Below are 57671 nucleotides of genomic sequence, written 5' to 3'. Positions count from 1 at the left end.
CCGGTGCCTACCGCCAGGCCATGGGAGGTTGAATGCGCGTTCTTCATTTTTTCAAGACGTACCTGCCTGACTCGGTCGGCGGCATCGAGCAAGTGATCTACCAGCTCTGCGAAAGTGGTGCGCAACATGGCATCGACGGGCAGGTGCTGACACTCAGTGCCGACCCGACACCGCCCGTGGTTCAACTCGGCCGGCACGAAGTGCACCGGGCCAGACTGGACATTCAGTTCGCCTCCACCGGTTTTTCCTGGAGCGTGTTCAAACAGTTTCGCGAACTGGCCGCCGAGGCAGACGTGGTCAATTACCACTTCCCGTGGCCGTTCATGGACCTGGTGCACTTCGCCAGCGCGCTGAACAAACCGAGCGTGGTCACCTACCACTCCGACATCATTCGCCAGAAGCACCTGCTCAAACTCTACCGGCCGCTGATGAACCGCTTCCTCGCCAGCGCCGACCGCATCGTCGCCGCTTCGCCCAACTACCTGCACACCAGCGATGTGCTGCAGCAATTTCAGGACAAGACCCGGGTCATCCCCTACGGCTTGAACAAGGCCGGTTATCCACAGGCCGACAGCGAGCGCATGAATCGCTGGCGCCAGCAGCTTGGGGATAAGTTTTTCCTGTTCGTCGGGGTGATGCGCTACTACAAGGGCCTGCATATTCTGCTCGATGCCCTCAAAGACGTGGACTATCCGGTGGTGATCGTCGGTGCCGGGCCACTGGAGCTGGAACTGCATGCACAGGCGCAGGCATTGGGCCTGCGCAACATTCATTTCCTCGGGCGCCTCAGCGATGAAGACAAAGTCGCCCTGCTGCAACTGAGCTACGCGATTGTCTTCCCCTCCCACCTGCGCTCCGAAGCCTTTGGCATTTCGCTGCTCGAGGGCGCGATGTACGGCAAACCGATGATTTCCAGCGAGATCGGCACCGGCACCAGTTACATCAATATCCACAACGAAACCGGGCTGGTGGTGCCACCGAGTCAGCCGCTGGCGTTTCGCGAGGCCATGCGCACGCTCTGGGACGATCCGCAACGTGCGGCGGCCATGGGCGTCAAGGCCGAAGCGCGCTATCGGCAGCTGTTCACCGCCGATGACATGGGTCGCAAGTGGACGAAGCTGTATCAGGAACTGCTGGAGGAAAAGGCCCTGTCCTACGCCTGATTCGGATTCACCCGAATCCGAATCAGGCGTGAGCCTGCTCGCGATAGCGTCAGAACAGCCTACCCTGTGCCAACTGAGAAATTGCCATCTCGAGCAGGCTCACTCCTGCAGGGTGCGTTTTAGAGATCCAGCACCAGCGGCTGCGCACTCTGCGCCGGCACCGCACAGCAAACCAGCACATGCCCTGCTTCGGGAATTTCCGCCGGCGCCTGTGGATAATTTACCGCGCCACTGACCAGGCGGGTCTTGCAGGTGCCACAGGAACCGCCGCGGCAGCTGAATTCCGGGCGCAATCCGCGGCTCTCCGCCAGTTCCAGCAGACTGCCGCCCTCTGGCTGCCAACGCGCCTCTTTGGCCGAGCGTTCGAACACCACCGCCACCGAACTGGTCGCCGCTGGCGGTTGTTCGATGACGATCGCATCCGCATCCGCTTGGCGTTTCAAGGTCGATGGGCCGAAGGTTTCCGCATGAATCTGTGCGTCCCGCACATCCAGTTCACGCAGGCTGTCGTACAGCCCCTGAGTGAAGCCGCCGGGGCCACAGAGCACGAAGTCGATCTGGTCGAAATCGTCGACGTCGAGCAGATTGCGCAACACGGCGCCATCGATGCGCCCGGTCAGATCGAAATCCTCGCCCGCGCGCGCATCGGCCTCCGGTTGGCTGAGCAAGCGCAGGACCCGCACGGCCTCACCGGAGCGCTTGAGCAAGCGGTCCAGCTCCTGACGAAACGGCTGGTCGGCGAGGCTACGCGAACTTTGCAGCAACAATGTCGGACGGATCCCGCGCGTGCGCAGCCCCTGATAAACCACCTCGCGCAACATCGACAGCAACGGCGTGATGCCAACACCCGCGGCCAACAACACCAATGGCCTGCGCGCCAGTGGCGCCACGGTGAAATGCCCTTGCGGCGCCCGCGCTTCCAGCACATCGCCGACCCGTATCTGCTGATGCAGGTGCGATGAAATCAGGCCTTCGCGCTTGACGCTGATGCGGTAGAAACCGTCCGACGGCGCACTGGACAAGCTATAGGTGCGGATATGCACCTCGCCATCGAGGGTAAAACGCAACGGCAAATGCTGGCCGGCAAGAAATACCGGCAGCCCGGCGCCATCGACCGGCTCCAGATAGATCGAACGAATGTGACGGCTCTCCGCTTCGATCTTCGCCACGCGCAACGGCCGCCACTGATTGCCCAGTGCCTGGGCCTGCAGACGCGCATCAGCCTCAGCCCAATTGCCGGTGAGCAGGCTGGTCGGCGACATGCCGTCGAAGCGCCAGCGCAACGCCAACGCCGCCGGACGTCGCACGACCTGTTCCACCTCGAATGTCCACAGCCGCTCCGCACCTTGAAACGCTTCGATCTGCGGGTCTTCGAGAAGGATCTCGGTTCGCCCGCTCAGGTGCAGCAGATCGCCTGTGGAAAAGTCGATGAACAGCAAGCCAGCCTTGGGGTTGAGCAGCAGATTGCCCAAGGTGTTGAAGTGCAGATTGCCGGCGAAGTCCGGGATGGTCAGCCGATTGCCTTCTAACCGCACGAAACCGGGCTGACCGCCGCGATGGGACACATCCACCGAACGCTGTCCGTCGACATCGACGTAACTGGCGACGAAAAACGTATCGGCACTCGTGATCAGTGCGCTGGCCGCCTCATCGAGACTGTTCAGGTGCTGAGCCGGGCGCGTTTGCGGATCGCTCAGCGGTACACGCTGAAACTGGCGCAACTGAATGTATTGCGGGCAGTTGCCGAACGCCTGGTCGACGCTCAGTTCGAAGCCGTCAGCCGTGAGGTTGGCGACATGCCCGTTGAGGCGATTGCGCCGCCGCGTGTGCAGTTCGATACCGAGCAGACCGACCGGCTCGCCGTCGCGCAGTTGCGCCGGGTCGTCGGGGGCCGGCCGGCTGGTGAAATGCAAATGCTCGGGGTCCAGCGAATCGGCGAAACCCGGCTCGCCCTCGAGCACACTGGCCCACGGCCGCCCCTGTGCATCGACCGCGCCGAGCAGCATGAATGGCAATTGCCGGTAGAACTCGCGGTGCTGATCCGGCATCCAGTTGCGAATGACCTTGCGCCCGAACGCCTCCATGCGTTCGGCCACCCCTACGTGGGCCTGCAACTGCTGCTCGCCGGCGTGCCAAGGTGAACGTTCCATCACGATTCTCCCCTGCGCCAGCGGCGCAGTCTGGTTGCGCCTGTCAGGCTGAGGTTTGCAGACCGGCAATCGTGCGCGGCATGCCGACGAAACCGGGCAAGGCTTCGACCCGGGCCAGCCAGGCGCGAACGTTGCCATAGTCGTCCAGCGAGACATTGCCCTCCGGCGCGTGAGCGATATAGCTGTAGGCGGACACGTCGGCAATGCTCGGTTCGGCGCCGGCCAGGAAAGCGCTTTGGCCCAACTCGACATCCATGACCTTGAGCAGGTTGTGCGCACGGGCGATCGCTTCTTCAGCGTTTAACTGGGCGCCAAACACTGTCACCAATCGCGCGGCTGCGGGGCCGAAGGCAATCGGGCCGGCGGCGGCGGACAACCAGCGCTGCACGCGCGCCGCGCCGACCGGGTCAGCCGGCAACCAACGCCCGTTGCCGTATTTTTGCGCCAGGTACACCAGAATCGCGTTGGAGTCGGCGAGCACCACGCCGCCGTCATCGATGGCCGGTACCTGGCCAAAACTGTTGATCGCCAGATACGCCGGCTGCTTGTGCTCACCTTTGGCCAGATCGACGAAAATCAGCTCGGTCGGCAGCTGCAACAGGGACAACATCAGCTCGACACGGTGGGCATGGCCGGAGCGTGGAAAGTTGTAGAGTTTGATCGCTTGCATGGTCGACTCCGCTGGTGAGGTGTCGTCCGAATTGACGTCACCGATGGCAGCGATCTTCCACGAATGTTCAAAACAACAGAATAACCAGCAGCCGCAATCAATTATTTCACTGGCTGCAATAACGCTGCGTTCTGCAGGGCCGGATGCTCGCGCAAGGCCTGCACGGTGAAGTCGACAAAACTGCGCACCCGCGCCGCTGCCTTGCGCCCGCCCTGATACACCACGTGAATGGGCAATGCCGGCAGTTCGAACTCGGCGAGGACGATCTCCAGTTCGCCGGCCGCGACCTTGCTCGCCACTTGATACGACAGCACCCGCGTCAATCCGAGGCCGAGACTGGCGGCCGTGATCGCCGCCTGATTGGCGGTCACCACCAGTCGCGGCTCGGGGCGCACGAACAACGGTTCGCCGTGTTCCTGAAACGGCCAGTTGCGTGGCTGCCAGGCAGCAGAAGTTGCCACCACCGGCATTGCGGACAGCGCCTGCGGATGTTGCGGCCGGCCATGTTGCGCCAGGTATTGCGGCGAACCACACACCACGCGCCGCACCTCGCCGACGCGGATCGCGTGCTGACTGCTGTCCGGCAGCTCACCGATACGCACCGCGACATCAATGCCCTCCTCGACCATGCTCACCACCCGATCAAGCAACAGCGCATTGATCATAACGTCCGGATACTGCGTCAGATACGCCGCCATCAGCGGCGTCACGAACAACTCGCCGAACAACACCGGCGCCGTGACCGTCAACTGCCCACGCGGCTGCGCATGACTGCCCGCCGCCGAATCCTCAGCCTCCTGCACCTCCAGCAGAATCCGCCGACAGTCGTCCAGATAACGCTGACCGGCTTCGGTCAGATGCACGCTGCGCGTGGTCCGCACCAGCAACTGCGTACCGATCCGCTGCTCCAGCGCCGCCACCGCCCGCGTCACACTCGCCGCCGACAACCCCAGCCGCCGCGCAGCGGCAGAGAAACCCTGCTCTTGGGCGATGGTGGTGAAGATGTGCATTTCCTGGAAGCGGTCCATGGGATTCCCCGGTTCGGATATCGGAAGGCAGATACCAAAATCGCAGCCGAAGCTGCGATTTCCTTGTGCTGGATTACACGATAAGAGCGTTCGCGGCAAACAGCCTGTTACTCAGGCTTTAGCCGATGCTGATACTACTGCCAGACTCAGCGATAGACCGGAAAACGACGGCACAGCGCGACAACCTGTTCGCGCACGTGGTGCCCGACCTTGTCGCTGCTTCCGTTTTCCAGGGCGTCCAGTATGTCGCATAACCAGCCGGCCACTTGCTCGCAGGCTTCCACGCCAAACCCGCGGGTGGTCACTGCCGGTGTACCAATACGAAGGCCGGATGTCACAAACGGTGAGCGCGGGTCATTCGGTACCGAGTTTTTGTTGGCGGTGATATAGGCATTGCTCAGGGCCGCGTCTGCCTCCTTGCCGGTGTAGGGCTTGTCGGACAGGTCGATCAGCATCATGTGGTTGTCGGTGCCGCCCGAGACGATTTTGTACCCGCGCTTTTGCAACACCCCGGCCATGGCCCGGGCGTTGATGACCACTTGGGTCTGATAGATGCTGAACTCAGGCGCAAGCGCTTCCTTGAACGCCACGGCCTTGGCTGCGATCTGGTGCATCAGCGGCCCGCCCTGCACGCCGGGAAACACAGCGGAATCGAGCTTTTTGTAGAAGGCTTCATCCTGCCCCTTGGACAAAATCAAACCGCCGCGTGGCCCGCGCAGGGTTTTGTGTGTGGTACTGGTGACCACATGCGCATGGGGCAGCGGGTCTGGGTATTCGCCCGCGGCGACCAGCCCGGCGACATGGGCCATATCGACCCAGAAAATAGCCCCGACCTTGTCGGCAATGCTGCGCATGCGTGCCCAATCCTTGTACCGCGAATACGCGGAGAAACCACCGATCAGCATTTTTGGGCGTGTCTGCAGTGCGATTCGCTCCATCTCGTCATAGTCGAGAAAGCCGGTTTTCGGGTCCAGTCCGTAAGGCACGATGGTGTAGTGACGCCCCGAAAAGTTGGCCGGGTTGCCGTGGGTCAAGTGACCGCCCTGGGCCAGGTTCATGCCCATCACCGTATCACCGGGATTGATCAGTGCGAGGAAGACCGCCGCGTTGGCCTGGGCACCCGCATGGGGTTGTACGTTGGCGTAGTCGCAGTCGAACAGGGCCTTGACCCGCTTGATGGCCAGCCGCTCGGCTACATCGACGTACTCGCAACCGCTGTAATAGCGCTTGCCGGGGTAGCCTTCGGCGTACTTGTTGGTGAGTACCGTGCTCTGGGTTTTCATGACCAGCGGGCTGGCATAGTTTTCCGAGGCGATCAGCTCGATATGGTCTTCCTGGCGATGCTCTTCGTTGTGAATCGATTCATACAGCTCAGGATCGAAAGCGTTGAGGGTCAGCGTCGAGTCGTACATGGGCAAAGTGTCCTTGGTCAAAGAATTCAAGCGGCGGGTGACAGCAGGCGGGTGATGCGCGCGGCGATGTCGTCGATCTGTGCGTCATCGCAGATCAGCGGCGGTAACAGGCGCACGGTGTTGCCCCGTGTGACGGTGATCAGCAGACGTTGTTCTTCACGGGCCCGGCCGACCAGTTCGGCGCATGGGCCATTGAGCTCAATGCCGATCATCAAGCCGATGCCGCGAACGGACACCACCTCGGGATGGTTGCCCAGCGCCAGCTTCAAGGCCGCCAACAAGCGGCGGCCCGAGGCAGCGGCGCGTTGCGGTATGTGATCGCGCTGCATGATGTCGAGCACTGTGCAGCCGACCCGGCAAGCCAGCGGGTTACCGCCGAACGTGGACGCATGGTGGCCGGGGGAAAACAGCTGGGCGGCCTTGCCCCGCGCCAGGCATGCGCCGATGGGGAAACCGTTGCCCAGCGCTTTGGCCAGGGTAATGACGTCCGGCTTGATGTCCGCATGCTCAAAGCCAAACCAGGTACCGGTGCGGCCCAGCCCGGTCTGCACTTCATCGATCATCATCAGCCAGTCGTGTTCGTCACACACTTGGCGCAGGGCCTGCAGGTAGCCGGCAGAGGCGGCGTGCACACCCCCCTCACCCTGCACCGGCTCGACGAGCACCGCGACGATATCGGGAGACTGCGCCGCGACCTGGCGAATCGCCTCGATGTTGTCGAAAGGCACCCGCACAAAGCCCGACATCAGCGGCTCGAAGCCGCGATGCACGGCGGGGTTGCCGGTGGCGGCGAGAGTGGCCAGGGTGCGCCCGTGAAAACTGTTTTCCATGACCAATACTTGCGGCTGGGCCACCTGCCGAGTGTTGGCATGCAGGCGGGCCAGTTTGAGCGCCGCCTCGTTGGCCTCCGCTCCGGAGTTGCAGAAAAACGCCCGCTGCATGCCCGATAACAGGCACAGTCGTTCGCCCAATTGCTCCTGCCATGGGATGCGAAACATGTTGGTCGTGTGCAGTAACACCGAGGCCTGTTCGGCGATGGCCGCGGCAATTTCGGGGTTGGCATGGCCCAGGCTCGTCACCGCCACACCGGCGATGGCATCCAGATATTCAACACCCTCGGTGTCCCACAACGAGGCGCCCTGGCCTCGGCTGAACGAAACCGGTTGGCGAGCTGAGGTGTGCATGAGGTAAGCGGGTGCAGCGGACATTGCGGGCCTCCTGTAGAGGGGGATCAACGGCTGGGTGTGATCGACAACAACGTGTCTTCAATGAAAGGGCGGGCATCAGCGGTCGGCCAGTAATACGCATCCGGCATGGCTCGGGCACCGAAGATCGCCTGCCCGACGCGCACCACGGTCGAGCCCTCTTCAATGGCGACTTCAAAGTCACCCGACATGCCCATCGACAGCTCTTGCAGCGACACCCCGTCAGGGGCGCAATGAAGCAATCGGTCGCGCAATTCACGCAGCCGGACGAAGCAAGGGCGTACCCGCAGCGCGTCGGCCGAGAACAGCGCCAGCGTCATCAACCCGCGGACCCGCAGCGTCGGGAATGCTGGCATTGCCTCGAGGAAAGCCGCCACGTCATCGGGCGCCAGCCCGTACTTGCTGGCTTCGCCGGAAGTATTGACCTGGACGAACACGTCCATCTGCCGATCCAGAATGCGCAGGCGACGGTCCAGCGCCTCGGCCACCCGCAGGCTGTCCAGGGCCTGGAACTCACTGGCGAAGCGTGCAACCTGCTTGGCCTTGTTGGTCTGCAAGTGGCCGATCACCGACCATTGCAGGTCTTGCAGGTCGGTCATGGCTTCCCACTTGCGCTGGGCTTCCTGCACCTTGTTCTCGCCCAACAGGCGGCAACCGGCGGCATAGGCCAGACGCAGATGAGCTTCATCAAAGGTTTTGCTGACCGGCAGCAAGCGCACACCGGCGGGGTCTCGCCCAACCCGATGGCACGCCTCGACAATGCGTTGCTGCACGGCGGCCAGGTTGCGGCGAAAGTCTTCGACACTGTCGGCCTGTGGGTAACGACCATGGCGCGCATGCAGGATGAGGTCTTCGGTTTGAGCAGGCATCAGTTGGCCGCTCCCTTGGTGGGCACTGCAACCGGTTCGGCCTGTGGGCCTGCAGACTTTTCACGACGCGGCAACTGCCCATTGAGTACGACATAGGCGGCCAGGCCGATGACCAGGCCCCAGAACGCGCCACCGATGCCCAGCAAGGTGATATTGGCTGCGCAGGCGAGGAATGTGATCAACGACGCTTCGCGCGATTTCACGTCCGCCATGGCATTGGCCAGGCTCGCGCCGAGTGTGCCCAACAGGGCCAGCCCCGCCAGGGTGGTGATGAAGGTCGCCGGGAAAGCCATGAACACCGCCGCCAGGGTCACGCCGAAGATCCCTACCAGGATGTAGAAGATGCCCGCAGCCACGCCCGCGATCCAGCGCTTGGACGGGTCTTCCGACGCTTCCTTGCCCGTGCAGATGGCGGCGGTGATGGCCGCGATGTTGAAGGCATGGGAACCGAACGGCGCCATCAGCAGAGAACCCAGCCCGGTCACGCTGAGGATCGGGTTGGCACTGGTGTTGAAGCCATCACTGCGCAGCACCAGCATGCCCGGCATGTACTGCCCGGTGAGGGTGATCAGAAACAGCGGCAACGCCACGCTCAACAACGCATTGACCGAGAACTCCGGGCGGGTGAACACCGGCGTCGCAAACTCCAGCGTCAGCCCCGTGAAATCCACGCGTCCCTGCATCAGCAGAAAGCCAAGCCCCAGCACCAGAATGCCGACCACCGCGTAGCGCGCACTCAAACGCTTGAACAGGATGTAGGCACCGATCAACACCCCGACCAAAAGCGGGTCGAGGCTCATGCTGGCAAACGCACCGATGCCGAACTGCAGCAAGATGCCGCCCAACAAGCCCGCTGCTACACCCGGCGGGATCAGGCGAACGGCTTTTTCAAAGTAACCGGATACGCCCAGCAGCACGAACGCTGCAGCCGAAATCATGTACGCCCCAATGGCCTCGGCGTAGGGTGTGGTCGCCAGGGCGACGATCAAAAATGCCGCCGCCGGGGTCGACCAGGCAGTGATGATCGGCTCGCGGCTCATCCAACTGAGGAACAGCCCGGTCACCCCTACGCCGATCGACACAGACCAGACCCACGAAGCCGTCAACTCGGGGCTGAGCCCTGCGACCTTGGCGGCCTGAAACACCAGGATGAAGGTGCCGCCGTAATTGACGATCACCGAAATCAAACCGGCAACCACCGGGTGCAGCAGGTCCCGCAGACGCAGGGACGAGAGGGATTGAGTAGATGACATAGGTCTTGGCTCCTTGCTGGACGATTGCATCCGGCCGCTGGTAAGCGGTCATTTATAGCGATTGAATGGCGGGTTTTACCCCTACGCTTTAACGCAGCAGACCAGACCACTTTTTGTGGTCGGCTCAGCCGTGCTGACGCGCAAAGGCGCTCATGAAATCGCACAGCGCCTCGACCGCCGGCACTGAAACGGCGTTGTAGAGGCTGGCGCGCAGGCCGCCGACGCTGGCGTGGCCCTTGAGGCCGTTAAGGCCGGCCTGCTCCGCTTGCCGCAAAAAAATCTTCTCCAGCGCCACTTCGGCCAAGCGCAAGGGCACGTTATTGATGGAGCGATACGGCGCCTGCACTGAGTTGCGATAAAACCCTTCACTTTCATCGATGGCGCGGTACAGCATTCGCGCCTTGGCCTGATTGCGCTGATGCAGGGCCTGCAGACCGCCACTGCGCTTGATCCACTTGAGCGTCAGGCCTGTGAGGTACCAGGGGAAGGTCGCAGGGGTATTGAGCATCGACTGCGCTTCGCTGATGCGCGCGTAGTTGAGAATGTCCGGGGTAAAGGCGTGGGAACGCTCCAGCAACGCCGGGTCCACGATGACCACCGTCAACCCGGCCATACCCATGTTTTTCTGCGCGGCGGCATACACCAGCCCGTGCCTGGCGATGTCGATCGGCTTGGACAGCAGGCTTGAACAGGCATCGCACACCAGCGGCGCGTCGCTCGCAGGCGTGTCGATGAATTGCACGCCGTGTACCGTCTCGTTCTCGGTGTAGTGCAGGTAGGCGGCGTCGGCGTTAAGGCGCCAGTCCGAGGCGGGGGGGACATGGTCGAAACCGGACGCATGGGCGCTGGCAACCACACGCACCTCGCAGTAGCGCCGCGCGGCCTCGATCGCCTTGCCTGACCAGAGGCCGGTGTGCAGGTAATCCGCCGTGCCTTTATCGCCCATCAGGTTCATCGGCACTTGAGCGAACTGCAACGAGGCGCCGCCTTGCAGGAACAGTACTTTGTAGGCGGGCGGCACCCCGAGAATATCGCGCAGGTCCTGTTCGGCATCACGGGCCACCGCCATGAACACCTGCGAACGATGGCTGATTTCCATCACGGACATGCCGGTGCCGGCAAAATCGAAAAACTCCTCGTGCGCCTGAGTGAGGACGTCCAACGGCACCGCGGTGGGGCCTGCACTGAAGTTGTATGACCTGGCCATGGTTGAGTAACTCCTGTTCGAGAACGCTCGCCTTCGCGTCATCAATCGAGGTAAAGGCGCAGTAGCGAGGGCCAGAGTCTACGGATAAACTGGCCTGCCTTTACCTGCCAGTTCATGGAAAGAGAGCAGACCACATGGCCAAGACCTTCGAGCTGGAAACGCTGAAGATGCGCCTCAACGACGCTGAGTTTCAGCTGCTGGATCTGCATCAGCGGATCCAGCGTGCATTGCGTGCGCTGATTCTCGACGGCGCCCTCGGCCCCGGCTTGAAACTGCCCGCCACGCGGGTGCTGTCCAAATCACTGGGCTGCGCCCGCGATACCGTTGAGAACGCCTATGTGCAGTTGCATCGGGACGGGTTTATCGTGCGCCGAGAAGGTGCCGGCAGTTACGTCTGCGACACGGTGGGTGTCGAATTGCGCGGTGCTGGCCGCCGACGCCTCAAGGCTCAGGAGATCAGGAGCAGCGTCGCCGCACCGGGCGCAGCACTCAGTCAACGCGGGCGGATGATCTTCGACACCGGCGGCGTGCGCGATCAGCAAGTCATCAAGGCATTCGCCACCGGCCTGCCGGAAACCCGCAGTTTCCCGACGGATGTCTGGGAGCGTTTGCAACGCCAGGTCATGAAGGACTATCGCGCAAGCGTGCTGCTGCATGGCGATCCACAAGGGGCTGAGCCCCTGCGCAAAGCGATCGCCACCTACTTGAACCTCGAACGCGGCGCCAAATGCTCCCCCGACCAGATACTGGTCTTGAGCAGTACGCGTCAGGCGTTGTATCTGTGCGCGCAATTGCTGGTGGACGCCGGCAAGCCGATCCTGATGGAAAACCCCGGCTACTATGGGGCGCGCAAGGCCTTCCAGATCGCTGAAACCAAGGTGATGCCCATTGACGTCGATGAACAGGGCATCCGTACCGACCTGTTGTACGCCGACCGCAGCGGCGCCAATTGCGTGTATGTCACGCCCTCTCACCAATACCCCACCGGCGCGACATTGCCGCTGGAGCGGCGTCTTGAGTTGATCAATTGGGCGGCGCAAAAAGGCAAGTGGATCATCGAGGACGACTACGACAGCGAGTTCCATTACGACGGGCAACCCACGGCGTGCGTGCAAGGCCTGGACAAGTACCAGCGCACGCTCTACATCGGCACGTTCAGCAAAACCCTCTATCCCGGACTGCGTATGGGGTACATGGTGCTGCCCTGCGAACTGGTGAAGCCCTTTGCCTATGCGCGCAGCATGATGGACGGCCATACTCCGCAAACGCTGCAACTGACGCTGGCGCGCTTTATGGAGGACGGCCATTACAACGCGCATGTCCGGGCCATGCGCAAGCTGTATGCCGGACGCCGCTCGATCATGCACGACGCCATCGGCAAGTACTTGAGCACCGTGGTTACCGCCGAACTGCCGCCGGGCGGGTTGCAAATTCCCTGCGTGCTGAAATCCGGATGGTCCGAGGAAAAAACCATCCGCCAGGCCGCCACTGCCGGCGTGCAACTGTCCGGCCTCAGCGGCTTGTACGCGGGCGAACCGAAGCAACAGGGCTGGCTGCTGGGTTACTCCTCCCTGACCGCGTATGAAATAGAAGCCGCCATGTTGCGTCTGGCCAATGCCCTGAAAATCTAATGGCCCAGCGCATAGTTCATCAGCAGCTGCTGGGCCTGGACGACCATCCGTGAGCGCCGGGGCAGCCTGGAATGTTCAACCGTGATGACGGGTTGCGGCTTGGCGGTGGTGAACAAGCTGCGGGCAGCCGCCAGGCGGCCGGTGGGGATGATGTCGGACATCGGAATTCCTTTGCAAAAAAGCGCAGACGGTTAATACGGCAGCCGGAAACGCTTGGTCAGGTCGCTGATACCTTCACGAATCGAGCGTTCAGTTCGGCCGTCGAGGGCACCGCTGCGTACGCCACCGAGCATGGCCAGAATCATGTCGCCGATCTCTCTGAATTCATCGACCCCCATGCCACGCGAAGTGCACGCCGCACTGCCGAGACGAATCCCGGACGTCACGGTAGGCTTGACCTCATCGCCGGGCACGACATTTTTGTTCACGGTAATACCGATCGCCTCCAGCGCACGCTCGGCGATATTGCCCACCAGGCCCCACGGCCGCAGGTCAATCACCCCCAGGTGACAGTCGGTCCCTCCCGACACCACCAACAACCCACCTTCAGCCAATCGGCCGCACAAGGCCTGGGCGTTGGCAACCACAGCGTGGGCATATGCGCCGAAGGCCGGCTGCAATGCCTCGCCCAGCGCCACGGCCTTGGCTGCAACGATATGCATCAGTGCTGCGCCCTGCAGGCCGGGGTACACCGCCGCATTGATCTTCTGCGCAATGGCCTGCTCATTGCTCAGGATCATCCCGCCACGCGGGCCACGCAACGTGGCATGGGTACTGAGGGTGGTGACATGAGCGAACGGCACAGGAGACGGATACGCACCACCCGCGACCAGCCCGGCAACGTGGGCAATGTCGGCCATCAGGTACGCACCCACCTCGTCGGCAATCGCGCGAAACCGGGCGAAATCCAGCGCCCGCGAGTACGCCGAGGCCCCTGCGATGATCAGGCGTGGACGTTCTTGTCGGGCGATCTGCTCGACCTGATCCATGTCGACCCTGTGGGTCACCGGGTGCACGCCATAGCTGAGGGCCTGAAACCAGCGCCCGGACAAGTTGAACGCTGCGCCATGGGACAGGTGCCCACCGGACTTGAGGTCCAGGCCGAGGATCTTGTCTCCTGGCGCCAGCAGCGCCAGAAACACCGCCTGGTTGGCCTGGCTGCCCGAATGAGGTTGCAGGTTGGCATAGGCACAGCTGAACAGCTGCCTGGCCCGTTCGATGGCGAGCTCTTCAATGGCATCGACATTACAGCAACTGGCGTAATAGCGACGCCCTGGGTAGCCCTCGGCATATTTGTTGGTCAGCACCGACCCTTGGGCCTCGAGCACCGCACGACTGACCACGTTCTCAGCGGCGATCAGTTCGATTGACTGCACCTGGCGCTGACGCTCGGCGTCAATGGCGCGCCACACCTCCCCGTCCACCTGGGGCAGCGCAACGCCACTGACCCCTGGCAGCGCGTGGCCCTCCTGATAAGCGAAATGCGGCATGGTCACTCCCTGTGTAAACGCCCGGATAACACGCCGCACTACCCTAGCCGCCCACGGGCCGGCCGACCATACCAGTTCGCTCGGATGTTGCAGACCACTGCACCCAAAGTCCTTGCCACGCGTCTGCGCGGGGGCAGCCGTGAGGAAATCGCCGCCATTTAAAGTGGTCTGGTGGCCTCATGGGTAATGGACTATCGCGCAAGACCATCGCCTCATTAAGCTCTGCGCCGGATTTGCCATGCTCACTACACGGGTTTCGCCATGACGATTCGTATCGGGTTGCTGCCTCAGGTCGCCGCCGCACACTTTGTCAGTCATTTGCACATCATGGTGCTGGCGGCGCTATTCCCCCTGCTTCCGGCTTTTTTCAACGTGGAATATGTGGAGCTGGGCCTGGCGTTGAGCCTGTTCAATATCGTCACGGCGTTGGTGCAGGCACCCATGGGGTTTGCCGTGGACCGCTACGGTGCCAGACGCTTGCTGTGCGTCGCGCTGGCACTGGGCAGCAGCAGTTTCCTGCTGATTGCGCTCCTGCCCGGCTACACCTGTTTGTTGATCGGCATGGCGCTGGCCGGTGTCGCCAACGCCATTTATCACCCGGCCGACTACGCCCTGCTGTCGCGCCACATTGACCCCGCCCACATCGGTAAGGCGTTCTCCGTGCATACCTTTGCCGGGTTCCTTGGCGCGGCCGTGGCCCCGGTGTTTTTGCTGAGTATCGCGGTGGCGAGCAACCTGCCCATGGCCTTCGCGGCGGCCGCCCTGGTGGGCTTTTTCGTGCTGGCGCTGTTGTTGATCCCGGGCTCCGCACTGGCCCGAGTCACTCGCGAGTATCGCGCCGCAGACCCGACACCCAGCGGCGCCAATCGCCTGTCGCTGCTCTCGCCTATGGTGCTCAGCCTGACCCTGTTGTTCGTGCTGCTGAACCTGAGCACCGGCGCGATCGAGAAGTTCTCGGTCGCCGCCCTGATGCAAGGCCAGGGCGTGGCCTTGACCTGGGCCAACTCGGCGTTGACTGCCTTCCTCTTTGCCAGCGCTTTCGGCGTGCTGGCAGGGGGAGCCTTGGCCGACCGGACTCGCCGCCATGGCGTAGTCGCAGCCAGCGCGTTTGCCTTGGCCACCGTGCTGATGCTGCTGGTCGCCACCGCACGCTTGAGCGAGCCCGCGCTGCTGATCGTGCTGGGGGCTGCGGGCTTCCTGACCGGGGTGATCGCACCGTCCCGCGACATGCTGGTACGGGCGGCTGCTCCGAAGGGTGCCGAAGGCAAAACCTTCGGCATCGTCTCTACCGGCTTCAACATCGGTGGCGCCATCGGGCCAGTCGGGTTCGGCTGGCTGCTTGACCAAGATCAGCCCAACGCCATTTTCTGGGCCAGCGCCGCCTTCATGTGCCTGACCGTTGTACTGACCCTGATACAGGAGCGGTCCATGGCCAGGACCCGAAAAATGGCGGCCCTCCAAGTGGCATTCAAGTGACCTGAATCAATAACCGCCAGGTGTTTTTGCCGCAGACTTGAAGGGCGCCGTCCCGCATTTATTGCGCTGCACCCCTCGCTTGTGCGGACTCGTTATTTTTGCAAGGACTGCACGGTAAACCCCAACACCAACAGCCGATTCCCTTGGAGTTAAAACATGGAACGTTTGAATTGTGGTACCGATGACGTAGTAAAAAACATGCTGGCCAAACTCTCCACGCTCTGGAAAACCCGCGCGGCCGTCAACAACCCGCAACCGAACTACTGGGGCCTCGCCTTCGATGCCGACAAGCACGACTTCAGTCTGTCGCTGTTACCGTTTCGTCATCACCAGGCCTGGCTCGAAGCCCCTCAGGACCTGCAATCCAAATGTCTGTCGTATGCGTGGGGCATCTACAACCTCAAGACCATCTACATCGAATGCAATGTGGTCGTGCCGGCCTGCGAGGACATTATCAAGACCCCGCCGCCGAGCAACAACCGCGCCCTGCTGCAAGACGTGATGTCTCAGGCACTGCTCGACGAAGCCCTGCACACGCGCATGTCCATCATGGCCTGCAACTATATCTATGACATGCGCAAACTCACCCCGCTGGACTTCAGCGCGTTCAACCTGGTGACCTGGCGCGAGGCGCTCCTGGCCAACTGCACTGCCGAATGGGAGCGACGCCTGACCCGTTTCGGCGTCGCGTGTGCCAGCGAAACGCTGATCACCGACTACCTCAAAACCATGGCCGAGGACGCCAGCATTCAGGCGGTGTGCCATGAGGTCACGCGTACCCACGCCATGGACGAGTGGAGCCATTCCAGCGTCTTCAGCTTCGTCGCTTCCGACATCGTCAATGGCCTGAGCCGCAAGGAACGCGAGTACCTGCGCGCGATCATCCTGCGCACGGTGCAGATGTTCGCCAATAACGAAATGGGCGCCTGGTCCACCGTGTTTTCGATGCTGGATTTCCCCCACGCCGGCGAGATCGTGCGTGACGTGGGCGATAACAACGAAATCAGTGTCTACACCGACTCGCTCGAAGCCCTGATAGACCGGATCGGCTTGACCGGCAACGGCCTCAGCAGTGCCGAGCATGCCATTGAAACCCTAGGCGAGAAGGCCCGCGCATGAACGGCATGGCATCCTTCACGGCCCTGTGCGAACACGTAAGCACTGAAACGGCCAACGTAAAAGTCTTCACCCTGCGCGCGGTGGACGCCCCCGTCGAATTCCTCGACAGCCTGGAGGCAGGCAGACACGTGGCCCTGCACGCCGCGGACATGGCGGGCATCTATCACCAACGGTTGTATTCGATCACGCGCAAGCATGGCGTTGACCGGTTCGACATTGCGGTCAAGCGTGAAGGCCATGGCGGGGTTTCGGACCAGTTGCACGCTACGCTGCAAGCCGGCTCAACCACCGCGATGCAGTTTGTCGCAGGTGATATTTCGCTGGAGTCGGTTCTGGGTTGCCGCCAGGTCGGCATGCTCGCCGGCGGCATCGGCATCACCTTGCCGATTGCATTGCTGCGGGGTCTGGCCGAGCGCGCGCAGCGTGGACTGGCGGTGCCCGATGTGAGCCTGCTGCTGTGTGTGCCGTCCATCGCCGAGATTTCGTTTCTACAGGAGTTGCTGGAGCTTGAGCTGACCACATCGTGGTTCTCCTTGCGGGTGTTCGTAACCCGCGAAGCGGTTAACAACAACGGACACTTCATCGCCGGTCGCCCCGAGGTCCAGGACCTGAGTCGGCTGGGTAACCCCGACCGCGTGGTGATCTGCGGCAGCCATGGCTTCGCCCAGGGCATGCGCGAGCACACCCTGGCCATGTTCCCCGCGAGCCGCTTGCTCATCGAGTCATTCACGGCACCGGCCGCGCCGGCCTCCGCCGCTCAGCCGCAGGCTCAAGCCGACGCGACGTTGCGCCTGCACTTGAACCACAACGACCAGGTGCTGGAGCCGGCCGCCGGCAAGAGTTTGCTGGAGATGCTCGAAACCGGTGGCATCGAGGTACGCAGCCTTTGCCGCGCCGGCATCTGCGGTCACTGCCGGCTGAAAGTATCGGAGGGTCACTACACCCTTGAACCCGACTTTTGCCTGACGGACAAGGACAAGGACGACGGCTACGCCCTCGCCTGCTGCACCTTCCCGCAATCCGGGACGATCAAGGTCGACCTCTCCACCACGGTATGAACACGTACCGTCCTTACTTCAACAACTGGTTTTTTCCATGAAAACTGCCATTGCATTGCGCCACATTCACTTCGAAGACGTTGGCACCCTGGATACCGTTCTCGCCGAAGCAGGCTATACGCTGATTTACCTCGACCCCACGGTCGACGCCATCTACAGCGAGCCGGTGCTGCAGGCCGACTTGTTGATCGTACTCGGCGGCCCGATTGGAGCCTATGACGAGCAGCTGTATCCGTTTTTGCACGACGAATTGAAACTGGTGCGCCAGCGCGTTGCGTCCGGCAATCCCCTGCTGGGCATCTGCCTCGGTGCGCAATTGATCGCCCGGGCCATGCAGGCCGACGTCTACCCGATGGAGGTCAAGGAGATCGGTTTTTCACCGTTGACCCTGACCGCGGCCGGTCAAGACTCGCCGCTCGCCGCACTGATGGACACCCCCGTGCTGCACTGGCACGGCGACCAGTTCGATGTGCCGGAAGGTGCTGTGCTGCTGGCCAGTACGCCGGTGGGTGCTCATCAGGCGTTCGCCGTGGGCAACACGATTCTCGGCCTGCAGTTTCACCTCGAAGCCGATACCGCCAACATCGAGCAATGGCTGGTTGGCCATGCCAGCGAGCTGGCACAAGCCGGCATCGACCCTGTTGCGTTGCGCAGCGAGGCCCTTCACCTCGGCGACCGCCTGACCCGCGCCGCGAGCCACGTCATGCGGGCCTGGCTGAACAACCTGGGCACCCCGATAAAACACTGATAGCGATCGGGCACCTGCCCAGCGCATTTGCACCGTGTAAACCACCTGAAAAATATCAAGGATGAGGAATCAAAAATGATCGTCGTTTTGTTTGAGTTACAGGCACTGCCAGGCCAGGGCGAGACCTATGTTGACCTGGTCAACAAGCTGACCCCGCTGCTTGAACCCATGGAGGGGTTTATCTCCGTCGAGTGCTTTCAAAGCACGCTCAACCCCAAGAAGGTGATGTCGGTCACCACCTGGCGCGATGAGGAGGCCGTGGTGCAGTGGCGCAACGTGACAGCCCACCTGTCGGCACAGCGCGCCGGACGCGACAAAATCTTCGATGACTACCGCGTGCGCGTGACATCGGTGATTCGCGATTACGGTCTGCGTGATCGCGAACAGGCACCGTACAACGTAGTGGTCGACGGTGAACCCGCCGCGGCTGGCGCGGTGGTCTAACGGAGTATCTTTGCCACCTGCCCAAGTGCGAGAGATTTATTGTCGGTGGTTGTGGTGAGCCGGGCTCACCACAACCCGCTCTTCGCCATCGATAATCGCGCAACGCCTATTCGGTCATCCGGTGGACGCCGTTAAATAGAAAAAGCCCCTGAAATCAGGGGCTTTGGCGTTGCTGGGAAATCTGTTTTTTAGCGGTGGATAACTTATTCCACCGTCACCGACTTCGCCAGATTGCGCGGCTGATCCACATCCGTGCCCTTGAGCACCGCAACGTAGTACGACAGCAACTGCAGCGGAATCGTGTAAAGGATCGGCGAGAGGATGTCGTGGATGTGCGGCATTTGCACAACGTGGGTGCCTTCGCCATTGGTCATCCCGGCCTTCTCATCGGCGAAGACGACCAGTTCGCCGCCACGGGCGCGGACTTCCTGCAGGTTGGATTTGAGCTTTTCCAGCAGTTCGTTGTTCGGCGCAACGGTGACCACCGGCATGTCGTTATCCACCAGCGCCAGCGGGCCGTGTTTGAGCTCGCCGGCCGGGTAGGCTTCGGCGTGGATGTAGGAGATTTCCTTGAGTTTCAAGGCGCCTTCCATCGCCACCGGGAATTGCGCACCGCGACCGAGGAACAGGGTGTGGTTCTTTTCGGCGAACAGCTCGGCGATTTTTTCCACGGTGCTGTCCATCGCCAAGGCTTCGCCCAGGCGGGTTGGCAAGCGACGCAACTCTTCCACCAGCGTGGCTTCAACGCCTTTGGCCAACGTCCCGCGAACCTGGCCCAGCGACAGGGTCAGCAGCAGCAGGCCGACCAGTTGCGTGGTGAAGGCTTTGGTCGACGCGACGCCGATTTCGCGGCCGGCCTGGGTCAGCAGGGTCAGGTCGGATTCGCGCACCAGCGAGCTGATGCCGACGTTGCAGATCGCCAGGCTGGCGAGGAAGCCCAGTTCTTTGGCGTTGCGCAGTGCGGCCAGGGTGTCGGCGGTTTCGCCCGATTGCGAGATGGTCACGAACAGCGTATCCGGCTGCACCACCACCTTGCGGTAGCGGAATTCGCTGGCGACTTCGACCTGGCACGGGATGCCGGCCAGTTCTTCCAGCCAGTAGCGCGCAACCATGCCGGCGTGATAACTGGTGCCGCAGGCGACGATCTGCACATTGCGCACCTTGGCAAACAGCTCGGCGGCATGCGGCCCGAACGCTTGCACCAGTACCTGATCATTGCTCAGGCGGCCTTCGAGGGTGCGCTGCACCACTGCTGGCTGCTCGTGAATTTCCTTGAGCATGTAGTGGCGGAACTCGCCTTTGTCGGCGGCTTCGGCACCGTCGGTGTACTGCACGGTCTGACGCTCGACGGCGTTACCGTCGACGTCCCAGATCTGCACGCTGTCGCGTTGAATTTCGGCGATATCGCCTTCTTCCAGGTACATGAAGCGGTCGGTGACCTGGCGCAGCGCCAGTTGATCGGAAGCGAGGAAGTTTTCCCCCAGACCCAGGCCAACCACCAATGGACTGCCACTGCGCGCAGCGACCAGACGATCCGGTTGTTGCGCATTGATCACGGCCAGACCATAAGCGCCGTGCAGTTCCTTGACGGTGGCTTTGAGCGCAACGGTCAGGTCTGGCTGCTGCTTGAGCTTTTCGGTAAGCAGGTGGGCGATGACTTCGGTGTCAGTGTCGGAAGTGAAGACGTAACCGAGCGCCTTCAGTTGTTCACGCAGCGCTTCGTGGTTTTCGATGATGCCGTTGTGCACCACCGCAATGTCACCGGAAAAATGCGGGTGAGCATTACGTTCGCAAGGTGCGCCGTGGGTTGCCCAGCGCGTGTGAGCGATGCCCAGACGACCGGCCAGAGGATGCTCGGTCAGCGCCGCTTCGAGCTCGCTGACCTTGCCCGGCCGGCGCATGCGCGCAAGCGTTGCGTCGTTGGTGTACACCGCCACACCGGCGCTGTCATAGCCGCGGTATTCAAGGCGCTTGAGTCCTTCGAGCAGGATCGCGGTGATATTACGTTCTGCCACTGCGCCGACAATTCCACACATGTTTATTTCTCCTGACTGACAGCCGCGCTAATCACGGTGATACCGCGGGCCTGAAGGTGATCGCGGGCCTCATCGGGCAGGCGATCGTCGGTAATTAGGGTATGGACGCTGCTCCACGGCAGCTCCAGGTTGGGGATCTTGCGGCCGATCTTGTCGGCCTCGACCATGACGATGACTTCGCGCGCCACCTCAGCCATTACCCGGCTCAGACCGAGCAGTTCGTTGAAGGTGGTCGTCCCGCGCACCAGATCAATGCCATCGGCGCCAATGAACAACTGATCAAAATCGTAGGAGCGCAGTACCTGCTCGGCGACCTGCCCCTGAAAGGATTCCGAATGCGGATCCCAGGTGCCGCCGGTCATCAGCAGCACGGGCTCGTGTTCAAGCTCGCTCAAGGCATTGGCGACGTGCAGGGAGTTGGTCATCACCACCAGACCCGGCTGCTGGCCGAGTTCAGGAATCATTGCGGCGGTGGTGCTGCCGCTGTCGATGATGATCCGCGCGTGTTCGCGGATGCGCTGAACCGCGGCGCGAGCAATCGCCTGCTTGTATCTGGAGACACTTTGCGCGGTTTCCGCGACCAGTTCCTGAGGCATGGTGATTGCTCCGCCGTAACGGCGCAGCAATAAACCATGACTTTCGAGCGCGGCCAGATCCTTGCGGATCGTAACTTCGGAGGTTTCGAAGCGCTTGGCCAGTTCATCCACACTGACTTCGCCCCGCTCGGTGAGCAAGGCGAGGATGTTGTGGCGGCGCTGGGGCGTATTGCGTTTCGACATGGCGGCTTATGTTTCGATTCGAAAGATAACGTAAGCAATCAAAACCTATCGAAACAATGCCGTCAAGCCGTTGCGAGAAAAATTCAGAAAAAGACGTGTGGGAGCGAGCCTGCTCGCGAATGGGTCTCTCAGGCTAGTGAGTACACCTGATCAAACGCTTTCACGAGCGGGCTACCTGAGAACTGTGGATAACTCAGGATTTTTCGATTTTTACTGGCCGCTTCCAGCCATCGATATTTTTCTGCCGCGCCCGACCGACAGCCAGCTGCGCGTTATCCACATTTTGCGTGATCGTCGAACCGGCTGCCGTGGTTGCACCGCTGGAGATATCCACAGGCGCAACCAGCGAATTGTTTGAGCCGATGAACACATCCGCACCCAACACGGTTTTCCACTTGTTGGCGCCATCGTAGTTGCAGGTGATGGTGCCGGCGCCGATGTTGGTGCGCGCACCGATTTCGGCATCGCCCAGATAGGTCAGATGACCCGCCTTCGCGCCCTCGCCCATGTGGGCGTTTTTCAACTCGACGAAGTTACCCACATGCGCGCGCGCTTCAAGCACGGTGCCAGGACGCAGACGCGCGAACGGTCCGGCATCGCTGCCTTCGCCGAGAATCGCACCTTCGATATGGCTGTTGGCTTTGATCACCACGCCTTTGCGCAGGGTGCTGTCCTTGATCACGCAATTCGGGCCAATGACAACATCGTCTTCGATCACCACATTGCCTTCGAGGATCACGTTGATATCGATCAAGACGTCTCGACCGACAGTGACTTCACCACGCACATCAAAACGTGCCGGATCACGCAGGGTCACGCCTTGTGCCATCAAACGACGACCGGCGCGCATCTGGTAATGACGCTCGAGTTCGGACAGTTGCTTGCGATCGTTGGCGCCCTGCACTTCTATCGGGTCATGTGGTTGTTCGGTGGCTACCACCAGACCATCGCTGACCGCCATTTCGATCACGTCGGTCAGGTAGTACTCGCCTTGGGCGTTGTTGTTCGACAGGCGGCTCATCCAGTCCGCGAGGCGATTGGCCGGCACGGCGAGAATGCCGGTGTTGCCTTCGGTTATCGCGCGTTGGGCTTCGCTGGCATCTTTGTGTTCAACAATGGCGGCCACCTTGCCGTCGGCATCACGCACGATGCGGCCATAACCGGTTGGGTCGTCGAGTTCGACGGTGAGCAAGCCCATCTGACCAGGCACAACGTGCTTGAGCAAACGCTGCAAGGTTTCGACTTCGATCAACGGCACGTCGCCGTAAAGGATCAACACGGTGTCGGCAGTAATGAACGGCACCGCTTGCGCCGTGGCGTGGCCGGTACCGAGTTGTTTGTCCTGGAGGACGAAATTCAGATCGTCGGCCGCCAGGCGCTCACGCACCACATCGGCGCCGTGACCGATCACCACATGAATACGTTGCGGGTCCAGTTGACGGGCGCTGTGGATAACATGACCCAGCATGGAGTCGCCGGCAATCGGGTGCAGCACCTTCGGCAAGGCAGAACGCATGCGGGTGCCTTGGCCGGCCGCGAGGATAACGATTTCAAGAGACATGACTGGCTACCAATCCTGGGTGGTCAGCGACTGCGACCGGTTTACGGGAATTCGGAAAAGAAAAAAGGGTAGCCGAGGCTACCCTTTTTTATCAATCGCACAACAAGCGGCTGACGGATTAACCGCCAAACTTCTTGCGGATCTGCTGGACGGTGCGCAGTTGAGCTGCAGCCTCGGCCAGACGTGTGGCAGCGGCGCCGTAATCGAAGTCCGCGCCTTTTTCGTTCAGGGCATTCTCGGCAGCCTTGAGAGCTGCCTGAGCCTGAGCTTCATCCAGGTCGGCGGCACGTTGCACAGTATCGGCAAGCACCTTGACCATGTTCGGCTGAACCTCGAGGAAACCACCGGAGATGTAGAACACCTCGGCTTCCCCGCCTTGCTTGATCAGGCGGATCGGACCCGGCTTGAGATTAGTGATCAGCGGCGCGTGACCCAGAGCGATACCAAGATCACCCAGTGCACCGTGCGCAATCACCATCTCGACCAGGCCGGAAAAGATTTCCCCTTCCGCGCTGACGATATCGCAATGGACTGTCATAGCCATCTGATTGCCTCAACCTAAATTAGCGCCCGTTGCCGGGCGCCGGGATTACAGTTTCTTGGCTTTCTCGATCGCTTCTTCGATGCCGCCAACCATGTAGAACGCTTGTTCTGGCAGGTGGTCGTAGTCACCGTTGAGGATGCCTTTGAAGCCAGCAATGGTGTCTTTCAGGGAAACGTATTTACCCGAAGCACCGGTGAAGACTTCAGCCACGAAGAACGGCTGCGACAAGAAGCGCTGGATCTTACGAGCACGGTTAACCAACTGCTTGTCGGCTTCCGAAAGCTCGTCCATACCCAGGATCGCGATGATGTCCTTCAGCTCTTTGTAACGTTGCAGAACGTACTGAACGCCGCGAGCGGTGTCGTAGTGGTCCTGACCGATCACGTTCGGGTCCAGCTGGCGCGAGGTCGAATCCAGTGGATCTACCGCCGGGTAGATACCCAGGGAAGCGATGTCACGGGACAGAACGACGGTGGCGTCCAGGTGGGCGAAGGTGGTCGCTGGCGACGGGTCGGTCAAGTCATCCGCCGGTACGTATACCGCCTGGATCGAAGTGATCGAACCTTCCTTGGTCGAAGTGATACGTTCCTGCAGAACGCCCATCTCTTCAGCCAGGGTCGGCTGGTAACCTACTGCCGAAGGCATACGGCCCAGCAGTGCGGATACTTCAGTACCGGCCAGGGTGTAACGATAGATGTTGTCGACGAACAGCAGAACGTCGTTACCTTCGTCACGGAACTTCTCGGCCATGGTCAGGCCGGTCAGGGCTACGCGCAGACGGTTTCCCGGCGGCTCGTTCATCTGACCGTAAACCAGTGCCACTTTGTCCAGAACGTTGGAGTCCTTCATCTCGTGGTAGAAGTCGTTACCCTCACGAGTACGCTCACCCACACCGGCGAACACGGAATAACCGCTGTGCTCGATGGCGATGTTACGGATCAGTTCCATCATGTTTACGGTTTTGCCTACACCGGCACCACCGAACAGACCGACTTTACCGCCCTTGGCGAACGGGCAAACCAGGTCGATAACCTTGATGCCGGTTTCCAGCAGGTCGTTGCCGCCCGCTTGCTCGGCGAACGAAGGTGCAGGACGGTGAATGCCCCAGCGCTCTTCGGTGTCGATCGGGCCAGCTTCGTCGATCGGGTTGCCGAGGACGTCCATGATCCGGCCCAGGGTCGCTTTACCGACCGGTACGGAGATGGCTGCGCCAGAGTCGCTGACTTCCAGACCGCGCTTCAAGCCCTCGGTGGAACCCATCGCAATGGTACGAACCACGCCGTCGCCCAGCTGCTGCTGAACTTCCAGAGTGGTTGCGGCCGCGCTTTGTACAGTCAGCGCGTTGTAGATGCTCGGTACGCTGTCGCGTGGAAATTCCACGTCGATAACGGCGCCGATGATTTGAACGATACGTCCGCTACTCATAGCTGGATCCTCTGAATATTTGAACCGTTAAACCGCGGCAGCGCCGCCGACGATTTCCGAGATCTCTTGGGTGATCGCAGCCTGACGCGCCTTGTTGTAGATCAGCTGCAAATCGCTGATCAAATCACCGGCGTTGTCGGTAGCGTTCTTCATCGCGATCATCCGCGCAGCCTGTTCAGCCGCGTTGTTCTCGACCACCGCCTGGTAGACCTGCGACTCGACGTAACGGACCATCAAGCCGTCAAGCAGCTCTTTGGCATCCGGTTCGTAGAGATAGTCCCAGTGGTGCTTGAGATCCTGATCCGGGGTGGCCACAAGTGGAATCAACTGCTCCACGGTAGGCTGTTGCGTCATGGTGTTGATGAACTTGTTGGACACCACGGACAGGCGGTCAATACGGCCGTCCAGGTAGGCATCCAGCATCACCTTGACGCTGCCGATCAGATCATTGATCGACGGCTCTTCACCCAGGTGGCTGATAGCTGCAACGACGTTACCGCCGAAGTTGCGGAAAAAGGCCGCACCCTTGCTACCAACGACACACAGATCGATCTCGACGCCGTTTTCGCGGTTTACCGCCATGTCCTTGACCAGGGCCTTGAACAGGTTGGTGTTCAAGCCGCCGCACAGACCACGGTCACTGCTCACGACGACATAACCGACGCGCTTGATTTCGCGGTCGATCATGAACGGGTGGCGGTATTCCGGGTTGGCGTTGGCCAGATGCCCAATTACCTGGCGGATACGCTCCGCATAAGGACGGCTAGCAGCCATGCGCATTTGTGCCTTGCGCATTTTGCTGACCGCCACTTTTTCCATGGCGCTGGTAATCTTTTGCGTGCTTTTGATGCTCGCAATCTTACTGCGAATCTCTTTTGCGCCTGCCATGTAACACCTATCAGGTTAGCAAGCGGGAGCCTCGCGGCTCCCGCTGCGGCTTACCAGGTTTGGGTGGCCTTGAACTTCTCGATACCGGCTTTCATGCCAGCGTCGATTTCGTCATTGAAGTCACCTTTAACGTTGATCTTCGCCATCAAATCGGCGTGATCGCGGTTGAAGAAAGCAATCAGCGCTTGTTCGAAGCTGCCGACCTTGGCGATTTCAATGTCAGTCAGGAACCCACGCTCAGCGGCATACAGCGACAGCGCCATGTCAGCGATCGACATTGGTGCGTATTGCTTCTGCTTCATCAGCTCGGTAACGCGCTGACCATGCTCAAGTTGCTTGCGGGTCGCTTCGTCCAGGTCAGAAGCGAACTGGGCGAATGCCGCCAGTTCACGGTACTGAGCCAGAGCGGTACGGATACCACCGGAGAGCTTCTTGATGATCTTGGTCTGAGCGGCACCACCCACACGGGATACCGAAACACCGGCGTTCACTGCAGGGCGGATGCCCGAGTTGAACATGGCCGATTCCAGGAAGATCTGACCGTCGGTGATGGAAATCACGTTGGTCGGAACGAACGCGGAAACGTCGCCAGCCTGGGTTTCGATGATCGGCAGTGCGGTCAGGGAACCGGTTTTGCCGGTCACTGCGCCGTTGGTGAACTTCTCTACGTATTCTTCCGAAACGCGGGATGCGCGCTCCAGCAGACGGGAGTGGAGATAGAACACGTCGCCTGGGTAAGCTTCACGGCCTGGTGGACGGCGCAGCAGCAGGGAGATCTGGCGGTAAGCCACTGCCTGCTTGGACAGATCGTCATAAACGATCAGCGCGTCTTCACCGCGGTCGCGGAAGAATTCACCCATGGTGCAACCGGAGTACGGTGCCAGGAACTGCAGCGCAGGAGATTCCGAAGCACTGGCAGCCACGATGATCGTGTTGGCCAGGGCGCCGTTTTCTTCCAGCTTGCGAACCACGTTGGCGATGGTCGATTGCTTCTGACCGATCGCTACGTAGACGCAGAAAATGCCGCTGTCTTTCTGGTTGATGATCGCGTCGATCGCCAGAGCGGTTTTACCGATCTGACGGTCACCGATGATCAGCTCACGCTGGCCACGGCCGACCGGGATCATGGCATCGACAGCCTTGTAGCCAGTCTGTACAGGCTGGTCTACCGACTTACGCCAGATCACGCCTGGAGCAACTTTCTCGACCGCGTCGGTCTCGGTGTTGCCCAGTGGACCTTTGCCGTCAACAGGGTTACCCAGTGCATCGACTACGCGGCCCAGCAATTCCTTACCAACAGGAACTTCGAGGATGCGGCCGGTGCACTTGGCGCTCATGCCTTCAGCCAGCGACTGGTAGGAGCCCAATACCACGGCACCTACGGAGTCCTGCTCCAGGTTGAGGGCCATACCGTAGACGCCGCCCGGAAACTCGATCATCTCGCCGTACATGACGTCGGCCAGACCGTGAATCCGCACGATGCCGTCAGATACGCTGACGACAGTGCCTTCGTTACGGGCTTGGGAGGTCACATCGAGCTTGTCGATGCGGCCCTTGATAATTTCACTTATTTCGGAAGGATTGAGTTGCTGCATTGCTCTGCTGCCCCTTCAAACTCAAGATTTCAATGCTTCGGCAAGTTTCGCGATTTTGCCGCGAATCGAGCCATCGATAACCAGGTCGCCGGCGCGGATCACGACACCACCAATCAAGGCAGCGTCCTCCGCAACTTGCAGGCGCACTTCCCGGTTGAGTCGTGCACTGAGAACCTTGGCGAGTTTGTCTTGCTGTTCTTGGTTCAATGCGAAAGCACTGGTCACTTCAACGTCTACCGATTTCTCTTGTTCGGCCTTGTACAGGTCGAACAGAGCGGCGATCTCCGGCAGAAGCAGGAGACGGTCGTTTTCGGCAACGACGTTGATGAAGTTGCGTGCCTTTTCATCAAACTTGTCGCCGCACACGTCAATGAACGTGGCGGCCTTTTCTGCGCTCGTCAGTCGCGGGGCCTTGAGCACGCGCTGCAGGGTGTCGTCTTGCGACACCGCTGCTGCCAGGCCGAGCATGGCTGACCAATTGGCCAGTTGCTGGTGGGCCTGAGCGTGCTCGAAGGCCGCCTTAGCGTAAGGTCGGGCCAACGTGGTCAGTTCTGCCATGATCGCCCTCGCTTAGATTTCAGCAGCCAGTTGGTTAACCAGCTCTGCGTGCGCGTTTTGATCGATTGTGGCACCCAGGATCTTCTCGGCGCCGCCAACAGCCAGCAAGCCCACTTGGGCACGCAGCTTGTCTTTGACGCTGTTCAGTTCCTGTTCGATCTCGGCTTGAGCCTGAACCTTCACACGGTCAGCGTCGATACGGGCTTTTTCAACAGCCTCTTCGACGATCTGGTTACCGCGTTTCTTGGCTTGCTCGATGATTTCAGCTGCCTGAGCTTTCGCTTCGCGCAGTTGCTGACCCGCTTTTTCTTGGGCCAACTCCAGGTCGCGAGCTGCACGGCTGGCAGCGTCCAGACCATCAGCGATCTTCTTTTGACGTTCGTGCAGAGCAGCGATGACCGGAGGCCATACATACTTCATGCAGAACAGTACAAAAATCAGGAACGCAACGGACTGGCCAATCAGGGTCGCATTAATGTTCACGCCAACACCTCGCAGTTACGTTGTCCATCACACCAGATTACTCGGAAGAATCCGGGTAATCAGCCAGCGATCTGACCAACGAACGGGTTCGCAAAGGTGAAGAACAGAGCGATACCAACACCGATCATGGTTACGGCGTCGAGCAGACCGGCAACGATGAACATCTTAACTTGCAGCATTGGAACCATTTCTGGCTGACGCGCTGCGCCTTCCAGGAACTTGCCGCCCAACAGGCCGAAACCAATTGCGGTACCCAGTGCGCCCAGGCCGATCAACAGTGCAACAGCGATAGCGGTTAGACCAACTACAGTTTCCATCTTTCCTCCCGACTTTTACGTCGTATGGTTTAGGTTTTTTAGATTAAAGCGGTAAAACAAATCGTTTCAGGTGCCCTGTGAAGAGCCCCCTCCCGTTTGACCGGGAGGGACATCAGACTAGTCGAGACTGGCCTTAATGGTTTTCTTCGTGCGCCATCGACAGGTAGACGATGGTCAGCATCATGAAGATGAACGCCTGCAGCGTGATGATCAGGATGTGGAACACAGCCCACGCCCACTGCAGAACAACGCCCAGGCCGCTCAGCCAGAGCAGGCCGCTGCCGAACATCACAGCGATCAGAATGAACACCAGCTCGCCGGCATACATGTTGCCGAACAGACGCAGAGCCAGAGAGATCGGCTTGGCAATCAGGGTCACGAATTCCAGCAGGAAGTTCACCGGGATCAGCAGGGCTTGAACGAAGATGTTCTTGCTGCCGAACGGGTGCAGGGTCAGTTCGCCGATGAAGCCGCCGATGCCCTTGACCTTGATGCTGTAGAAAATGATCAGCGCGAACACCGAGAACGCCATGCCCAGGGTCGCGTTCGGGTCGGTAGTCGACACGGCGCGGAACGGGATGTGCGCATCACCGGAGATCAGGATGGCCAGTTGAGGAATCCAGTCGACCGGTACCAGGTCGACGGCGTTCATCAGGAACACCCAGACGAAGATGGTCAGTGCCAGCGGTGCGATCACCGGGCTACGACCATGGAAGCTGTCTTTCACGCTGCCATCGACGAATTCGACCAATACTTCAACGAAGTTCTGCAAAGCACCCGGCTGACCCGACGTTGCCTTCTTCGCCGCCATGCGGAAAAGAAGAACGAAGATCAGACCCAGCGCGACCGACCAGCCGAGGGTATCGACGTGGAAAGCCCAGAAGCCCATTTCCTTGGCCTCTGCTGCGGTGTGGGCAAAGCCCCAGCCGCCGTTGGGTAGCTGACCGAAGGTCAGGTTCTGCAAGTGGTGCTGGATATAGCCCGAAGCGGTTGTTTCTGCCATGGTTGCCTCAAACGCCCTAAGGTCTCGAAAGTCTTGTTCTCATCAGCAGGGGAGCGAACCAGCTGACCGACTGCGTCAGCACGAACACGCCGAATACTGCGATCGGCGCCAGTGGCTTCACACCTGCGAACACCAGTGCAAACAGCACTGCCGTCAAAATCAGTTTGCCTGCCTCGCCGGCATAAAAAGACCGGACGATGGACTGGGCTGCTCGGGCGCCGGAAAACCGAAATGCCCTGTGAGCGAAATAAACATTGGGCAGCAAGGCTATCAGGCCTCCGCAAAGTCCCGAGTATCCGGCAACGACTCCATGCCATTGCCAGAGCGCCAACGCGGCAATCAGCAAAACGACAAATTGAGCCATCAGCACCGGAAAAACCGCCAGGCGATGGAACGGCAGGCGGTTTGGCTTGCGGGTTTCCATCACGTTTGCTCTCCAAAGGTCGGCTGCCAGAATTCACTAACTTGGCATAATTTGTGCCGACAAAATGCGCGCAGAGTATAGGGGCGGTTCTGCCCCTATTCAACTGTCAGGTAGTGATTTCCGACTGCGCGCTACATGAGGAAATGTTTCAGCGGATGTGTGCGAGCACACCTTGAAGCTCATCGAGCGAGTTGTAACCAATCACCAATTGGCCCTTGCCCTTCTTCCCGTGGCGAATCTGCACCGCAGAGCCTAGGCGCTCGGCCAGCCGCTGTTCGAGGCGAGCGATGTCCGGATCGGGTTTGGCGGCTTCGACAGGCTCGGGTTTGCCACTCAACCACTGGCGAACCAGTGCCTCAGTTTGGCGCACGGTCAGCCCTCGTGCGACAACATGTCGCGCCCCTTCGACCTGCTGATTGTCCGGCAGACCGAGTAATGCACGGGCATGACCCATTTCCAGATCGCCATGAGACAGCATGGTCTTGATGACTTCAGGCAATGCAATAAGTCGTAACAGGTTAGCCACAGTCACGCGAGACTTACCCACAGCCTCGGCCACCTGCTGCTGGGTCAGCTGAAATTCCTGCTGCAGCCGTTGCAAGGCCACGGCCTCTTCGATCGGACTCAAGTCTTCGCGCTGGATGTTCTCGATCAGCGCGATGGCGATTGCGGTTTCATCAGGCACATCGCGGACCATGGCCGGGATGGTTTCCTGGCCAGCCTGTTGACTGGCGCGCCAGCGACGCTCACCAGCGATGATTTCGAAGCGGCCACCACCAATCGGACGCACCACGATCGGTTGCATCACGCCTTGGGCTTTGATCGAAGACGCCAGTTCTTCCAGCGCCTGCGGATCCATGTCCCGGCGCGGCTGGTATTTGCCGCGCTGAAGCAGGTCCAGCGGCAAATGCTGCAATTCCCGGGTATCAGCCTGCGCGGCCTGTTCTTCCAGGGCGCTGACTGTCGGACCGCTCAGCAGTGCATCCAGTCCACGTCCGAGACCTCGTTTCTTGACGGCCATGGGGATTCCTTAAGTTGGCTGGGCAGCGGCGATGCGTGAATTTTTGCGCTGACGGCGAACCATCTCGCCCGCGAGGGCCAGATAGGCCAGCGCGCCGCGCGACTGCTTGTCGTAGGCCAGTGCCGGCATGCCGTAGCTTGGCGCTTCGGCCAGACGGATGTTGCGCGGAATCACCGTGTCGTAAAGCTGCTCGCCGAAGTGTTCCTTGAGCTGCGCCGACACATCGTTCATCAGGCTCAGGCGCGGGTCGTACATGGTCCGCAACAGACCTTCGACTTTCAGGTTCGGATTCAGCAGTTCAGCGATGCGCTTGATGTTATCCACAAGGTCGCTCAAGCCTTCGAGCGCGAAATACTCGCACTGCATGGGGATAATTACCCCGTCGGAGGCGACCAGCGCGTTCAGCGTGAGCATCGACAGCGACGGCGGGCAGTCGATCAAAATGTAATCGTAGTTGTCGCGGATCGGCGCCAGCGCGCTACGCAGACGGCTTTCCTTCATCTGCATTTCCAGCAGCACCACTTCGGCCGCCGTCAGATCGCGGTTGGCCGGCAGCAGTTGATAACCGCCATGCTCGGAAAAATGCATGGCCTGGCTCAGATCGCATTCACCGATCAGCAGGTCGTAGACCGAATTTTCCAGGCCGTGTTTATCCACACCGCTACCCATGGTGGCGTTGCCCTGTGGATCGAGATCGATCAGCAGCACCCGGCGCTTGGTCGCGACCAGCGATGCTGCGAGGTTGATACAGGTGGTGGTCTTGCCCACACCACCCTTCTGGTTCGCTATCGCGAATACCTTAGCCATTCTTGCTTGTGTTCCCAATCATGCCGTGCGGCGCAGTATCAGCAGATGGCGTTGGCCTTGGCAACCGGGTACGGCCAGGGCGTGTTCGCTATCGAGTTTGAAGTCTGCCGGCAATGCTACCAGCTCATCGGCCGGATGAACGCCCTTCATTGCCAGCCAGCGTGTATCAGCATCGCCCAGGTGACGAGTCCAGTTACTGAAATTCTCCATGCTGCTGAACGCCCGGGAAATGATCCCGTTAAATGGCTGCGCAGGCTGGAACGCCTCTACACGACTGTGGATAACTTGCAGGTTATCCAGTTTGAGTTCGAGTTTGACCTGTGTCAGGAAGCGGGTTTTCTTGCCGTTGCTGTCCAGGCAGGTCACCTGCGAATCCGGAAACAGGATCGCCAACGGAATCCCCGGCATGCCGCCGCCACTGCCGACGTCGAGCCAGCGGCCGTTTTCGATGAACGACATCACGCTCAGACTATCGAGCAAGTGACGCGAGACCATTTCATCCGGATCGCGCACAGCGGTGAGGTTGTAGGCCTGGTTCCATTTAATCAACAGGGCCAGATAACCCAGCAGCAACTCATGCTGGGCTTGCGTGAGCTCGATACCGAGCGCGCGGGCTCCTGTGGATAACTCTTCGGCGTGCTGCGAAGTGACCTTAGAACTCAAGCGCTTTGCTCCAACTGACGGCCCGCGCCGCGTTTTTTCAAATGAATCATCAACAGCGAAATGGCTGCCGGGGTCACACCCGGGATCCGCGAAGCCTGGCCGAGCGTCTCGGGGCGAGTCGCGCCCAGCTTGCTCTGGATCTCCTTGGAGAGACCGGAAATATTGGTGTAATCGATATCCACAGGCAGTTTGGTGTCTTCGCTGGCGCGCAAACGGGCGATTTCATCCTGCTGACGATCAATGTAACCGGCGTACTTGGTCTTGATTTCGACCTGCTCGGCAACCTGCGGATCTTCAGCGCCGTTGCCGGTTACCTCGACCAGACCCGCGTAATCGATTTCCGGTCGGCTCAGGAGGTTGAGCAAGTTGTATTCGTGGGTCAGTGGCGTGCCGAATTTCTCGGCAATTGCATCGCCCTGTTGCGTATTGGGTCGCACCCAGGTGCTTTTCAGGCGCTGTTCTTCCAGATCGATGCTTTCGCGCTTCTTGCAGAAGGCCGCCCAACGCGCGTCATCGACCAGGCCCAGCTCCCGGCCTTTTTCGGTCAGACGCAGGTCGGCGTTGTCCTCGCGCAGGATCAGGCGGTACTCGGCGCGGGAAGTGAACATGCGGTACGGCTCTTGAGTACCCAGGGTGATCAGATCGTCGACCAATACACCGATGTACGCTTCATCGCGGCGCGGGCACCAGGCTTCTTTGCCCTTGGCGCGCAGCGCCGCGTTGGCGCCAGCGAGCAAACCTTGTGCACCGGCTTCTTCGTAACCGGTAGTGCCGTTGATCTGACCGGCAAAGAACAGACCGCCAATCACCTTGGTTTCCAGACTGTACTTCAGGTCGCGAGGATCGAAGTAGTCGTACTCGATCGCATAACCCGGACGCACGATGTGCGCGTTCTCCATGCCGCGGATCGATTGCACGATCTGCAATTGCACATCGAACGGCAAGCTTGTGGATATCCCGTTCGGGTACAGCTCATGGGTGGTCAAACCTTCCGGTTCGATGAACACCTGATGGCTTTCCTTGTCGGCAAAGCGGTGGATCTTGTCTTCGATCGACGGGCAGTAACGCGGGCCGATGCCCTCGATTTCGCCGGCAGCGGAATACATCGGCGAACGATCGAGGTTCGCCGCGATGATTTCGTGGGTGCGAGCATTGGTGTGGGTAATCCAGCAGCTGACCTGGCGTGGATGCTGTTCCTTGTTGCCCATGAACGACATCACCGGGATCGGCGTATCGCCGGGTTGCTCGGTCATTACGGAGAAATCCACAGACTTGCCGTCGATACGCGGCGGTGTGCCGGTTTTCAAGCGGCCGACGCGCAGAGGCAGTTCACGCAAACGGTGCGCCAGCGCGATCGACGGCGGATCACCGGCGCGACCGCCGGAAAAATTCTGCAAACCGATGTGGATAAGTCCACCGAGGAACGTACCGGTGGTCAACACCACGGAATCGGCCAAGAAGCGCAGACCCATTTGCGTGACAACACCACGGACCTGTTCCTGCTCGACGATCAGGTCATCAGCCGCCTGTTGAAATATCCACAGGTTCGGTTGGTTTTCCAGGATTTCGCGGACAGCCGCTTTGTACAGAATGCGGTCGGCCTGCGCACGGGTCGCACGTACGGCCGGGCCTTTGCGGCTGTTCAACACGCGAAACTGGATACCACCCAAATCGGTAGCCATGGCCATCGCGCCGCCGAGGGCATCGATTTCCTTGACCAGATGGCTTTTGCCAATGCCACCGATGGCCGGGTTGCAACTCATGGCACCGAGGGTTTCCACGTTATGCGTCAGCAACAGGGTTTTTGCCCCCATACGTGCTGAGGCCAGTGCTGCCTCGGTACCGGCATGACCGCCGCCGATGACGATCACTTCAAAACGGGAAGGGAAATCCACCACGCACCTCGTGCCTGCTTAATAGGTCATTCAGGAAATAGTTTGAGCTCAGGTTTCTGGACCTGGTCGGCAAGTATAGGGACTTCGCCCTTTCTAAAGAACCCTTTGCACAAAATTTAACCAGCTGTGGAGAACTCGCGGTTAAAAGAATAAAAAAGAGAGAATTTTATAAAACCTTTGTTTTTATGTTTATTTTTACTGGCCATGATTTCTGTGGATAGATCGCTACAAGCCATTATTTACGTGCTGTACAGAGATTCAAAACCCTGTGCTCATGTGCCAATGAGGGTATTGGATAAGCCTCGTAAGCCTGTGGATGAAAGGGGTTGTTATCCACAGAGGGGTTTATATCCAGTTTCGAAACCCTGTTATCAACCGATCTCAGGGGCAGTTATTCACAGGGCTTAATCCACAGAAAACGTCCAAACGATGCATACAGAACGCAAAAAAAAGGCGCCACCAAGATAGCGGTGACGCCCATGCAAGCATTGGAGAGGAAATGAAAGGGCTATTGTGAGAGAACGTAACAGGGGCTAATAATAGGCATTATCATTAACTCACCACTTTCTCCCATGTCCCTACTCGCCCATACCGCTGCGATCGAGCAAATCTACGAGCAACACCATTCGTGGCTCTACGGCTGGCTCAAGGGCAGATTAAATGACGCCGGCGATGCGGCGGACGTCGCGCATGACACGTTTGTGCGGATTCTGGCGGCCCGCAATGCGGCGCATATCCGCGAGCCGAGGGAGTATCTGGCCACCATCGCGCGCGGCCTGGTGATTGACCGATATAGAAGAAGCGCCATCGAGACTGCCTATCTGCAGGCTCTGGCAACCAGACCTGAAGCCAGCGCAATCAGTGAAGAAGACCGAGCGTTGATCATCGAAACCCTGATGGCTGTGGATAAAGCCCTGGCAGGCCTCGGTGCGCGAACCCAGCGGATCTTCATGCTTTCCCAGATTGAAGGCCTGACTTATCAACAGATTGCCGTGCAACTGCAGGTTTCGCTGACAACGGTGAAGAAGCACATGATTCGCGCCCTGACAGAATGTGCCCTGATCATGGCGCAGCATTGATGGCCATCGCACCCGACCGCCAGGTTTTCGAAGCGGCCGCCAGCTGGTACGTGCAATTTCAGGCAGAGCCGCCAACGCTTGCCGAAAAAAACGCTTGGCAGTTGTGGATAGATAGCGATCCTGCGCATCTGGCGGCATGGAACCAAGTGGAACAACTGCAGCGTCACCTCGGCACCCTTCCGCAGGACTTGAAACGTCGCGCCCTGTGTACCGGACAGCAACGACGCCAGGTGGTGAAGCTATTGCTGCTCGCTGCAGGAACCGGGTTCGTTGGCTGGAATGTTCAGCAACACACTTCCTTGGGGAATGTCTGGGCCGACTATAAAACCGAGGTCGGTCAGCGTCGCAACCTGCCATTGGCCGACGGCAGCCAGATTCAGCTCAATACGGACACCGCGATCGATGTGTCTTTCACTGCGACACAACGGCTGATTCGCCTGCGCTCGGGCGAGATCCTGATTCAAACCGGCAAGCTTGGCGATCAACGGCCGTTTTTTGTCGAAACCCAGGATGGTCGGATACAAGCGCTGGGCACGCGTTTTTCGGTTCATCAGTTACCGGGCGCAACCCGGGTGGGTGTGCTCGAAGATCGGGTCAGCGTTCAGCCCGCTGATGTCTCGGCCGCGAGAATCTTGCAGGCAGGCGAAGGTGCAGATTTCGACCGTCGGCATATCGGACTCATTCAGCCCTTCACCTCATCACAAGTGGCATGGAGCAACGGCCAGTTGATCGTCCTCGATGCGCGGCTGGGCGATGTGATCGATGAGCTGCAACGCTATCGTCGCGGTGTCCTGCATTGCGACGCTCGTGCCAGGGATCTGCGCGTGTCCGGTACATTTCGGCTTGATTCCACCGATGCCGTGTTGGCCAATCTACAGGCTTCGTTGCCGATCAACGTGCGTTACTTCACTCGTTACTGGGTCTCGCTCAGCCACCGCGCTTGATCGACACCAGACCTTGGGAAAAATGAATCGACACCGGGGTTATCTTTTTTTGCCCTGAACCGGCCCTACAGGTAATCGCGATCAACGCGGCTCGTTGCCACCTTCAGGGCTTATCCACACATGCGTCTTCCTACGTATCGTCAGCGCTTCTCCTGCCACTATCTTGCTTACAGCCTATTGATGACCAGTGCCGCGTCTTGTCTGGTGATGCCCGCTGGCGCCTCCGCGGCGAGCAGCACTCAGCGTTATGTCATTGCCGCAGGCCCGCTGGATAAAGCCCTCAGCCAGTTCGCCTCCGCTGCGAATGTGATTTTGTCCTTCTCGCCGCAACAGACGCAGCGCTTGTCCAGTGCCGGGCTGAACGGCAATTTCAGCATCGAACAGGGTTTTGCCCAACTGCTGCAAGGCTCCGGACTGCAAGCCGTGCCGCAGGCACCGGGCAGCTACATTCTGCAAGCGTTGCCAAGCGCTGATTCGCTGGAACTGGCCCCGACCAACATCAACGCTCAGTTGGCCAACCCGATGGACCTGGATTACGCCGCTGACGTCGGCTACAAGGCGCAGAACAGCCGGATCGGTACGAAAACCAGTACGCCGCTGTCGGAAACGCCGCGCTCTGTGTCTGTCGTAACCGCCCAGCGCATGAAAGATCAGAAATCTCAGACACTCACCGAAGTGCTTGGCTACGTACCAGGCATCTTTGCCCCACCGTTCGCCGCGGGTGACAGCCTGGCCGGCGATCTGTTTTTCATTCGTGGCTTCAACGCCACCGATTACGGCTACGGTCTGCTGCGCGATGGACTGCGCGTACAGGGCAATCGGTATGACACCAGCACTGAGCCTTACGGTCTGGAGCGGGTCGAAGTGTTCCGCGGTCCGTCGTCGCTGTTGTATGGAGAAAACGCCCCCGGTGGTCTGGTCAATCTGGTCAGTAAACGTCCAACCGCTGTGCCTCAGGGCGAAGTGCAACTGGGCTATGGTTCGAACAATCGCCGGCAGATCGGCGTCGACGTGTCGGGGCCGCTCAACGACAGCGGCAACATTCTCGGGCGCGTGGTGATGCTTGGGCGCAAATCCGACACCCAGACCGATCATGTCCCGGATGACCGAATCTACATCGCCCCTTCGCTGACCCTGAACTTTGACGATTTCAACACGCTGACACTGCTGGCCAACTACCAGAAGGATCACACCAACATGGAACTCGGCCTGCCGGCGGCCGGGACATTGCTGAGCAACCCCAACGGCCGGTTACCCAAAGACACGATGCTCGGCGATCCGGACTGGAATACCTTCGAACGGGAAACCTGGAGTACCGGGTACGAGTTCAGCCATTCCTTCAACGATGACTGGCAGTTCCGCCAGAACTCGCGCTATATGCAGTCGCGTATTACTCGGCATGAAACCTGGCCAGGCAACCTGAACAATGGCGGGTACGGCACGCGATTGAACATGACCGCATACGATCGCTTCAACAAGTCGATGGTCTATTCGCTGGATAACCAGTTGGAAGGCAAATTCCAGGTCGGGGGGCTGGAGAACACCGTGCTGTTCGGCGCCAGCTACGACCGTACCTCGTTCAATCAGGACTGGAACGCCGGCATCGTCGGGCCGATCGATGTGTATAACCCGGTTTATCTGCGCGACCCGACCACGCCGATTGCGGTGCAAAACACCTTGCTCGAGCAACAGATGAAAGGCGTTTATGCACAGATCCAGAGCAAGTACGACCGTTGGCTGTTTTTGCTCGGTGGCCGGCAGGACTGGGTCGACAGTGATTTCCGCGACAAGGTGGCCACAGGCAGCAACACCAGTTCCGAGGACAAGAAGTTCACCTATCAGGGCGGGGTGATGTATCAGTTCGACAACGGCCTGACGCCATATGTCAGCTATTCCACCTCGTTCGTGCCGGTGCAGCAGATTTCCAACGCCGGCGCACCGCTCGATCCGATCACCAGCAGCCAATACGAACTGGGCCTGAAGTACGAGCCGATCGGCTGGGATACCGCATTCACCGCGTCGGTGTATGACCTGCGCAAAAAAGACGACACCTACTTCGACTCGACGACGTCGAGCTATCGCCAGGTGGGCGAAAGCCGTTCCAAAGGTGTCGAGTTGGAGCTCAACAGCAATCTGACCCAAAACCTCAATGTTACGGCTGCTTACACCTACACCGATGCGCGCATCACCAAAGATGCAGCAACCTCACTGGTCAAAGGTCATCAGATGACAGGCGTGCCGCGCAATCAGGCGTCGGTCTGGGCCAAATACCGCTTCCTTGATGGCGATCTCAAAGGCCTGTACGTGGCGGGCGGCGTGCGTTACTTCGACAGTGCGTTCGCCTACACCTCGCCGTCTCTCTACGGCAAGCTGGATGCCGGCGATGTCACGCTGGTCGATGCAGCGATCGGTTACCAGATCGACAGCCACTGGAGCGTGGATCTCAACGCGAAAAATCTTTTCGCCAAGGACTATGTATCGGGCTGCAACGATGCCGGGCGCTGCTATTGGGGCGAAGACCGCACCATGCTCGGTACAGTGTCTTACAACTGGTAAAACCAAAAAGGCCTGTGGATAAATTGTCCACAGGCCCTTTTTATTTACCAATGCAGAAGCTGGAAAAGATCCGTCCCAACAAGTCATCGGAGCTGAACGCCCCGGTGATTTCACCCAACGCATGCTGGGCCTGGCGCAAATCCTCGGCGAGCAATTCGCCGGCGCCCGCCAATGTCAGCTGGGCACGGCCGTGTTCCAATGCCGCGCTGGCATGGCGCAGGGCTTCGAGATGCCGACGTCGCGCACTGAAACTGCTTTCCGATGTTTGCTCGTAACCCATGCAGGCTTTGAGATGGTCACGCAGTAAATCCAGGCCGTCACCGGCAGATTTGGCACTCAGACTGATGGTCACATGGCCGTCTTCACTGGTTTCCAGAGCAATTGCTTCCCCGGTCAGGTCGGCTTTATTGCGAATCAGGGTGACTTTGGCCGGATCCGGCCGGGTTTCGAGGAATTCCGGCCACAGGGCAAACGGGTCCAGCGCTTCCGGTGCGGTCGCATCAACCACCAACAACACGCGATCAGCCTCACCGATCGCCTTCAATGCCCGCTCGACGCCGATCTTTTCCACATGATCATCGGTATCACGCAGACCGGCAGTGTCGACAACGTGCAGCGGCATGCCATCGATGTGGATATGTTCGCGCAGGATATCCCGGGTAGTGCCAGCAATCTCGGTGACGATGGCGGCTTCCCGACCGGCCAGTGCATTCAACAGGCTGGATTTGCCGGCATTGGGTCGACCGGCGATCACGACTGTCATGCCATCACGCAACAGTGCACCTTGTCCGGCCTCGCGCAGTACTGTGGATAACTCGTTGCGCACTTTATCGAGCATGCTCAACACATGGCCATCGGCGAGAAAGTCGATTTCCTCTTCCGGAAAATCGATAGCGGCTTCGACGTAGATGCGCAGACCGATCAGTTGCTCAGTCAGGTTATGCACACGCTGGGAAAATGCTCCCTGCAATGAACGCAGGGCATTACGTGCGGCTTGAGCAGAACTGGCTTCGATCAGATCGGCAATCGCCTCGGCCTGGGCCAGATCGAGCTTGTCGTTGAGAAACGCGCGCTCACTGAATTCCCCTGGACGCGCCAAGCGGCAACCCAGTTCCAGACAACGCTTGAGCAGCATGTCGAGAACGACCGGGCCGCCGTGTCCCTGCAGTTCCAGCACGTCTTCGCCGGTAAATGAGTTCGGCCCCGGGAAATACAGTGCCAGACCTTCGTCCAGCACCTGCTGATCATCACTGAAAAACGGCCCGTAATGGGCAAAACGTGGTTTCAGTTCGCGACCGCTGATGGCTTTCGCCGCCACGCTGGCCAACGGCCCGGAAATACGAACGATGCCCACACCGCCGCGACCTTGTGCGGTGGCGACGGCGGCGATGGTTTCACGCGGTGTGCTCATAAACCGGAATCCAGACAAAAGTGGCAGATAGCAAAACGCCCCACTAGGGGGCGTTTTGAGTGGTGTTATCCACAGTGCAAGTTACGCCTCGGCTTTTTTCGTCGCCGCTTCGATCTTACGCGTGATGTACCACTGTTGTGCAATCGACAGGCAGTTGTTCACAACCCAGTACAGCACCAGACCAGCAGGGAACCACAGGAAGAAGAAGGTGAAAATGATTGGCATCATTTTCATGACCTTCGCCTGCATCGGATCCGGAGGTGTAGGGTTCAGCTGCTGCTGGATGAACATGGTCGCGCCCATGATGATCGGCAGAATGAAGAACGGATCCTTGATCGACAGGTCGGTGATCCACAGCATGAACGGCGCTTGACGCATCTCCACGCTTTCCAGCAGAACCCAGTACAGCGAAAGGAAAACCGGCATCTGCACGAGGATTGGCAAGCAGCCGCCCAGCGGATTGATCTTCTCTTTCTTGTACAGCTCCATCATGGCTTGCGACATTTTCTGCCGGTCGTCGCCATGTTGCTCTTTCAGCGCAGCCAGTTTCGGCGCAACGGCACGCATACGCGCCATCGATTTGTAGCTGGCAGCCGACAACGGGAAGAAGATCCCTTTGATCAGCATGGTCAGGAAGATGATCGACCAGCCCCAGTTGCCGACAATCGCGTGGATATGTTGCAGCAGCCAGAAGATTGGCTGGGCAATGAACCACAGAATGCCGTAGTCGACGGTCAGTTCCAGACCAGGGGACAACTCTTTCAACACGGCCTGGCTTTTCGGACCGGCGTACAGCACTGCGCTGGTTTCAACCTTGGCACCTGGTGCAGCGGTCAAAGTAGGACCGGTGTAACCGATGATGTAGTTGCCTTTGCTGTCTTTACGGGTCTGGACGATGTTGTTTTCGCCCTTGGCCGGAATCCACGCAGTCACGAAGTAGTGTTGCAGCCAGGCTACCCAGCCACCGGTGACGGTTTCTTTGAGCTGCGCCTTGTCCATGTCCTTCATGGACACTTTCTTGTACGGCTCCGAACTTGTCCACAGGGCAGCGCCCAGGTAAGTCGCGGTGCCAGTCGCCGTTGTGGACGAAGGGTCCGCGCTTGCGTCGCGTTTCAACTGAGCGAACATCGCGCCATTCCAGGGCTGAGCGCTCTGGTTATCCACAATGTAGGAAACGGCTACGTCATACAGGCCGCGTTTCAGCGTGAAACGCTTGATGTAGTTGACGCCATCCTTGCTGAATTTCAGGTCAACGACGAGTTGATCCTGACCATCAGCCAGTTGATAGGTCTTCTTCTCCGAGGAGTAGACCGGACGACCGGCCGGATTTGCGTCCGGGCCATTGGTGCCGATCAGACCGCTTTGGGCCAGATAAACACGTTCGCCGCCGTTATCGAACAGCTGGAACGGCACATCAGGACGATCCTGACGACGCGGATACAGAGGCAAGGTCAGTTGGGCAACATCGCCACCTTGTGGATCGATCGCGAGATCGAGCACGTCGGTTTTGATCTGGATCAGATCCTTGCTGGCGGCTACCGGTGTTTCGGCAGGTGCGCTGGTATCGCTGGCGGCACGCGGAATATCGTCACTGGCGGCAGCATTGGTGCCAGTGGCGGTGTCCGGCAAACCGGATGTAGTCGTACTGGAAGCAACATTCTGAGTCGGCAGGGCAGCCTGGCCATAGTCCTGGTTCCATTTAAGAACCATAACGTAGGACACGATTGCCAGGGCGACGATCAGGATCGTGCGTTTGATATCCATGATTACTCGGCCATCGAAGAAGAACGGGAGGTAGGGATAGGCGGAACCGGGTCATAACCACCGGGATTCCACGGATGACAGCGACCTAAACGACGAAAGGTCAGCCAGCCACCGCGCAGAAGGCCATGATTTTCAATGGCTTCATACGCGTAGCAGGAACAACTGGGGTAGAAACGACAGTGGCTGGCCATCAAAGGACTAATGGCATAGCGATAAAACTGGATCGGAACGAGGGCCAGTTTACGCATCTGGACTGTCTACCCCTACAGTTTCGGTTTTGACTGCCGGAACCGGCTTGTTACGAGCCAGACGCTTCCAGAGTTTGCCGAAATGCTGAATCAATTCGGGGTTTTCTACATCGCCCAGACCTTTGCGCGCGACGATAACGATGTCCCAGCCGACCAGTGAATCCTGGTGCAGACGGAACGATTCGCGCATCAAACGTTTGAGGCGATTGCGCTCAACGGAGAGCTTGACGCTCTTTTTCCCGATAACCAGCCCGAGACGGGGGTGATCGAGATCGTTGTCGCGTGCAAGGAGCAGGAGATTTTTCCCCGGAACCTTGCCGGTAGGGGAGTCAAAGACTGCCTTGAAATGCCGGGGGGTAAGCAGACGCTTTTCCCGACTGAAGTCCTGACTCACCTCCAGTACCGGATTATCAAACTGCCAGACGCGCACGACCTTTGGCGCGACGACGCGACAGGACTGCGCGGCCGTTCTTGGTAGCCATGCGAGCACGGAAACCGTGGGTACGAGCGCGTTTGATAGTGCTTGGTTGGAAAGTACGTTTCATGTCGTGTTACCTGGTTCGTCCACAACGGGCCGGAATGGCCCCCGTTTTAAGAGACCGGGGATTCTAGAGAAAGCAAGCCTTCAGGTCAATTTCCAACCAGCGTTTCCTTATAAATAGATCTCCCGGAGGTTTCCGTCTGAAAGACTGTCCGCCAGACATAAAAATAAAGAAGGGAATTATTTAAAGCTTTTCTGTAAAGCTTGTTAAAGCTAGGCGATGCCTCCTCTGTGGATAAGTGGCAGGGCACCTTTATTTACCTGGTGTACAGAGAATGACAACTACAGTGGAAAACCGTGTTCAGCCTGTGCTGCGCTGTCGGATAACCTGTGTGTGGAATGGTTGGTTATCCACAGGCGCGTTATCCACCGAGTTCAACCCCCAGTTGTCCAGTGCCCTCAAGGGCGGTTATCCACAGAGCTTATTCACTAACCGTTGGTCGCCTTTTATCGATCCAGACTGCTGACAATTGATGAATGCCGGGCAACCTGCGTGTGGATAAGTGGACGGCTCGCCGCTACAATGGCCGCTTGTTTTTGCCTCACCGGCTTTCAACTTAGGGGATATCCGTGTCAGTGGAACTTTGGCAGCAGTGCGTGGAGCTTTTGCGCGAGGAGCTGCCTGCCCAACAATTCAACACCTGGATCCGTCCACTACAGGTCGAAGCCGAAGGCGACGAGTTGCGCGTCTACGCACCGAACCGTTTCGTGCTGGACTGGGTCAATGAAAAGTACCTGGGCCGGGTCATGGAACTGCTGGATGAGCATGGCAATGGCATGGCGCCAGCGCTGTCCTTGTTAATAGGCAGCAAACGCAGCTCGGCGCCGCGTGCCGCCCCGAATGCACCGCTGGCTGCGGCGCAGGTTTCTCAGGCACAGGCGAATGCAGCGCCTGCCAACGCGCCGGCCCCTGCTCCGGCGCGTGCGTCGACCAAGCGTGCAACGCAGAAAACCGAGGAAATCAGTGAAGAGCCGTCTCGCGACAGCTTTGACCCGATGGCCGGTGCTGCGTCGCAACAAGCCCCGGTTCGCGCCGAACAGCGCACCGTGCAGGTCGAAGGTGCGCTCAAGCACACCAGCTATCTGAACCGCACCTTCACCTTTGAAAACTTCGTCGAAGGTAAATCCAACCAGCTCGCCCGTGCGGCGGCGTGGCAGGTCGCGGACAACCCCAAGCATGGCTATAACCCGCTCTTCCTTTATGGTGGCGTCGGTCTGGGTAAAACCCACTTGATGCACGCGGTGGGTAACCATCTATTGAAGAAGAACCCGAATGCCAAGGTCGTTTACCTGCATTCCGAGCGTTTCGTGGCCGATATGGTCAAGGCGCTGCAGTTGAACGCCATCAACGAGTTCAAGCGTTTCTACCGATCGGTGGATGCATTGCTGATCGATGACATTCAGTTCTTCGCCCGCAAAGAGCGCTCGCAGGAAGAATTCTTCCACACCTTCAACGCCCTGCTTGAAGGTGGCCAGCAGGTCATTCTCACCAGTGACCGCTACCCGAAAGAGATCGAAGGGCTTGAAGAGCGTCTCAAGTCGCGTTTCGGCTGGGGCCTGACGGTCGCCGTCGAGCCGCCGGAGCTGGAAACCCGCGTGGCCATCTTGATGAAGAAGGCTGACCAGGCCAAAGTCGAGTTGCCGCATGACGCGGCGTTCTTCATCGCCCAGCGTATTCGCTCCAACGTCCGTGAGCTGGAAGGCGCGCTGAAACGCGTAATCGCCCACTCTCACTTCATGGGCCGCGACATCACCATCGAGCTGATTCGCGAATCGCTGAAGGACCTGCTGGCGTTGCAGGACAAGCTGGTTTCTGTGGATAACATTCAGCGCACGGTCGCCGAGTACTACAAGATCAAGATTTCCGATCTGCTGTCCAAGCGCCGTTCGCGCTCGGTAGCGCGCCCGCGTCAGGTGGCCATGGCGTTGTCCAAGGAACTGACCAACCACAGCTTGCCGGAAATCGGCGATGTGTTTGGCGGCCGCGACCATACGACCGTGTTGCACGCCTGCCGCAAGATCAACGAACTTAAGGAATCCGACGCGGACATCCGCGAGGACTACAAGAACCTGCTGCGTACACTGACCACTTGATGAACACCAGCGCAGCTTATTAAGGCAAGGGACTAGACCATGCATTTCACCATTCAACGCGAAGCCCTGTTGAAACCCCTGCAACTGGTCGCAGGCGTCGTCGAGCGCCGACAGACCTTGCCGGTACTCTCCAACGTGCTGTTGGTTGTCGAGGGCCAGCAACTGTCGCTGACCGGTACCGACCTTGAGGTCGAGCTGGTCGGTCGTGTGCAACTTGAGGAGCCGGCCGAAACAGGTTCCATCACCGTGCCTGCGCGCAAGCTGATGGACATCTGCAAAAGCCTGCCCAACGATGCGCTGATCGACATCAAGGTCGACGAGCAGAAACTGGTGGTCAAGGCCGGCCGTAGCCGTTTCACCCTGTCGACCCTGCCAGCCAACGATTTCCCGACCGTTGAAGAAGGTCCGGGCTCGCTGACCTGCAGCCTTGAACAAAGCAAACTGCGTCGTCTGATCGAACGCACCAGCTTCGCCATGGCCCAGCAGGACGTGCGCTACTACCTCAACGGCATGCTGCTGGAAGTTTCTGCTGGCATCATCCGCGCGGTGGCAACCGACGGTCACCGTCTGGCCATGTGCTCGATGCAGGCCGATATCGGTCAGCCGGATCGTCATCAGGTGATCGTCCCGCGCAAAGGTATCCTTGAACTGGCACGTCTGCTCACCGAGCCGGACGGCAATGTCAGCATTGTTCTCGGTCAGCACCATATCCGCGCGACCACCGGCGAATTCACCTTCACTTCGAAACTGGTCGACGGCAAATTCCCGGATTACGAGCGTGTGTTGCCCAAAGGTGGCGACAAGCTGGTGCTGGGCGATCGCCAGGCCCTGCGTGAAGCATTCAGCCGTACCGCGATTCTGTCCAACGAGAAGTACCGCGGCATCCGTCTGCAACTGGCCAGCGGGCAGTTGAAGATCCAGGCCAACAACCCGGAACAGGAAGAAGCGGAAGAAGAAGTGGGCGTTGAATACAACGGCGGCGCGCTGGAAATCGGCTTCAACGTCAGCTACCTGCTTGACGTATTGGGCGTGATGACCACCGAGCAGGTTCGCCTGATCCTGTCCGACTCCAACAGCAGTGCGCTGGTGCAAGAGTCCGACAATGACGACTCGGCTTACGTTGTCATGCCGATGCGTCTGTAATCAGCTAACTCTGAATGTCGTTAAGTCGTGTTTCGGTCACCGCGGTGCGCAATCTGCACCCGGTGACCTTCTCCCCCTCTCCCCGCATCAACATTCTTTACGGCGCCAACGGCAGCGGCAAAACCAGTGTTCTGGAAGCCATTCATCTGCTCGGGCTTGCCCGTTCGTTTCGTAGCACGCGCTTGTTGCCGGTCATCCAGTACGAGCAACTCGCCTGTACGGTATTCGGTCAGGTTGAATTGGCCGAGGGCGGACACAGTGCGCTGGGGATTTCTCGTGATCGCCAAGGCGAGTTCCAGATTCGTATCGATGGGCAGAACGCCCGTAGCGCTGCGCAACTGGCGGAAATCCTGCCGCTGCAGTTGATCAACCCCGACAGCTTCCGCCTGCTCGAAGGCGCGCCGAAGATTCGCCGGCAGTTTCTCGACTGGGGCGTGTTCCACGTCGAACCGCGGTTCATGGCGACGTGGCAGCGTTTGCAGAAGGCCTTGCGCCAGAGAAACTCCTGGCTGCGGCATGGTACACTTGACGCCGTTTCGCAAGCGGTTTGGGACAGGGAACTGTGCCAGGCCAGCGCTGAAATCGATGAATACCGCCGCGCTTATATCACAGCCTTGAAACCGGTCTTCGAACAGACCTTGAGCGAACTGGTTGAGCTCGAGGGTTTGACGCTCAGCTATTACCGAGGCTGGGATAAAGACCGGGAGTTGAGCGCCGTACTTGCCGGTTCCGTGCAACGGGACCAGCAGATGGGGCATACCCAGGCCGGACCGCAACGGGCTGATTTGCGTCTTAGATTGGGCGCACACAATGCCGCGGACATATTGTCTCGGGGTCAGCAGAAGTTGGTGGTCTGTGCACTGCGGATTGCCCAAGGGCACCTGGTCAGCCAGGCCCGCCGCGGTCAGTGTATTTATCTGGTGGATGACTTGCCGTCCGAGCTGGACGAGAGCCATCGCCGCGCGCTTTGCCGCTTGCTGGAAGACTTACGCTGCCAGGTGTTCATCACCTGTGTAGATCACGAATTATTGAGGGAAGGCTGGCAGACGGAAACGCCAGTCGCTTTGTTCCACGTGGAACAGGGCCGTATCACCCAGACCCACGACCATCGGGAGTGAAGGCATTGAGCGAAGAAAATACGTACGACTCATCGAGCATTAAAGTGCTGAAAGGCCTGGATGCCGTGCGCAAACGTCCCGGTATGTACATTGGTGACACCGACGATGGCAGCGGTCTGCACCACATGGTGTTCGAGGTGGTCGACAACTCGATCGACGAAGCCCTCGCCGGCCATTGCGACGACATCAGCATCATCATTCACCCGGATGAATCCATCACCGTAAAAGACAACGGTCGTGGCATCCCGGTAGACGTGCATAAAGAGGAAGGCGTTTCCGCCGCCGAGGTCATCATGACCGTCCTCCACGCTGGTGGTAAATTCGACGATAACTCCTACAAGGTATCCGGCGGTCTGCACGGTGTAGGTGTGTCGGTAGTAAACGCACTGTCCGAGGAGCTGGTCCTGACCGTTCGCCGCAGCGGCAAGATCTGGGAACAGACCTACGTCCACGGCGTGCCTCAGGCTCCGATGGCTATCGTTGGCGACAGCGAAACCACCGGCACCCAGATCCACTTCAAGGCTTCCAGCGAAACCTTCAAGAACATTCACTTCAGCTGGGACATTCTCGCCAAGCGGATTCGTGAACTGTCCTTCCTCAACTCCGGTGTCGGCATCGTCCTCAAGGATGAGCGCAGCGGCAAGGAAGAGCTTTTCAAATACGAAGGCGGCCTGCGCGCGTTCGTTGAATACCTGAACACCAACAAGACCGCGGTCAATCAGGTGTTCCACTTCAATATCCAGCGCGAAGACGGCATCGGCGTGGAAGTTGCGCTGCAGTGGAACGACAGCTTCAACGAGAACCTGTTGTGCTTCACCAACAACATTCCGCAACGCGATGGCGGTACTCACCTGGTGGGCTTCCGTTCGGCGCTGACGCGTAACCTGAACAACTACATCGAACAGGAAGGCCTGGCGAAGAAACACAAAGTCGCCACCACTGGCGATGATGCCCGTGAAGGCCTGACTGCGATCATCTCGGTGAAAGTACCGGATCCGAAGTTCAGCTCGCAGACCAAAGACAAGCTGGTGTCTTCCGAAGTGAAGACCGCCGTCGAGCAGGAGATGGGCAAGTACTTCTCCGATTTCCTTCTGGAAAACCCGAACGAAGCCAAACTGGTCGTCGGCAAGATGATCGACGCTGCCCGTGCCCGTGAAGCGGCACGCAAGGCTCGTGAAATGACCCGCCGTAAAGGCGCGCTGGACATTGCCGGCCTGCCGGGCAAACTCGCTGACTGCCAGGAGAAAGACCCGGCGCTGTCCGAACTGTACCTGGTGGAAGGTGACTCCGCGGGCGGCTCTGCCAAGCAGGGACGTAACCGCAAGACCCAGGCGATCCTGCCGTTGAAGGGCAAGATCCTCAACGTCGAAAAAGCACGCTTCGACAAGATGATCTCGTCCCAGGAAGTGGGCACGCTGATCACCGCGCTGGGCTGCGGCATCGGCCGCGACGAGTACAACATCGACAAGTTGCGTTATCACAACATCATCATCATGACCGATGCTGACGTCGACGGTTCGCACATCCGTACCCTGCTGCTGACCTTCTTCTTCCGTCAGTTGCCGGAACTGATCGAGCGCGGCTACATCTACATCGCCCAGCCACCGCTGTACAAGGTCAAGAAAGGCAAGCAAGAGCAATACATCAAAGACGACGACGCCATGGAAGAGTACATGACGCAGTCGGCCCTGGAAGATGCGAGCCTGCACCTGAACGAAGACGCACCGGGCATTTCCGGCGAAGCGCTCGAGCGTCTGGTGAATGACTTCCGCATGGTGATGAAGACCCTCAAGCGTCTGTCGCGCCTGTACCCACAGGAACTGACCGAGCACTTCATCTACCTGCCTGCGGTGAGCCTGGAGACGTTGGGTGACCATGCAGCGATGCAAGATTGGCTGGCTCAGTACGAAGTTCGTCTGCGCACCAATGAGAAGTCCGGCCTGGTCTACAAGGCCAGTCTGCGCGAAGACCGCGAACGTGGTGTCTGGCTGCCAGAGGTCGAACTGATCTCCCACGGCCTGTCGAACTACGTCACGTTCAACCGCGACTTCTTCGGCAGCAACGACTACAAGACCGTCGTAACCCTCGGCGCTCAGCTGAGCACCCTGCTTGACGAGGGCGCGTACATCCAGCGCGGCGAGCGCAAGAAAGCCGTCACCGAGTTCAAGGAAGCCCTCGACTGGCTGATGGCCGAAAGCACCAAGCGCCACACCATCCAGCGATACAAAGGGCTGGGCGAAATGAACCCGGATCAGCTGTGGGAAACCACCATGGACCCAAGCGTGCGCCGCATGCTGAAAGTCACTATCGAAGACGCTATCGGCGCAGACCAGATCTTCAACACCCTGATGGGTGATGCGGTTGAACCTCGCCGAGACTTCATCGAGAGCAATGCGCTGGCGGTTTCGAACCTGGATTTCTGATCCAGGTTGTCGTCAACGAAAAAGGCCAACGCATTGCGTTGGCCTTTTTATTTCCGGTGCCGGGTGATTCTGCTCGCCCCGGTTCACTCGACAACAGATACGACACTCTCCAACCGATACCCATACCCATAAATCGTCAACAACTGCCATCCCCGATCCGCAGTCAGCCCAAGCTTGTTCCTTAGACGATAGATATGCGTGTCCAGCGGTCTTGACGATGCAATCTCCTCGTGCGGCCAGAAACGCTCATACAGATAGTCGCGCGACAGCGGCCGCCCCAGATTGCTGAACAGGCACCGGGCGAGCCGGTACTCGCGCTCGGTCATGACGATAGGCTTCCCCTCACGCGTGACAGTCAGTTCGGCATCATCAAACGTCAGGTCATTGAAGCTCAGCACTTCGTTGGCAGCCGCGCGTTGCTGGCTATGTCGGCGCAGTACCGCAGCGACTCGCGCCTTCAGTTCATTGGGTCGAAACGGCTTGCTCACATAATCATCGGCGCCCGCGTTCAACGCCTGGACGATATCGCTCTCACCGTCGCGGCTGGTCAGCATGATCGCCGCCGGTGGCGCCTCCATGTGTTCGCGGGTCCAGCGCAGCAGCGCCAGGCCGGTGAGGTCGGGCAATTGCCAGTCGAGGATCAGCAGGTCGAACGTTTCCCGGCGCAGTTGGCGCAGCAGGTCTTCACCGCGCTCGAAGCTGTGCAGCGCCCAAGGTTGTTCGCCAGCCTCGGCCATCTGTTGCAGGGTTTGCTCGACCCTGCGCAGTTCGGCGGGTTCGTCATCCAGTATCGCAACACGCATACGCAGGGTTCCTTGTCGCTTGGGCAGTTGGGGCAACTGTAGTCGCTTGGCCTGTGCGATGAAAGTAAGCGGCCCTCGTCGGTCGACGTCCGCTATGATTCTTCGGATCTACGTCCCAGACCAGTGGCCCATGAAACCATTCACCCTGCCCTATTCCCATGAACAATAATCGTCGACTCGAAAGCCGAGTGCCCAGCCAAGTGCAACGACTGTTTCGCCAGTTGGTGCGCGAATGGCTGTGGATAAGCCTGGTGCTGTTACCGCTGACTGCGGTGCTGTCCTATCGCGCGCAGACCAGTTTGCAGGGTATCTCGCCGACGACGGGGGCGTCGTTATCGGTTGGGCTGGTGGCCGCCGTTCTCAGTCTATTGTTATGGCGTCCCCGCTGGGCGCTGTGGATTTCCCTGATGGGCATGGCCTGCGCACTGTTGATCAGTGCCGGTCTGGCGCAGGCGCAACACTGGTGGTCGCCGACGCCGGCGGTGCTGGGCATGTTGTTCGGTTATCTGATCTGGAACTGGCGCCGCCTGAGTGTGGTGCTGACCTATTTCGGTTGGGAACTGGCGCGCCTGGACAGCGAGCCAAAGGTGTTTCCGGAGCGTCGGCGTTCGCAGTTCACCGGTGCCGATCGCTTGCAGGGCCAGATCATGGCGCTGGAACAAGCCATGAGCCGCACCCGCGATACGCGCAGATTCATTGCCGATGGCTTGGAATACCTGCCCGTCGCCACGCTGATCAGCGACCCCAAGGGCCAGATTCTGTTGGGCAACCGCAAAGCACGCGAACTCTTCGATAACGATCTGGTGGGCAACGATGTGCTCGATCAGCTAGCCAGCCTGGGCTATCCGGAGTTATCCCCAACGCCACGCCCGCCATTGTCAGCTATGCCGCTGCTGGAATTTCGCGACCACAAGGAGCGCAGCCTGCGTCTGGACCGTGCGGCATTGCTGACCGCCGATGGCGATACGCCCATCGGTTGGCTGCTCAGCCTCACCGACCTCAGCGCCGAACGCGCTGCCGAAGAACAACGCAGTGTGTTGCTGCGCTTCTTGTCCCACGATTTGCGCGCGCCCCACTCGGCCATCCTTGCGCTGCTGGATGTACATCGCCATCAGGCTGGCGCTGATTCGCCTTTGTTTGACCAGATCGAACGTCAGGTCCGCCGTGCACTGGACCTGACGGACGGCTTTGTCCTGTTGGCACGGGCGGAGTCCGAGGCCTACCAGTTTCAGCCAAGCCTGTTCGCAATGCTGGTGCTGGATGTGCTCGATCAAGCGCTGCCCATCGCTCAGCAAAAACGTATCGAACTGCGGCATGCCATGGATGAGCAAACTCAGGAGCGCCTCGTCATGGCCGACCAGGGCTTGCTGACCCGCGCATTGTTCAATCTATTGGAAAACGCGATCAAATACAGCCCGGCTGGCTCTACGGTTCAGTTGCGGGTGAGCTGTCAAGAGCAGTGGCTGCGTTGCGAACTGATCGATCAGGGCAAGGGTATCGCCGAGCACGAGTTGCCGGAGCTGTTTAGCCAATACCGGCGCTTTTCCTCAGCGCAGGGCATTGACGGCATAGGGCTGGGCCTGTCAATGGTCAAAGCGGTGATCGATCATCACGGTGGCAGTATTGAATGTCGCAGCGAGGTCGACCGAGGCACGACGTTCATGCTGCAGCTACCGTTGATTGCCGAATGAACAGGCACAAAAAACCGGCTATATCAGCCGGTTTTTTTACATCAAAAATAAACTTATGCACGGTTTGCCAGATTACAGGGTCTTCAAAAAACCTGTTTAAAATCAATCAGTTGCATCGAATCCGATGGCAATTTAGAACAATCCGTACACAGGTTATCCACAAAATGTCAGGCAGGCACTTGCTCATTGGCAACCGGCGCTTGCGGCGCTGGTGGCAGCGAGCCCATTTCCTGCTGCGTCTTTTCATTCCAGGCCTGGACCCGGTCGTTCAGCTCGGCAATCGCTCGGGGACCAGTGCCCTCAGCGTACATAGGCTCACCGATAACCACGGTAATGACGCCAGACTTTTTGCCCCAACCGACTTTCGGCCAGAATTTGCCGGCATTGTGTGCAATCGGTAGCACCGGAAGCGCCGCATTTACCGCCAACGCACTGCCGCTGCGGGAGAATTTGCCGATGGTGCCGAAAGGTACCCGAGTGCCTTCCGGAAAGATCAGCACCCAGACGTTGTCCTTGAGCAGCTCATCGCCCTTGGCCGCGACTTGCTTGAGGGCGGCTTTCGGGTTGTCGCGATCAATCGCGATCGGCCGCAGCATGGCCATGGCCCAGCCGAAAAACGGCACGTACAGCAATTCGCGCTTGAGCACTTGGCTCAAGGGCGAGAAATAGGCGGAGAGAAAGAACGTCTCCCAGGTGCTCTGGTGGTTCGATTGAATCACGCAAGGCCGGTCAGGCACATTTTCCGCGCCTTTGATCTCGTAGCGGATGCCGAGGAAGACCTTGGTCAACCACAAGGCGCAACGGCACCAGAACACATTGATGAAACGATAGCGCGCCTTGAACGACAGAAACGGCGCGATAAAAAAACTCAAGCTGCACCACAGCAGGGAGGTGGTGCCCAGCAGCAGGTAAAAGAGAAAAATCCTGATGGCCCGCAGTATCGACATAGTGACGTTTACCGTTACGGGACAATGCCCGTCTGTTCAAGCGCACCCCCGATCAATCCCTGGTCAGGAATTCAGAAGTACTCTAGTTGTGGATAAGTTCTGCGGCAATCGCCGCCAGATCGTCGAAAATCAAAGTGCCCACCGGCAGGGTTTTGCCCTGAGTCTTTGCGCCTTTCCCGGTCTTCACCAAAACTGGCTGTGAATCGACGGCTTTGGCGGCCTCCAGGTCACCAAGGCTGTCGCCGACGAACCAGACGTTGGTCAACGACACCTGGTAATGCGCGGCGATGGTTTTCAGCATGCCCGGTTTCGGTTTGCGGCAATCGCAACCTTCGTCCGGTCCATGCGGACAATACACAATCAGCCCGACTTCACCGCCCTGCTCCGCCACCAACTCGCGCAAACGCGCGTGCATGGCGTCAAGGGTGGCGAGGTCGTAATAGCCGCGAGCAATGCCCGACTGGTTGGTGGCCACTGCCACCGTCCAGCCGGCCTTGCTCAACTGCGCAATCGCTTCGATCGAACCGGGGATCGGAATCCACTCTTGCACCGATTTGATGTAAGCGTCGGAGTCGTAATTGATCACCCCGTCCCGATCGAGAATCAGCAGTTTCAACAGCAAGCCCTCAACCCAGCAGCGAAATGTCGGCAACGCCGAGGAACAGGCCGCGTAGACGCGCGAGGAGCGCGTAACGGTTGGCCCGCACATTGACGTCGTCGGCATTGACCATCACGGCGTCGAAGAACGCATCCACCGGCTCACGCAATGCTGCAAGGCGTGCCAGCGTTTCGTTGTACTGACGCGCCGCGGCCATTGGCTGCACCGCCTGATCCGCTTGCTGGATCGCCGAGTACAGCGAGAACTCGTTGGCATTGTCGAAGTACTTGGCTTGCACCTCGGTCGGCACCGAGCCTTCGACTTTGCTCAACAGGTTCGACACACGCTTGTTGACGGCCGCCAGTGCTGCGGCTTCCGGCAGTTTGCGGAACGCCTGCACCGCTTGCACACGCTGGTCGAAGTCCAGCGCCGAACCCGGTTTCAAGGCACGAACCGACAGATAGGTGGCAACATCAACGCCTTCGTCTTCATAACGCGCACGCAGACGGTCGAAGATGAATTCCAGTACCGATTCGTTGAGGCCGGCCGCTTTGACCTTGGCGCCGAACGCGTTCACCGCGAAAGCGACGGCGTCGTTCAGGTCCAGGTCCAGTTGTTTCTCGATCAGGATACGCAGCACGCCGAGTGCCGCACGGCGCAGGGCGTACGGGTCTTTGCTGCCGGTTGGCAGCATGCCGATACCGAAGATGCCGACCAGGGTGTCGAGCTTGTCGGCTATCGCCACCGCTGCACCGGTTAATGTCGCCGGCAATTCAGCCCCGGCACCGCGTGGCATGTACTGCTCGTTCAATGCCAGCGCGACGTCTTGCGGCTCGCCGTCATTGAGGGCGTAGTAGTAACCGGCGACGCCTTGCATCTCCGGGAACTCGCCGACCATTTCGGTGGCGAGGTCGCACTTCGACAGCAGGCCGGCACGGGCTGCCCACGAAGCGTTGCCGCCAATGCGCGCGGCGATGTACGCCGCCAGTTTCGAGACGCGCTCGGCCTTGTCGTAGACGCTGCCGAGTTTTTCCTGGAACACCACATTCTGCAGGCGCAGGTTGAAATCTTCGAGCTTCTGCTTCTTGTCCTGCTTGAAGAAGAACTCGGCGTCGGTCAGACGTGGGCGAACCACTTTCTCGTTACCGGCGATGATCTGCTGCGGATCTTTGCTTTCGATGTTGGCCACAGTGATGAAACGTGGCAGCAACTTGCCGTCGGCATCCAGCAGGCAGAAATACTTCTGGTTGTCCTGCATGGTGGTGATCAGCGCTTCCTGCGGCACGTCGAGGAAACGCTCCTCGAACGAGCACACCAGCGGCACCGGCCATTCGACCAGCGCGGTCACTTCGTCGAGCAGCGCTGGCGGAACGATTGCCGTGCCTTCCTGACGGGTAGCCAGCTCTTCGGTGCGCTTGCTGATGATCTCGCGACGCTCGTTGGCATCGGCCAGCACGTAGGCGGCACGCAGGTCAGCGAGGTAGCTCGATGGCGAACTGATGCGCACGCTTTGCGGGTGATGGAAACGGTGGCCACGGGAGTCACGGCCTGCCTTCTGCGCAAGGATCGTGCAATCGATGACCTGGTCACCGAGCAGCATCACCAGCCATTGGGTCGGACGTACGAACTCTTCCTTGCGCGCACCCCAACGCATGCGTTTCGGGATTGGCAGGTCGTTCAACGAATCTTCAACGATGGTCGGCAGCAGGCTCGCGGTCGGTTTGCCGGCGATGTTCTGGCTGTAGCGCAGTTTCGGTCCGCTCTGATCGATCTCGCTCAGCTCGACGCCACACTTCTTGGCGAAGCCCAGCGCGGCCTGGGTTGGATTGCCATCAGCGTCAAACGCCGCCTGACGTGGCGGGCCGTCGAGGTTGATGCTGCGATCCGGCTGCTGAGTGGCCAGCGCGGTGATCAGCACAGCCAGACGCCGTGGCGCGGCGTAGACGGTTTTGCTCTCGTAGCTCAGGCCAGCGGCTTGCAGGCCTTTGTCGATACCGGCGAGAAACGCCTCAGCCAGGGTATTCAGGGCTTTGGGTGGCAGTTCTTCGGTGCCCAGTTCTACCAGAAAATCTTGCGCACTCATTGTGCAGCCTCCAGCTTGGCCAGTACTTCGTCACGCAGGTCCGGGGTCGCCATCGGGAAGCCCAGCTTGGCGCGCGCCAGCAGGTAGGCTTGCGCAACGGAACGCGCCAGGGTGCGCACGCGCAGAATGTATTGCTGACGCGCGGTCACCGAGATCGCCCGGCGCGCATCCAGCAGGTTGAAAGTGTGCGAGGCCTTCAGGACCATTTCGTAGCTCGGCAACGGCAGCGGCTGGTCGAGCTCGATCAGGCGCTTGGCTTCGCTTTCATAGAAGTCGAACAGCTCGAACAGTTTTTCGACGTTGGCGTGTTCGAAGTTGTAGGTGGACTGCTCCACCTCGTTCTGGTGGAACACGTCGCCATAGGTGACTTTGCCGAACGGGCCGTCAGCCCAGACCAGGTCGTAGACCGAATCCACGCCTTGCAGGTACATCGCCAGACGCTCGAGACCGTAGGTGATCTCGCCGGTTACCGGGTAGCACTCGATGCCGCCCGCCTGCTGGAAGTAAGTGAACTGAGTGACTTCCATGCCGTTGAGCCAGACTTCCCAGCCCAGACCCCAGGCGCCGAGGGTCGGCGATTCCCAGTTGTCTTCGACGAAGCGGATGTCGTGCACCAGCGGGTCGAGGCCGACATGCTTGAGCGAGCCCAGATACAGTTCCTGGAAGTTGTCCGGGTTCGGCTTGAGGACGACCTGAAACTGGTAGTAGTGCTGCAGACGGTTCGGGTTTTCGCCGTAGCGGCCATCAGTCGGACGGCGGCTTGGCTGCACGTACGCGGCGTTCCAGGTTTCCGGGCCGATGGCGCGCAGGAAGGTCGCGGTGTGGAAAGTGCCGGCGCCTACTTCCATATCGTAGGGCTGAAGTACCACACAACCTTGCTCGGCCCAGTATTGCTGGAGCGCGAGGATCAAGTCTTGGAAGGTACGCACGGCTGGCGTAGGCTGGCTCACGAAATTCACCTGTTTCTTGGGCTGCGATTTAAAGAGCGGGAGTATACCCGATTCGTTGCTGCGCACGCCCCCTGGAGCCTTATGCCACGCTGCTTTTGGTGTACCGAAGATCCGCTGTACATGGCTTATCACGATCAGGAGTGGGGCACGCCGCTACGCGATGCGCAGGGTTTGTTCGAGTTGCTTTTGCTCGAAGGGTTCCAGGCCGGGCTGTCGTGGATCACCGTGTTGCGCAAGCGCGAGCGTTATCGCCAGGTGCTGTTCGGCTTCGACGTGCAGCGTGTCGCGCAGATGAGCGACGCCGAAATCGACGAACTGATGCTCGATCCGGGGATCATCCGCAATCGTCTCAAGCT

At 59.5% G+C, this 57671-nt stretch carries 53 protein-coding genes (2 of these 53 only partly in view); 17 read left to right on the top strand and 36 right to left on the bottom strand.

Going from position 1 to position 57671, the window contains the following annotated elements; translation table 11 throughout:
• Together BLU24_RS01280 and BLU24_RS01275 are read left to right on the top strand one after the other, a co-directional pair.
• On the top strand, positions 1 to 32 hold the 3' portion of the coding sequence (locus tag BLU24_RS01280) for a glycosyltransferase family 4 protein (protein WP_093096575.1). It extends 1099 nt beyond the left edge of the window; 32 of the gene's 1131 nt are visible here — the last part of the coding sequence; its start codon lies off the left edge, out of view; the stop codon is at positions 30 to 32.
• Positions 33 to 1163 (top strand): glycosyltransferase family 4 protein, encoded by a 1131-nt coding sequence (locus BLU24_RS01275; RefSeq protein WP_090287781.1) that lies wholly within the window; start codon positions 33 to 35, stop codon positions 1161 to 1163.
• A gap of 119 nt (positions 1164 to 1282) precedes the next feature.
• On the opposite strand, the gene BLU24_RS01270 is transcribed toward BLU24_RS01275, so the two are convergent.
• From BLU24_RS01270 to serC, 8 genes are all read right to left on the bottom strand, one after another.
• The gene (locus BLU24_RS01270) at positions 1283 to 3313 is read right to left on the bottom strand and encodes a pyridoxamine 5'-phosphate oxidase family protein (RefSeq protein WP_093096572.1); all 2031 of its coding nucleotides are present in this window, start codon (positions 3311 to 3313) and stop codon (positions 1283 to 1285) included.
• A 43-nt stretch (positions 3314 to 3356) separates the two neighbouring features.
• The gene (locus tag BLU24_RS01265; protein ID WP_093096568.1) at positions 3357 to 3983 is read right to left on the bottom strand and encodes a glutathione S-transferase family protein; all 627 of its coding nucleotides are present in this window, start codon (positions 3981 to 3983) and stop codon (positions 3357 to 3359) included.
• Between the two features lie 101 nt (positions 3984 to 4084).
• Positions 4085 to 5011, bottom strand: coding sequence for a LysR family transcriptional regulator (locus BLU24_RS01260; protein ID WP_093096564.1), 927 nt, complete (start codon positions 5009 to 5011; stop codon positions 4085 to 4087).
• Between the two features lie 146 nt (positions 5012 to 5157).
• On the bottom strand, positions 5158 to 6423 hold the full coding sequence (gene glyA / locus BLU24_RS01255; protein ID WP_093096561.1) for a serine hydroxymethyltransferase: 1266 nt from the start codon (positions 6421 to 6423) through the stop codon (positions 5158 to 5160).
• Between the two features lie 26 nt (positions 6424 to 6449).
• Positions 6450 to 7631, bottom strand: coding sequence for an aspartate aminotransferase family protein (locus BLU24_RS01250; RefSeq protein WP_093096555.1), 1182 nt, complete (start codon positions 7629 to 7631; stop codon positions 6450 to 6452).
• Between the two features lie 23 nt (positions 7632 to 7654).
• A complete protein-coding gene (locus tag BLU24_RS01245) occupies positions 7655 to 8497 on the bottom strand; it encodes a YggS family pyridoxal phosphate-dependent enzyme (RefSeq protein ID WP_093096551.1) in 843 nt (280 codons plus the stop codon).
• Positions 8497 to 9750, bottom strand: a complete 1254-nt coding sequence (locus BLU24_RS01240) for a benzoate/H(+) symporter BenE family transporter (protein WP_093096547.1) — start codon at positions 9748 to 9750, stop codon at positions 8497 to 8499. The genes BLU24_RS01245 and BLU24_RS01240 overlap by 1 nt, the downstream gene beginning before the upstream one ends.
• Before the next feature lie 124 nt (positions 9751 to 9874).
• A complete protein-coding gene (serC, locus tag BLU24_RS01235; RefSeq protein WP_093096542.1) occupies positions 9875 to 10957 on the bottom strand; it encodes a 3-phosphoserine/phosphohydroxythreonine transaminase in 1083 nt (360 codons plus the stop codon).
• A 134-nt stretch (positions 10958 to 11091) separates the two neighbouring features.
• On the opposite strand from serC, the gene pdxR reads away from it, so the two are divergent.
• Positions 11092 to 12588, top strand: a complete 1497-nt coding sequence (gene pdxR, locus BLU24_RS01230) for a MocR-like pyridoxine biosynthesis transcription factor PdxR (RefSeq protein WP_093096538.1) — start codon at positions 11092 to 11094, stop codon at positions 12586 to 12588.
• Here pdxR and BLU24_RS27725 read toward each other — a convergent pair.
• Together BLU24_RS27725 and BLU24_RS01225 are read right to left on the bottom strand one after the other, a co-directional pair.
• Entirely contained in the window at positions 12585 to 12749 is a 165-nt protein-coding gene (locus BLU24_RS27725; protein ID WP_172833232.1) for a hypothetical protein, read from the bottom strand. The genes pdxR and BLU24_RS27725 overlap by 4 nt on opposite strands.
• Before the next feature lie 30 nt (positions 12750 to 12779).
• Complete coding sequence (locus BLU24_RS01225) at positions 12780 to 14078, bottom strand: serine hydroxymethyltransferase (protein ID WP_093096534.1); 1299 nt, start codon at positions 14076 to 14078, stop codon at positions 12780 to 12782.
• Between the two features lie 261 nt (positions 14079 to 14339).
• Between BLU24_RS01225 and BLU24_RS01220 the strand changes: the two genes are divergently transcribed.
• The 5 genes from BLU24_RS01220 to BLU24_RS01200 all read left to right on the top strand — a co-directional run bounded on the left by BLU24_RS01220 (position 14340) and on the right by BLU24_RS01200 (position 18923).
• Positions 14340 to 15554, top strand: a complete 1215-nt coding sequence (locus tag BLU24_RS01220) for an MFS transporter (RefSeq protein ID WP_093096528.1) — start codon at positions 14340 to 14342, stop codon at positions 15552 to 15554.
• 156 nt (positions 15555 to 15710) lie between these two features.
• The gene (locus BLU24_RS01215) at positions 15711 to 16673 is read left to right on the top strand and encodes an AurF N-oxygenase family protein (RefSeq protein ID WP_093096523.1); all 963 of its coding nucleotides are present in this window, start codon (positions 15711 to 15713) and stop codon (positions 16671 to 16673) included.
• Positions 16674 to 16678: 5 nt separating this feature from the next.
• Positions 16679 to 17731: a 2Fe-2S iron-sulfur cluster-binding protein gene (locus tag BLU24_RS01210; RefSeq protein ID WP_231990181.1), complete on the top strand. Its 1053-nt coding sequence runs from the start codon at positions 16679 to 16681 to the stop codon at positions 17729 to 17731.
• Between the two features lie 37 nt (positions 17732 to 17768).
• On the top strand, positions 17769 to 18479 hold the full coding sequence (locus BLU24_RS01205; protein WP_093096513.1) for a glutamine amidotransferase: 711 nt from the start codon (positions 17769 to 17771) through the stop codon (positions 18477 to 18479).
• 75 nt (positions 18480 to 18554) lie between these two features.
• The gene (locus BLU24_RS01200) at positions 18555 to 18923 is read left to right on the top strand and encodes an antibiotic biosynthesis monooxygenase family protein (protein WP_093096509.1); all 369 of its coding nucleotides are present in this window, start codon (positions 18555 to 18557) and stop codon (positions 18921 to 18923) included.
• A 203-nt stretch (positions 18924 to 19126) separates the two neighbouring features.
• Here the strand turns inward: BLU24_RS01200 and glmS are convergent, their stop codons facing one another.
• From glmS to mnmG, 16 genes are all read right to left on the bottom strand, one after another.
• The gene (glmS, locus tag BLU24_RS01195) at positions 19127 to 20959 is read right to left on the bottom strand and encodes a glutamine--fructose-6-phosphate transaminase (isomerizing) (protein WP_093096506.1); all 1833 of its coding nucleotides are present in this window, start codon (positions 20957 to 20959) and stop codon (positions 19127 to 19129) included.
• Positions 20960 to 20961: 2 nt separating this feature from the next.
• The gene (locus BLU24_RS01190; RefSeq protein ID WP_093096502.1) at positions 20962 to 21738 is read right to left on the bottom strand and encodes a DeoR/GlpR family DNA-binding transcription regulator; all 777 of its coding nucleotides are present in this window, start codon (positions 21736 to 21738) and stop codon (positions 20962 to 20964) included.
• A 193-nt stretch (positions 21739 to 21931) separates the two neighbouring features.
• Complete coding sequence (gene glmU, locus BLU24_RS01185) at positions 21932 to 23299, bottom strand: bifunctional UDP-N-acetylglucosamine diphosphorylase/glucosamine-1-phosphate N-acetyltransferase GlmU (RefSeq protein WP_093096497.1); 1368 nt, start codon at positions 23297 to 23299, stop codon at positions 21932 to 21934.
• 118 nt (positions 23300 to 23417) lie between these two features.
• A complete protein-coding gene (locus tag BLU24_RS01180) occupies positions 23418 to 23843 on the bottom strand; it encodes a F0F1 ATP synthase subunit epsilon (RefSeq protein ID WP_016772407.1) in 426 nt (141 codons plus the stop codon).
• Positions 23844 to 23888: 45 nt separating this feature from the next.
• Positions 23889 to 25268: a F0F1 ATP synthase subunit beta gene (atpD, locus tag BLU24_RS01175; protein WP_090287822.1), complete on the bottom strand. Its 1380-nt coding sequence runs from the start codon at positions 25266 to 25268 to the stop codon at positions 23889 to 23891.
• Positions 25269 to 25295: 27 nt separating this feature from the next.
• A complete protein-coding gene (atpG, locus tag BLU24_RS01170; RefSeq protein ID WP_007911960.1) occupies positions 25296 to 26156 on the bottom strand; it encodes a F0F1 ATP synthase subunit gamma in 861 nt (286 codons plus the stop codon).
• Positions 26157 to 26206: 50 nt separating this feature from the next.
• Positions 26207 to 27751 carry a F0F1 ATP synthase subunit alpha gene (gene atpA / locus BLU24_RS01165; protein ID WP_016772405.1) on the bottom strand — a complete coding sequence of 515 codons (1545 nt, stop codon included), beginning with the start codon at positions 27749 to 27751 and terminating at the stop codon, positions 26207 to 26209.
• A gap of 21 nt (positions 27752 to 27772) precedes the next feature.
• Positions 27773 to 28309, bottom strand: coding sequence for a F0F1 ATP synthase subunit delta (locus BLU24_RS01160; protein ID WP_016772404.1), 537 nt, complete (start codon positions 28307 to 28309; stop codon positions 27773 to 27775).
• Positions 28310 to 28321: 12 nt separating this feature from the next.
• Positions 28322 to 28792, bottom strand: a complete 471-nt coding sequence (locus tag BLU24_RS01155; RefSeq protein WP_016772403.1) for a F0F1 ATP synthase subunit B — start codon at positions 28790 to 28792, stop codon at positions 28322 to 28324.
• 59 nt (positions 28793 to 28851) lie between these two features.
• On the bottom strand, positions 28852 to 29109 hold the full coding sequence (atpE, locus tag BLU24_RS01150) for a F0F1 ATP synthase subunit C (RefSeq protein WP_003097235.1): 258 nt from the start codon (positions 29107 to 29109) through the stop codon (positions 28852 to 28854).
• A gap of 133 nt (positions 29110 to 29242) precedes the next feature.
• Complete coding sequence (atpB, locus tag BLU24_RS01145; protein WP_016772402.1) at positions 29243 to 30112, bottom strand: F0F1 ATP synthase subunit A; 870 nt, start codon at positions 30110 to 30112, stop codon at positions 29243 to 29245.
• Between the two features lie 16 nt (positions 30113 to 30128).
• Positions 30129 to 30536, bottom strand: a complete 408-nt coding sequence (locus tag BLU24_RS01140) for a F0F1 ATP synthase subunit I (RefSeq protein ID WP_090287824.1) — start codon at positions 30534 to 30536, stop codon at positions 30129 to 30131.
• A gap of 148 nt (positions 30537 to 30684) precedes the next feature.
• Complete coding sequence (locus BLU24_RS01135; RefSeq protein ID WP_090287826.1) at positions 30685 to 31557, bottom strand: ParB/RepB/Spo0J family partition protein; 873 nt, start codon at positions 31555 to 31557, stop codon at positions 30685 to 30687.
• Between the two features lie 9 nt (positions 31558 to 31566).
• Complete coding sequence (locus BLU24_RS01130; RefSeq protein WP_090287828.1) at positions 31567 to 32364, bottom strand: ParA family protein; 798 nt, start codon at positions 32362 to 32364, stop codon at positions 31567 to 31569.
• 18 nt (positions 32365 to 32382) lie between these two features.
• Positions 32383 to 33027, bottom strand: a complete 645-nt coding sequence (gene rsmG / locus BLU24_RS01125) for a 16S rRNA (guanine(527)-N(7))-methyltransferase RsmG (protein WP_093096493.1) — start codon at positions 33025 to 33027, stop codon at positions 32383 to 32385.
• A complete protein-coding gene (gene mnmG / locus BLU24_RS01120) occupies positions 33024 to 34922 on the bottom strand; it encodes a tRNA uridine-5-carboxymethylaminomethyl(34) synthesis enzyme MnmG (RefSeq protein WP_093096489.1) in 1899 nt (632 codons plus the stop codon). The genes rsmG and mnmG overlap by 4 nt, the downstream gene beginning before the upstream one ends.
• A 572-nt stretch (positions 34923 to 35494) precedes the next feature.
• On the opposite strand from mnmG, the gene BLU24_RS01115 reads away from it, so the two are divergent.
• From BLU24_RS01115 to BLU24_RS01105, 3 genes are all read left to right on the top strand, one after another.
• Positions 35495 to 36001, top strand: coding sequence for a sigma-70 family RNA polymerase sigma factor (locus BLU24_RS01115; protein WP_093096486.1), 507 nt, complete (start codon positions 35495 to 35497; stop codon positions 35999 to 36001).
• On the top strand, positions 36001 to 36945 hold the full coding sequence (locus tag BLU24_RS01110; RefSeq protein ID WP_093096483.1) for a FecR domain-containing protein: 945 nt from the start codon (positions 36001 to 36003) through the stop codon (positions 36943 to 36945). Before BLU24_RS01115 ends, BLU24_RS01110 begins: the two co-directional genes overlap by 1 nt.
• Before the next feature lie 120 nt (positions 36946 to 37065).
• Complete coding sequence (locus BLU24_RS01105; protein WP_093096478.1) at positions 37066 to 39501, top strand: TonB-dependent siderophore receptor; 2436 nt, start codon at positions 37066 to 37068, stop codon at positions 39499 to 39501.
• A 40-nt stretch (positions 39502 to 39541) separates the two neighbouring features.
• Here the strand turns inward: BLU24_RS01105 and mnmE are convergent, their stop codons facing one another.
• The 5 genes from mnmE to rpmH form a co-directional block, all read right to left on the bottom strand.
• The gene (gene mnmE / locus BLU24_RS01100) at positions 39542 to 40912 is read right to left on the bottom strand and encodes a tRNA uridine-5-carboxymethylaminomethyl(34) synthesis GTPase MnmE (RefSeq protein ID WP_093096473.1); all 1371 of its coding nucleotides are present in this window, start codon (positions 40910 to 40912) and stop codon (positions 39542 to 39544) included.
• Positions 40913 to 40993: 81 nt separating this feature from the next.
• Entirely contained in the window at positions 40994 to 42676 is a 1683-nt protein-coding gene (yidC, locus tag BLU24_RS01095) for a membrane protein insertase YidC (RefSeq protein WP_093096467.1), read from the bottom strand.
• A gap of 2 nt (positions 42677 to 42678) precedes the next feature.
• A complete protein-coding gene (yidD, locus tag BLU24_RS01090) occupies positions 42679 to 42924 on the bottom strand; it encodes a membrane protein insertion efficiency factor YidD (protein ID WP_010465488.1) in 246 nt (81 codons plus the stop codon).
• Positions 42917 to 43318, bottom strand: a complete 402-nt coding sequence (gene rnpA, locus BLU24_RS01085; RefSeq protein WP_197677837.1) for a ribonuclease P protein component — start codon at positions 43316 to 43318, stop codon at positions 42917 to 42919. Before rnpA ends, yidD begins: the two co-directional genes overlap by 8 nt.
• A 16-nt stretch (positions 43319 to 43334) precedes the next feature.
• Positions 43335 to 43469, bottom strand: a complete 135-nt coding sequence (rpmH, locus tag BLU24_RS01080) for a 50S ribosomal protein L34 (protein WP_003213577.1) — start codon at positions 43467 to 43469, stop codon at positions 43335 to 43337.
• Positions 43470 to 44035: 566 nt separating this feature from the next.
• On the opposite strand from rpmH, the gene dnaA reads away from it, so the two are divergent.
• The 4 genes from dnaA to gyrB are packed head-to-tail and all read left to right on the top strand — an operon-like array spanning position 44036 to position 50243.
• Positions 44036 to 45559: a chromosomal replication initiator protein DnaA gene (gene dnaA, locus BLU24_RS01075; protein ID WP_093096459.1), complete on the top strand. Its 1524-nt coding sequence runs from the start codon at positions 44036 to 44038 to the stop codon at positions 45557 to 45559.
• 39 nt (positions 45560 to 45598) lie between these two features.
• Positions 45599 to 46702 (top strand): DNA polymerase III subunit beta, encoded by a 1104-nt coding sequence (gene dnaN, locus BLU24_RS01070; protein WP_090287849.1) that lies wholly within the window; start codon positions 45599 to 45601, stop codon positions 46700 to 46702.
• A 14-nt stretch (positions 46703 to 46716) separates the two neighbouring features.
• Complete coding sequence (recF, locus tag BLU24_RS01065; RefSeq protein ID WP_016772389.1) at positions 46717 to 47820, top strand: DNA replication/repair protein RecF; 1104 nt, start codon at positions 46717 to 46719, stop codon at positions 47818 to 47820.
• 5 nt (positions 47821 to 47825) lie between these two features.
• Positions 47826 to 50243: a DNA topoisomerase (ATP-hydrolyzing) subunit B gene (gyrB, locus tag BLU24_RS01060; RefSeq protein ID WP_090288680.1), complete on the top strand. Its 2418-nt coding sequence runs from the start codon at positions 47826 to 47828 to the stop codon at positions 50241 to 50243.
• Positions 50244 to 50326: 83 nt separating this feature from the next.
• Here the strand turns inward: gyrB and BLU24_RS01055 are convergent, their stop codons facing one another.
• Positions 50327 to 51046 carry a response regulator transcription factor gene (locus tag BLU24_RS01055; RefSeq protein WP_093096456.1) on the bottom strand — a complete coding sequence of 240 codons (720 nt, stop codon included), beginning with the start codon at positions 51044 to 51046 and terminating at the stop codon, positions 50327 to 50329.
• 158 nt (positions 51047 to 51204) lie between these two features.
• Between BLU24_RS01055 and BLU24_RS01050 the strand changes: the two genes are divergently transcribed.
• On the top strand, positions 51205 to 52737 hold the full coding sequence (locus BLU24_RS01050; RefSeq protein WP_093096452.1) for a sensor histidine kinase: 1533 nt from the start codon (positions 51205 to 51207) through the stop codon (positions 52735 to 52737).
• 167 nt (positions 52738 to 52904) lie between these two features.
• Here BLU24_RS01050 and BLU24_RS01045 read toward each other — a convergent pair whose 3' ends face one another.
• The 4 genes from BLU24_RS01045 to glyQ all read right to left on the bottom strand — a co-directional run bounded on the left by BLU24_RS01045 (position 52905) and on the right by glyQ (position 57315).
• Entirely contained in the window at positions 52905 to 53684 is a 780-nt protein-coding gene (locus BLU24_RS01045) for a lysophospholipid acyltransferase family protein (protein WP_090287855.1), read from the bottom strand.
• 82 nt (positions 53685 to 53766) lie between these two features.
• Complete coding sequence (gene gmhB / locus BLU24_RS01040) at positions 53767 to 54306, bottom strand: D-glycero-beta-D-manno-heptose 1,7-bisphosphate 7-phosphatase (protein ID WP_167359918.1); 540 nt, start codon at positions 54304 to 54306, stop codon at positions 53767 to 53769.
• A 4-nt stretch (positions 54307 to 54310) separates the two neighbouring features.
• Positions 54311 to 56365 (bottom strand): glycine--tRNA ligase subunit beta, encoded by a 2055-nt coding sequence (glyS, locus tag BLU24_RS01035; RefSeq protein ID WP_093096449.1) that lies wholly within the window; start codon positions 56363 to 56365, stop codon positions 54311 to 54313.
• On the bottom strand, positions 56362 to 57315 hold the full coding sequence (gene glyQ / locus BLU24_RS01030) for a glycine--tRNA ligase subunit alpha (protein ID WP_003213601.1): 954 nt from the start codon (positions 57313 to 57315) through the stop codon (positions 56362 to 56364). The genes glyS and glyQ overlap by 4 nt, the downstream gene beginning before the upstream one ends.
• An 81-nt stretch (positions 57316 to 57396) precedes the next feature.
• On the opposite strand from glyQ, the gene tag reads away from it, so the two are divergent.
• Positions 57397 to 57671, top strand: the start of a protein-coding gene (tag, locus tag BLU24_RS01025) for a DNA-3-methyladenine glycosylase I (protein WP_093096444.1). The gene runs 283 nt beyond the window's last position; 275 of the gene's 558 nt are visible here — the first part of the coding sequence; its start codon is at positions 57397 to 57399; its stop codon lies beyond the right edge, outside the window.

It is taken from the genome of Pseudomonas sp. Z003-0.4C(8344-21) (assembly GCF_900104975.1).
GTDB lineage: Bacteria > Pseudomonadota > Gammaproteobacteria > Pseudomonadales > Pseudomonadaceae > Aquipseudomonas > Aquipseudomonas granadensis.
This window is presented reverse-complemented; position numbering and strand designations above follow the sequence as displayed.

Coding starts and splice junctions, on each gene's coding strand:
- atpG (WP_007911960.1), bottom strand. CDS start 26,156: ATGGCAGGCGCAAAAGAGATTCGCAGTAAGATTGCGAGCATCAAAAGC.
- pdxR (WP_093096538.1), top strand. CDS start 11,092: ATGGCCAAGACCTTCGAGCTGGAAACGCTGAAGATGCGCCTCAACGAC.
- dnaN (WP_090287849.1), top strand. CDS start 45,599: ATGCATTTCACCATTCAACGCGAAGCCCTGTTGAAACCCCTGCAACTG.
- BLU24_RS01180 (WP_016772407.1), bottom strand. CDS start 23,843: ATGGCTATGACAGTCCATTGCGATATCGTCAGCGCGGAAGGGGAAATC.
- BLU24_RS01110 (WP_093096483.1), top strand. CDS start 36,001: ATGGCCATCGCACCCGACCGCCAGGTTTTCGAAGCGGCCGCCAGCTGG.
- BLU24_RS01250 (WP_093096555.1), bottom strand. CDS start 7,631: ATGTCCGCTGCACCCGCTTACCTCATGCACACCTCAGCTCGCCAACCG.
- BLU24_RS01270 (WP_093096572.1), bottom strand. CDS start 3,313: ATGGAACGTTCACCTTGGCACGCCGGCGAGCAGCAGTTGCAGGCCCAC.
- BLU24_RS01275 (WP_090287781.1), top strand. CDS start 33: ATGCGCGTTCTTCATTTTTTCAAGACGTACCTGCCTGACTCGGTCGGC.
- BLU24_RS27725 (WP_172833232.1), bottom strand. CDS start 12,749: ATGTCCGACATCATCCCCACCGGCCGCCTGGCGGCTGCCCGCAGCTTG.
- BLU24_RS01045 (WP_090287855.1), bottom strand. CDS start 53,684: ATGTCGATACTGCGGGCCATCAGGATTTTTCTCTTTTACCTGCTGCTG.
- BLU24_RS01130 (WP_090287828.1), bottom strand. CDS start 32,364: ATGGCTAAGGTATTCGCGATAGCGAACCAGAAGGGTGGTGTGGGCAAG.
- yidC (WP_093096467.1), bottom strand. CDS start 42,676: ATGGATATCAAACGCACGATCCTGATCGTCGCCCTGGCAATCGTGTCC.
- BLU24_RS01135 (WP_090287826.1), bottom strand. CDS start 31,557: ATGGCCGTCAAGAAACGAGGTCTCGGACGTGGACTGGATGCACTGCTG.
- BLU24_RS01265 (WP_093096568.1), bottom strand. CDS start 3,983: ATGCAAGCGATCAAACTCTACAACTTTCCACGCTCCGGCCATGCCCAC.
- BLU24_RS01205 (WP_093096513.1), top strand. CDS start 17,769: ATGAAAACTGCCATTGCATTGCGCCACATTCACTTCGAAGACGTTGGC.
- atpE (WP_003097235.1), bottom strand. CDS start 29,109: ATGGAAACTGTAGTTGGTCTAACCGCTATCGCTGTTGCACTGTTGATC.
- serC (WP_093096542.1), bottom strand. CDS start 10,957: ATGGCCAGGTCATACAACTTCAGTGCAGGCCCCACCGCGGTGCCGTTG.
- BLU24_RS01055 (WP_093096456.1), bottom strand. CDS start 51,046: ATGCGTGTTGCGATACTGGATGACGAACCCGCCGAACTGCGCAGGGTC.
- glmS (WP_093096506.1), bottom strand. CDS start 20,959: ATGTGTGGAATTGTCGGCGCAGTGGCAGAACGTAATATCACCGCGATC.
- BLU24_RS01220 (WP_093096528.1), top strand. CDS start 14,340: ATGACGATTCGTATCGGGTTGCTGCCTCAGGTCGCCGCCGCACACTTT.
- glmU (WP_093096497.1), bottom strand. CDS start 23,299: ATGTCTCTTGAAATCGTTATCCTCGCGGCCGGCCAAGGCACCCGCATG.
- BLU24_RS01215 (WP_093096523.1), top strand. CDS start 15,711: ATGGAACGTTTGAATTGTGGTACCGATGACGTAGTAAAAAACATGCTG.
- recF (WP_016772389.1), top strand. CDS start 46,717: ATGTCGTTAAGTCGTGTTTCGGTCACCGCGGTGCGCAATCTGCACCCG.
- glyS (WP_093096449.1), bottom strand. CDS start 56,365: ATGAGTGCGCAAGATTTTCTGGTAGAACTGGGCACCGAAGAACTGCCA.
- rpmH (WP_003213577.1), bottom strand. CDS start 43,469: ATGAAACGTACTTTCCAACCAAGCACTATCAAACGCGCTCGTACCCAC.
- BLU24_RS01200 (WP_093096509.1), top strand. CDS start 18,555: ATGATCGTCGTTTTGTTTGAGTTACAGGCACTGCCAGGCCAGGGCGAG.
- atpB (WP_016772402.1), bottom strand. CDS start 30,112: ATGGCAGAAACAACCGCTTCGGGCTATATCCAGCACCACTTGCAGAAC.
- BLU24_RS01245 (WP_093096551.1), bottom strand. CDS start 8,497: ATGCCTGCTCAAACCGAAGACCTCATCCTGCATGCGCGCCATGGTCGT.
- BLU24_RS01050 (WP_093096452.1), top strand. CDS start 51,205: ATGAACAATAATCGTCGACTCGAAAGCCGAGTGCCCAGCCAAGTGCAA.
- BLU24_RS01105 (WP_093096478.1), top strand. CDS start 37,066: ATGCGTCTTCCTACGTATCGTCAGCGCTTCTCCTGCCACTATCTTGCT.
- BLU24_RS01240 (WP_093096547.1), bottom strand. CDS start 9,750: ATGTCATCTACTCAATCCCTCTCGTCCCTGCGTCTGCGGGACCTGCTG.
- glyA (WP_093096561.1), bottom strand. CDS start 6,423: ATGTACGACTCGACGCTGACCCTCAACGCTTTCGATCCTGAGCTGTAT.
- BLU24_RS01160 (WP_016772404.1), bottom strand. CDS start 28,309: ATGGCAGAACTGACCACGTTGGCCCGACCTTACGCTAAGGCGGCCTTC.
- BLU24_RS01210 (WP_231990181.1), top strand. CDS start 16,679: ATGGCATCCTTCACGGCCCTGTGCGAACACGTAAGCACTGAAACGGCC.
- BLU24_RS01190 (WP_093096502.1), bottom strand. CDS start 21,738: ATGTCGAAACGCAATACGCCCCAGCGCCGCCACAACATCCTCGCCTTG.
- yidD (WP_010465488.1), bottom strand. CDS start 42,924: ATGCGTAAACTGGCCCTCGTTCCGATCCAGTTTTATCGCTATGCCATT.
- BLU24_RS01260 (WP_093096564.1), bottom strand. CDS start 5,011: ATGGACCGCTTCCAGGAAATGCACATCTTCACCACCATCGCCCAAGAG.
- BLU24_RS01225 (WP_093096534.1), bottom strand. CDS start 14,078: ATGCCGCATTTCGCTTATCAGGAGGGCCACGCGCTGCCAGGGGTCAGT.
- BLU24_RS01140 (WP_090287824.1), bottom strand. CDS start 30,536: ATGGAAACCCGCAAGCCAAACCGCCTGCCGTTCCATCGCCTGGCGGTT.
- atpD (WP_090287822.1), bottom strand. CDS start 25,268: ATGAGTAGCGGACGTATCGTTCAAATCATCGGCGCCGTTATCGACGTG.
- BLU24_RS01115 (WP_093096486.1), top strand. CDS start 35,495: ATGTCCCTACTCGCCCATACCGCTGCGATCGAGCAAATCTACGAGCAA.
- atpA (WP_016772405.1), bottom strand. CDS start 27,751: ATGCAGCAACTCAATCCTTCCGAAATAAGTGAAATTATCAAGGGCCGC.
- mnmE (WP_093096473.1), bottom strand. CDS start 40,912: ATGAGCACACCGCGTGAAACCATCGCCGCCGTCGCCACCGCACAAGGT.